Origin of the sequence: Colwellia polaris (assembly GCF_002104515.1) — a bacterium.
GTDB lineage: Bacteria > Pseudomonadota > Gammaproteobacteria > Enterobacterales > Alteromonadaceae > Cognaticolwellia > Cognaticolwellia polaris.
In genome coordinates, this window is sequence record NZ_NBOE01000004.1 from 230,686 (window position 1) to 288,356 (window position 57,671).

Below are 57,671 nucleotides of genomic sequence, written 5' to 3' on the forward strand. Positions count from 1 at the left end.
ATACTCTAGATCAGCTCAAACCTATTTTAGTAGGATTTAGAAAGTCTCATGGCCTTTCACAAAAGGCACTGGCTGAAAAACTCAATATTAGTCAGCAGAGCTATCAAACACTAGAAAGTGCACCACAAAAAGCCACGTTAGAACGTTTGTATAAAGTACTAATCGTTTTAGGTATTAAATTACAATTTGTAGATAATACCAAAGAGCTTAATGGAAATTCTTGTAGCCAAAAACAACATCAGGATGAATGGTAATGGCGAAGCGCAAGGTAAACTCATTAACTATATGGATGAATGGTGAATTTGTAGGTTATTGGCGAATAAAAGCCGGTACTGATGAACTGCAATATACTGATGAATGGCACTGTTATTAAAAACATTACCTTTATGTTGCCCAAAGGCTTTCCTACTGAGCTATCAGATAAAATTTTTCAAGGGATGAAAATTCAAGCTAAAAAACTAACGCTGCAGAGCTAAACTTTGCTACGGTTGATACTTAAAGTACTACTGCGAATGCACCAACCCCGTATCATCCCGCTCAAAACCATGACAAACATAGCCCACTAGTTGGCGCTTTTTCTTCGATATTTGATGAAAATGTTCAAAGCCGACTGAAAAGGCAAAGGGATTAGCATTGTAGTCGGCATAAGATTGGTCTGCGCCGTTCTTTGCTTCACGCACACCTGCAGCGAATGAGCTTAAAAAGTCGTCGCGATTATTGAGTAAAATAACGGTAGCGCCGGTATCGCTTTCAACAAGCTCTAGTGCACCTAGTTCAATATACTTATCGACTACCGTGTTATTGAAAAAACCACTGTATTGCTCGGTTTCTACATCGTAAATAACGGCGGAGTCGTCTGTTGCTTCCATTAAAGAGACAAACAATTCTCTTACTTTTTTTGAGATCAAACCTTATTCCTTTTTACTTTGAATTTTGTTTTAGATGTATTTTATTCATTATTGTCAGTCGTTAGCATAGAGGTCAAAAAGTAATGACAGATCGCCGGCATCTATGGTTATTAGCGCAGCATATCAATAGATTTATGAATTCACCACTTTGCAAGAATTTAAATAATTATAGGTAATACATTGATATAAATTAATTATATATAAGGAATATTAATAATTAATTTCCATATATATAAGGATTTTAAGGTGGTTATACTGACTACAAGAGGAATAAAAGCTGATATCAGAGTCGATATCAGCGAATCGTTACTATCATGTTATTTGAATCTATAAACTATTAACTACCTAATATTTTAAGCGGTAGTGATAAGGCGTCGTTGCCCGTTTGGCCTACAAGCCAAATAATAGCGCTTAAACCACCAACGGTAACCACATACCATATTGCAGATACTACTTGTGCATAGCGATTAAGTGGCAGTAATTGGCTTAGGTGTCGACGTTTATATTCAAAAAATATTTCAATGCTACCAATCGCTAATAAAAAGCCGAGTAACGCTAAACCAAATTTGTAGCTAAGATAAATACCCAATGCAGCGCCAAGGGCACAAGCGACTAAGCCAAGTTTAGAGTTAATAGAGAAAGCGACACTTTTAAGTACATGGCCGCCATCTAGTGGCAATATGGGCAACAAGTTAAATAAGTTCAGCAGGGCGTTGAATACCGCTAAACCGGCGAGTATTTCTAGGTCAGTTATCCAGTAGCCAATTAAACAGGCAAGTGAGAGTATTAAGCCAAAAAATGGGCCCATAATGGAAATAACTACGTCTTGCCAGCGTGTATTAATTTTGTCGTCACTCAGTGCTAAACCACCAACAAAAGGGATCAGGTAAATGCCTTTGGTTTTTAAACCGAAGTACTTCATGGCTTTAATATGACCATACTCGTGAAAAACTAAACAGAGGATAAGTGCGATGGCGAATTCGATAGAGAATAACCAGCTATAAGCGGCTAAGCTGCCGGCGGCAAATAACACTTTTATGACTTTGGCACTTTTTAGTAACTTTAAGCCAAGACCTGCCATGCCAACCAAGCTAAATTTTAATGGCTGTTTTTCACGAACAATAACGTCTTGTTGCTCAATGTCTTTTTCTTCTAATGATTTTTTTTGTATTTCTTGACCATTGATTAACAGTTGATATTGCAGCGCAAAAGGCTGCCACTGTAATGTGCCATTAAGCTCTACTTGTAACTCGCCTTGCTCACTTTGCAGGGAAAACTGATGTAAAAATGTATCGCTATCGGCATTTGCATCTATTTGCGATACACATTGGTCGTCCCAAAATAGCTGTTGCCAGCCCGCAATAGAACCTTCTAATCTTAATGTTTTGCCTAAACACTCTGTTACTAATAACTGCACTGCATTACCTTTACGTGAAAGCTTACCTTAAAGCCTTGCAAGACTATCGCCGGTTGTTTGCCGAAGTTGCGAAGGTCCAAGACTTTGGAAAATAATAATTTTTTATAGCTAATAAGTGACCCAACGTAGCTTATTCTTGGTCGCTATGACCAGCCCAAATATCAGCATTAATGGTTTTTTTCTTTTTACGTTTTTTCTTGCCGCTACCTTCAGGTGCTGCCATCGGTTTACTTTCAGCTAGCAATTGAGCTAATAGTTCGTCATTAAGGGCCTCGTCAACTTCAAAACCCTCAACTTGTTCGCGCTCTAAACGAATTTTATGCTTCTTTTCTATCACTTTAAAGTGATGATAATCTTCATAATCGATCAGTGATAAGGCTAAGCCTACTTCACCAGCGCGACCACTTCGACCAATACGATGCATGTAATCTGACGGGCTTCTGGGTAAATCAAAGTTGATAACAACCGGCAGTTTTTCAATGTCTAAACCACGGGCAGCAATGTCGGTAGCAATTAATACGTCAATCTCACCAGCTTTAAATGCTTCAAGCACTCTACTACGTGCACCTTGGCCTTTATCACCATGAAACACTTCAGCAGTAATGCCACGTTTAGAGAGTTTTGACGCTAAATGTTCACAGCTGTTTTTAGCATTAACAAAAATAAGTGCTTGTCGCCATTTATGTTGCTGAATTAGATAAGCTAAAAGGGCGGTTTTTTCGCCTTTATTTACAGTGAAAACTCGCTGTACTAAAGTACTGCTATCAGCGTTTTGTACTTGTATTTCAATTGGGTTATTAAGTAAGGCTTGGGTTAATAGTTTTACTTGCTCAGGAAAAGTTGCTGAAAAAAGTAAGGTTTGTTTTTTGCTAGGTAGTAGCGCTAACAGTGCAGACAGCTCTTCAGTAAATCCTAAACTTAACATTCTGTCGGCTTCATCAAGCACTAAGGTATTTACTTTATCGAGCTTAATCGCGTTACTTGAAATTAAATCGAGTAAACGGCCAGGTGTTGCTACTAAAATATCACTACCGCCACGTAATGCTAGCATTTGTGTGTTGGTAGATACGCCGCCAAAAACCGCAACGGTTTTAATTTTTCCGTTAAAGTGTGCGGCGTAAGATTTAATGCTATCAGCCACTTGTTTAGCGAGTTCGCGGGTAGGTACTAAAATGAGACCCGTAACAAAATTACCTTTTTGTGCTTGCTCTGTGTTTGATTTTTCTGCCTGCACTTTTTGCAAGTGTATTTTCTGCAACATAGGCAAGGCAAAAGTGGCGGTTTTACCTGAGCCGGTATTTGCTCCTGCAATTAAGTCTTGTCCAGCTAACACACTAGGAATAGCTTGCGCTTGAATAGGTGTTGGTTGCTGATAATCTAGCTCGGTTAAGCGAGCTAATAAAACTGGCACAAGGTTAAGTGCTTTAAAGTTGGCAGGCAAAGTTGCAGTGGTCATTAATGTTGGGGCTCAAACAAGGGTAATTGGGTATTATTTTAGCGTATTTATGGCTTGCTGAGTAAGTTAATTTTGTTAATGCTAACGAGATAAACAGGTTTGCCATTTAGCTAAATTAATGATGATATTGGTGAATCTTTAAATTTAAATTTATTTTTATCGTTTATGCCAATGCTGTACTTATGCATAAGTAGTGATTATGTTACTATTCGTATGAAATATGAGTAATCTGTTGTTAGTTATAGCGCTTAAAAGTACTATAGCTACTTTATCTTTTGAGAAGAAAATCGTCTTAACTTTTCAACTTACCAATAGGCTTAAGTTCTTAATAATTAAAATCTTATGGCAATAAATATCTTCACACCTGAACTACTTGAACGACACTTTAGTAAAAATGAATGGAAAAAAGGCGCGAGAATTTTTCAATCTAAAGGCGTAAAAACATGTGCGCTTGACGGTGAAACTATTCGCGGTGTTGTATCAAGTGAGCGCGCCAATCAGTCAACGTATTTAACACGTTTAGTTTTTGAAGGAAAAAACGGTGATATTGCCAGTTATTGTGATTGTTATATTGGCCGAGATTGCAAGCATGGTGCTGCGTTAGCACAACGCTTTATCGATCAACACTTTGATCCAAACAGCACGGCGTCGCCAGAAAAAGTGATTGAAAAATGGCTTAATCGTTTTCAAGCACAGCCGACGAGATATCAGCCGAATAATCTCCAAAAATCGTTGTTATATTTCTTAAAGCCAAATAGTTACGTTGACGACGATTATTACACTTTATCGATTAAATCTTCGCGCGCTAAAGTCAGTGGTGGTTGGAGTCAAACATTAAGCACTGAACATTCTGCCAGCTCATTAATTAATAGCGCTTACGCGAATAACGATGACGTATCAATAATTACCGAGCTTATGCGTACCAATCAGTTTGGCGATAATATTAAGTATTTTGATTTATTTGAACAAATTATCAAAACTAATCGTTGTTTCTGGCAAACAAGTTTCAATTTAGACGAGGCGATTACCTTAGGTGAACCCCTAGAGGCGCAATGGCAATGGCAAGCGCTGGGTAACCATTTGCACACATTAGAGCTCGTTTTTAATAAGCCAACTGACCATATTATTATCATTAAAGCACAGCCATTGTGTTACTACGATGAGCTAGAAAATTGTTTCGGAAAAATTAATACCAATACTCAATGTGACTTTGAAGCTGATTTACTTAATTCACCAATTTTTGAAGAAGATAAATTACCTTGGGTAATGAATAAACTGTCAATGTCGCTAGGTGATGCAGTACAGCGTTTACCTAAGCCAAAAACAGAATTCTCGCAAGAATTAACTAAACCTGAGGTTTATTTACATTTTTCAACGCCTTCAGAAACTAACCCTGAAACCGGATATGTAAAAGTTAATTTTTCTTACCAGGGAAGCTTAGTAAATCCACATGACAAAAATGTCACTATTTCGCCAGACAATATCAGTAACGCTAAAGTTAAGTTGTATCGAGATTTGGCTTATGAACAAAGTGTTGTAGATAAATTAACCAGCCTAAAGTTTAGTGTTCAGCCTGAGCCGAAGCGCTACACTTTTACTAATGAAGACTATTTAAATAAAAAGAAAACACCGAAATTTTCAATGCTAATGCAAGGGCGATTTTTTTGGCAAGCACTTGTGCATCAAGAAATTCCTTTACTGAAAGAACTCGGTTGGCATATTAGTTTTGCTGACAATTTTTATTATAAAGCCCTTTCAACTGATAGTATTTTTGATGCAGAAGTTATTGAAACCGATGATCATGACTTTTTCTCGTTGGGGTTAAACTTAACGGTTGATGGCAGAAAAATGCCGGCATTCCCTATCTTACTAGGCGCTATTGAACAATTACCAAAGTCAGCTTTGCTTGACCGAGAAAAAGAGCAACTTATTGCGCCAGAGTCACTTATTTATGTTGATTTAGACAAGGGCGATTTTGTTGCTTTGCGTTACAAAAGCATTCAGCCCTTATTAAAACAGTTTATAGAATTGTTTATGCCGAATGCTTTAAATAGTGACGGCACATTGCAGCTTTCGCGTTTTCAGGGCCATCAAACATTATCAATGTTAGACGACCAAGGCATGATCGCTACGGGTACCAGTAAACTAAGAGCATTGGCTGATAAATTAAAAGGTTTTCAAAAGGTCACTACTGTACCTGTGCCAACGGGCTTAAACGCAGCCTTAAGAACATATCAGCATCAAGGGTTAAATTGGTTACAGTTTTTGCGCGAATACCAGTTAAACGGTATTTTGGCTGATGATATGGGTTTAGGTAAAACCATTCAAACCTTGGCGCATTTGTTAATTGAAAAACAGCAAGGCCGATTAACCAAGCCTGTTTTAATTGTTGCACCTACCAGTGTTATTTTTAACTGGGCCAACGAAATTGAGAAATTTACGCCACAGCTTTCATATCAGGTTTTACACGGTAGTAAACGCCAGCAGCATTTTAATTGTTTAGACCGAGATGAAGGCCAAGAGCCAGTTGATATTATTATTACTAGCTATGCCCTGATTATTAAAGATTTAGAGCTATATCGTGAACAGCCGTTTTATTATCTTATTCTTGATGAAGCGCATTATATTAAAAATACTAAAACTCAATTGTACCAAGCGTTTTTATTGCTTAAAGCTCAACATAAGTTGTGCTTAACCGGTACACCAATGGAAAACCATCTTGGTGAGTTTTGGGCGCAATTTAACTTTTTATTACCGGGCTTTTTAGGCGGGCAAAAGCAATTTACTAAACTCTTTAGAACGCCAATTGAAAAACATGCAGATCACGAGCGTAAATTATTGCTAAATCAGCGTATTAAGCCATTTATATTACGTCGAACTAAAGACAAAATTGCCACAGAATTGCCGCCAAAAACCGAGATTATTCAAAAACTACGTATTGAAGGTAAACAAGCCGAACTTTACGAGTCAGTTAGGCTCGCAATGGACAGCCGCTTAAAAGATATTATTGCTGAAAAAGGCTTAAAACGTAGCCAGATTGAAGTGCTTGATGCATTGTTAAAATTAAGACAAGTTTGTAACCACCCTAAGTTGTTATCGCTTGATGGTGCTCAAAAGGTAGAACAGTCAGCAAAACTTGATTATTTAATGGAAACATTGCCTGAACAAATTGATGAAGGCCGGAGAATTTTAATCTTTTCGCAGTTCACTAGCATGCTGGGCTTAATTGAAGAGGCGCTAATAGCCGCTAATATTGGCCATGTAAAATTAACCGGTTCAACCACGAAAAGACAAGAAGTTGTTGATAAATTTCAGCGCGGTGATGTGCCGGTATTTTTAATCAGCTTACGTGCGGGTGGTGTAGGTTTAAACCTGACGACTGCTGATACAGTGATACATTTTGACCCTTGGTGGAACCCTGCGGTAGAAAACCAAGCTACAGATAGAGCGCATCGTATAGGGCAAAATAAACCTGTTTTTGTTTATAAATACATTATTGAAAATTCAATTGAAGAAAAAATTCAACGTATACAACAAAACAAGGCAGAGCTAGCAAAAGCGCTATTGTCAGAAGAGGTTAGTGATAATAAGCTGAGCTTAACCGATGATATTTTAACGTCGTTACTAGCGCCATTAGATTAGGGCGGTTAGGGTTTGTCGTTATTAATATATTGCTAATACTGCTGGGTTAAACATATACAGCTAGTCATACTAAGTTATTTTATACCTTAAGGACTTAACACTATTTCAGTAATATAAATCTTAGAAGTTATTGATTTATATTGCTGAATTCATATCGACATTTTAGCTTAAACCTCAGTTAAAAATTGCTAAAAATTTAGCTCCAGCCGAAGTATGTAACCCTATTAACATGCCAAGGTTAATCATAACGGTTAGCCAAAATATAACGCGAAAGTCACGCTTTGATGATTTATGTCGTAATAGTTGCTGGGCTAATGCCGCACCTGGCCAACCGCCAGCTAAAGCAAGTATATGTAAAGTGCCTTCAGATGTTCGCCAAGCTTTGCGCTTTGCTTTAGATTTATCAAAGGCATAAATAAGATACGTTATAAAGCTGAGAGAAAGATAGAACAGCATTATTTTTTGCGGAAAATAACCTAAAAACGCTGTAATCACGAGCAACGCAAGAAAAGTAAGTGATAAGAAAATTGAGAATAGACTAACTTTTTTAGGCTTTTTTTGCTTTAATTTTTCACCGGAAAATGTTGCCTCACACGCGCAATATCTATTGTCGCTATCTTTGGTGATTGAAAAGGTAATAACGTCTTTTAATTTTGGCTCTCTTTGGCGATTTTCAAAAGCGGATTTATGAATAAACACATGGCTTCCGCCGCCAGTAGGAGCAATAAACCCATATGCTTTATCAGCATGCCATTTAATTAACTGTCCTTTTAAACGCACTGTATTGATCCTTCTATACGATATCATCCATGATAAGTTTATAATGAGGTTCCTGGTAAACCAGTTTGGTTTACTTATTTAAGACTACCCCATAATGTAAAAAATAACACTATGGCTAAATATGAATTTAGTAACAAAAAATATCAAATAATATTTAATTATGATTTATAGATGTCTGTGCTAGCGTAGTTTTTTAGATTGTCATACCATGGTGTTCTCTTTTAATTAGTGATTTTACTGATGCGATTTTCTTTTTCTTTATATTTTTCTTTGCTCTTCTCTATAACAGCAACAGCTCATGCCTTCACAGAAGCCCCAGTGAGTTTTTTTGCGCTAGATAAAGCCCCTGAACTTGGAAAGATGGCAAATTTTAAAGCTAGTGCACTATGCAATGTAGCGGATAAAACTCAGTATTATTTAGCGAATTTTAGTGAAGATAAATTTGCAGTACATGCTGGAAAGGTATTTGATGAAAGCGTTACGCTTTCGAGGGTTGAGCAAACTTTAGCGTTTATTTGCCAAACTTATCGTGAAGATGTTCGAGCTAATCGCCATAGTCGTTTACATGACCCTGACTTTCTCACTAGTTACTTTGATTTCTATCGTTGGACACCTGATATTGCAAGCGCACGCTCAATCGCCCTTAAAAGTACCAACGCTAGAAAAACAAGTATGTTAAATGATATTCCTACAGACAAAATATTTTTAACTAAGTATTACACTAAATTATTAACTGCCAGCGATGTTAAAACCTCGGTTTATAATCAGGCTTTATATGCGTTGCCCTATGATGAGCTAGGCTTAACGTTAGCTGAAGCGAATAATGACCCAACCATTACCCGTAATAAGTTTACTCGCCAAGAAATAATTTCTGGCGTATTAGAAGAGAAAAAATTAGCTAAAGCGTTAATTTGGTTAACAGAAGAAGCACTGCATGACGTGCTATTGCAAGGCACAGGTGTTGTTGACGTTAACGGTGTGCGACGTTACTTTAATGTTCATCGTAATAACGGCATTGCTTATGATTATGCGATAGGTAAGCGTGATCAAGCGCGCTATTGGTATTTTTCAGAAGTGCCTAGCATTATGGGTTATGGTGAAACGCTTGAAAATAAAATAGCGATTCAACCACAAGTGTCTTTTGCAGGCAATGTTGCTGATCTCGGCTTAGGTAAGTTATTTATGGTGAGCTATAAACAAGCAGATAATGAAGTATCACGTTTAGGGGTACTGTCTGATCAAGGTGGTGCTTTTGACAATAATTTATTTCAATTAGATTTATTAGTTGATAGTTACTTTGGCTGGAAAGATTATCATCAAGCTAATAAACAGTTACCTGATTATGCCAACGCTTGGCTAATGCTTATTAAGCTGTAGCTCACTTTTAGTGCTAACGGCGTAAGCGCTATTTAAATAGAGCAAGAGAGTATTAGCTAAGCCACAATACTACAAACAGGTTGCTTTTTTTCTGCTTGGTTTATAGTTTCAATTGTTGGTTTGTAATCAAGTGGTGCCGCGATTAATATTTGACGAATTTTAGCTTCATCTTCATCACACATAGCGTCTTTTAATTGATCAATTATTTTTGCCACATCACTATAATGCAATGAACGCTCGTTGGCGGTTAATATACGCTGGTGTTTAGTTTTACTTGCCTGATCACCAATAAGTAATTCCTCGTACAGTTTTTCCCCCGGTCGTAAACCGCTGTACTGTATTTCAATATCACCGAGTGGGTTGGCAACATCTTTAACTGTTAAGCCCATTAAATGCGTCATTTTATATGCTAAGTCGACTATTTTTACTGGTTTACCCATGTCTAATACAAAAACGTCACCACCAGTGCCCATAGCTCCTGCTTGAATTACTAACTGTGCAGCTTCTGGAATGGTCATAAAGTAACGAATAATATCGGGATGGGTAATGGTGATAGGGCCGCCACGCTTAATTTGCTTTTTAAATAGCGGTACTACTGAGCCAGAAGAGCCTAATACATTGCCAAAACGTACCATGATAAAACGCGTGTTATGATCTTTTTTAGCAAAACCTTGTAGTACCAATTCAGCTAAGCGTTTAGTGGCACCCATTACATTGGTAGGCCTTACTGCTTTATCGGTAGAAATAAGCACGAAAGTCTCTACTTCACAGTAGATAGCAGCTTGAGCGATTTCATATGTGCCCAATACGTTATTAGTTACCCCAGCAATAACGTTATTCTCAACCATAGGAACATGTTTGTATGCCGCGGCATGATAGATAGTTTGTACTTTGTGCTTATGAAAAATATGGCTCATTAACATGCCATTTTGCACATTGCCAATTAAAGGCTCTATGTGCAGAAGGTTAAGGCTTTCTGCTAAAGTTTCAGTTAATTCTTGGTGAATTTCGTATAATAACGCCTCACTCACATCAAGTAATATCAGTGCCTTGGGCTTGTTTAGTACGATTTGTCGACACAGCTCTTTACCTATTGAACCACCAGCACCCGACACCATAACGACTTTGTCAGTAATATTGGCACTGAGTAATTCTGCAATGGGCTCAACCGGCTTGCGGCCAAGTAATTCATCAACAGAAACTTCTCTTAATTCATCTATACCACGTTTGCCCGATACTATATCTGACATGTCAGGCACAATTAATAACTCAAGGGCATAGGGCTCTAAGTGCGCAACAATTTGCTTTAAGCGCGCTGGGTCAACGGTAGGTATGGCAATTAATACTTTGAATTGACCATGCTTTTTAATTAACTTTGCAATATCTTGATGCGAGTGGATTTTAAGCCCTAAAACTCTACGACCTACATAGCGTTTCTTTTCATCTAGAAAAGCTAATGGTTGATACTTTTTACCTTGAGATAAGGCATGCACCAGTTGCCTGCCTGCACTACTGGCGCCGTAGATAACCACACCTTCTCGTTCATCAAATAAATTCTTTCTTGAAATTATGCTAACTAATGCTCTTGCCCCAGCAATGTTGATACTGGCAATAACGAAAAATACTATCGGTACAGAACGAGGAATGAATGCGTCAAAAACTAGGCTGCTTAAATAAAAAATAAAACAGGCAACAAGCAGTAATACTTGAACTTTGAGGAAGGCTTTGGCATTGAAAAACCGTACAAAAGAGCTGTAAACATCGAAAATATAAAACAGTGTTAGTGTTGATGTTGCTACTGCAACGAAAGCAATGTTTTCGTGAAGAGAAAATTCAATATTCTCGATACCTAAGCGAATAATATAAGCAAAATAAAATGCTACTGCTAGAGAGAATAAATCGTATATTACTGCTAATAACAACTTAATAGCACTTGGAATTAAGTCAATTCGTCTAACCATGAAAATGTACCCTACTACACGCCGTTTTTAATGCAAACTGCATTAACGATCTTGATTAAGTATTCTTGCAACATATGGTTACATTGTCATTACTTAATTTAACAAATGCTATAGATATTTACTCTCGATACAGCGATTTACAGTTTGTTATTAATAATATCAAGCGCTTGGGTGAGTGATTCACACACATTACTTATTTCACTATTAGTAATTGTTGGGTGCACTAAGAACATTAAACTTGTTTCACCAAGCATTTTTGCTTGTTTTAACGCCACTTTTGGCTGAAGCTCTGTATTATCGAAAGCCTTTTCTTTATAAACTTCTGAGCAGCTTCCAGAATAACAAGGTACATTAAGCGCATTAATTGCAGTGAGAACATCGTCTCGTAAGACACCTGCAGGTAGTTTGCTTTGATCGACAAATACGTAACACTTGTAGTAAGCATGTTGAATATAATTTGGCACTGTTGGTACGATTAACCATGAATATTGACGACATACTTGGAATATTTTTTCCGCATTTTCATTACGTAGTTTGGTCCAAGTTGGCATACGCTTAAGCTGGATGCGACCAATTGCTGATTGCATTTCAGTAAGGCGCCAATTGGTACCAAAACTCTCATGTAACCAACGATAACCAGGTGGGTGCTGTTTTTCATAAACCGCCGCATACGATTTTCCATGATCTTTAAAAGCCCATGCTTTGCGCCAAAGGTTTTCGTCGTTAGTTGTTAACATTCCACCTTCACCACCCGTGGTCATTATTTTATCTTGGCAAAATGACCAAGCACCAATATGGCCAATACTTCCAACCGATTTTCCTTTGTACTTGGTACCATGAGCTTGCGCGCAATCTTCTATTACATATAAATTATGCCGCGTGGCTAGTGCCATAATATCATCCATTTCACAAGGCCAACCGGCTAAGTGAACACATATAATGGCTTTGGTTTTATCGGTTATTACGGGGTTAATTGTTGCAGCGCTAATGTTTTGACTGTCAAGTTCAACATCGGCAAAAATAGGCGTTGCACCCGCATTAATAATACTACTGATGGAAGCGATAAAGGTTCTGGAAGTTACAATAACTTCATCACCTTGGCTAATATTTAAAGCATGTAAAGCCAAGTCTAACGCCAAAGTACCATTAGCAACGGCCACGGCATATTTACAGTCAGTATACTCGGCAAACTCTTTTTCAAACTCTCGGCCTTGTTGGCCAGTCCAGTAATTAACTTTATTTGATTGTAAAACTTGGCTAACCGCAGTTATTTCTTCTTCGCTAAAGCTAGGCCATGGTGACAGATGCGTATTGAGCACAGGTGATCCTATAAAATTTAAATGAGTGAACGAACAGGGAGGGCAGGTACGCCCATGTACAGTTGATTACTTTGGGTAGATTTTGTGATTACTGCGCCTGCACCAGATTGGGTGTTTGGGGCAATGGTAATATATTCAACAACGGCACTGCCGATACCCAACCATGATAATTTGCCAACCTTAACACCGCCGGCAATATTGACTCCTGGAGAAATATGGCAATAAGCCTGAATATGACAATCGTGATCTATAGTTGCCGCGGTGTTAATAATACAACCTTCATCAATGCGTGCGCCAATATTAACCACAGCATTGGCAAAAATAACGACGCCATAGCTAATCGAACTATGTTGGCTAACAAAGGCCGTAGGATGAATTAATGTTGCTAGGTGGCACTGTTTGGCCACGAGCTGCGCTATTAATTTAGCCCGTATTGTGTTGCTGCCAATAGCAACAATAAAATCGGCGTTTTCACGGTAATTAACCCAGTTGGCGGTAGGGCCAGACACTTGCCAATGGCTATTCGCGTTGAGTTTATCTAAGCAGTCATCAAGAAATATAATGTTATTGTAGTAACCTAGGCTTAAGGCACAGTCGGCGACAACCAAGCCATGACCACCAGCACCAATAATTACTAAAGTTTTGTTTTTATTCATGATTGGCCTGTAAATTTGCTCATGGTAGCTTCACCTTCGGCGTTAATGTCGGCTTGTGAGAAAACCTTTTTAATGGTCAGGTAGATAATTTTAATATCTAACCACAAAGATTGGTTCTCAACATACCAAACATCGAGTTCGAATTTTTCTTGCCAGCTGATCGCGTTACGGCCATTAACCTGTGCCCAGCCGGTAATACCTGGTTTTACGTCATGCCTTTTTGCTTGTACTTCAGAATATAATGGCAAGTATTCAATCAGTAACGGTCGAGGACCCACTAAGCTCATATCACCTTTTAGTACGGACAAAAGTCCTGGTAGTTCATCTAAACTGGAATTTCTGAGTTTTATGCCAAAAGGCGTTAAACGTTCTTGATCTGGTAAAATATTACCATTTTTGTCTTGAGCATCTCGCATGGAACGAAATTTTTTCATGGTAAAGATTTGACCATTCAATCCAGGACGTTTTTGGCTGAAAAGTACTGGTTTACCAAGGTTTTTAGCAACTTTAAAAGCAACAAAAATATATACAGGTGAGAGAATAATTAGCGCTGATAAGGCCGCTAATATATCAATAATTCGTTTGATAATTTTATACATAATAACTGGCCAGCCTTCAGGAAACCGAAAGCTGAAATGTTCCGTTTTCGCTTTTTGACTTTATTTTCCAATATAACAGGAGTAAATTGAACAGTACAATAATAACAAATCGATTTTCATATCTAAGTTTTCTTATGCACGCTGTTGTTCGTTTATATTATTTATCACGTTGGTGCTATTTAAAAAAAATCCCTTTATTACCAAAACTAATTCACTATTTTATTCGTATTATTTTTGCCTGTGACGTTAAGTATACCGCCGAAATTGGTGAAAACGTTGGTTTCTTCCATAATGGCTTGGGTGTTGTAATTCATAAGCACGCTAAAATAGGTGACGGTACCTGTTTATACCAAAATGTTACCATAGGTGGGAATGGTAAATCTGAAGCAGAAAATGGTATTCCCGTGATCGGTAAAAATGTATTTATTGGTGCCGGAGCGGTAATACTAGGTCCTGTTACCATTGGAGATAATGCTCGCATTGGTGCTAATTCGGTCGTATTAAATGACGTTGCAGCAAATACTACCGTGGTAGGATCTCCGGCTAAGATAATTACAAAACGCTAAGGTATAGATGTGAATAAACCTAATAAAATAAGCGTTTTACATGTGTTTATGAATTTAAACCTAGGCGGTGCAGAAAGCCGTATTATGGATTTATTTCGTAGCCAAGACCCTGATGTTTTGACCAATGACTTTGTCATCATGACCGATGAGCATTGTTATTTTACTGATGAAGTTCTCGATAAAGGCGGTAATATCCATGTAATTGATAGTCCGCGTAAGGGAATTGTCAAAAATCTTAGGCAGTTATATCAACTACTCAAGACTAACCCTCAATATGATGCGCTGCACGCCCATACTTCTTACTATTCTGGTTTGTGTGTTTTTATTGCTTTTTTGGCAGGCATTCCAGCGAGAATAACCCATGCTCGCAATACGAGTACTGGCGCAAATAATTTATCATCTAAAGTTATGCTACTGGTAGGTCGATTGCTAAGTTCGGCATTTGCTACTAAACGTTTTGCTATTTCAACCGACGCTGGCATTTTTTTGTATGGTAAGGGCAAAAACAAAAGACATTTTGAAGTGGTGCCTAATGCTTTTGATTTTCGCAAAGTAAGACATAAAAGTGCTATTAATGATCAAGAAAAAATAACATTCAACCTCAAGCCTAATCAACTTAATATTGTTTGTGTTGGCCGTTTTTATACGGTTAAAAATCATGATTTTTTATTATCAGTGATCAGTAAATTCGTGCAAGTACGCCAAGATTTTTGTTTGCACTTAATTGGTGATGGCGAGCTAAAAGAAAAACTACAAGCTCAGGTTATAGCTTTGAAACTTGAAAACCATGTAAAGTTTTGGGGTAAAAGAGCTGATGTGGATCAGTTATTGTCTTTATTTGATGTGATGGTGATGACTTCAAAAAATGAGGGTCTTGGTGTTGCCGCATTAGAAGCACAAGCCGCTGGGTTGCCTTGTGTGTTATCAACGGGTATTCCTGAAGAAGCCGATATGAGGTTGGGGTTATGTCGTTATATTGATTTAAATGCTGGGTTTGAGCCTTGGGTAAAAGCCATTGAAGAACAAGCTGAGTTAGCAACCGTGAGTAAAGTGGTGATTGACCAACAATTTGAACAACGTGGTTACAGTTTATCAGCAACTCGTCAGCGCTATTTGGATGCATATTTACGTAATGAAAAAAATTAGAATATTGCAGGTTATTCCTGCGCTGACCTTAGGCGGTATATCGTCTGTGGTGATGAATTGGTATCGACATTTAGATGACAGCAAATATCAGTTTGATTTTATTAGTTTTAATGATGGTCCACTCAGAGCTGAAATTACAGCACTTGGGGGGAATATATTTATTATTCCTACGATAAAGCAAAAACCTTTTCAGCACTTAAAAGCGCTAAATGAAATTCTTTCCAACCAGAATAAGTACGATGTTGTGCATGTACATAACAGCTTTAAAAATGGTGTTTTACTGGGGTTGGCAAAACAAAAAGGTATTAAGGTAAGAGTGTGTCACTCTCATACCAGTGGTGTTGAAAACAAATTTTTATTGCCATTTATGTCGTTATTTAAAGCAATTGTTACTCGCGCAAGTAATGTGCATTTAGCCTGCGGTAAGGAAGCGGGTGAGTTTTTGTATGGCAATAAGTCTTTTACGGTGATCAATAATGCTATATCAGTACAGCGATATTTAGCAGATAAACAAGATACGAATAACATAAAAACGCAGTTTTCTTTACCAAAGAATAAACAATTAGTGTTACATGTTGGGCGTTTTTCAATAGTAAAAAATCATCAGTTTTTATTAGAGCTAGCAAAAGATAAAACACTCAACCCTGCTATACATTTTGTTTGTGTTGGCGAAGGGCCATTAAAAGCCGATTTTGCTGAAGCTATTCAACAAGAAGCTGTGCAGGCTCGTTTCACGTTATTAACTGCAACACCTGATATACCTTTATTATTAAAAAGTGCAGATGCTTTTATTATGCCGTCGCTATTTGAAGGCATATCGGTAGCTTTATTAGAAGCACAAGCAGCCGCGCTACCTTGTTTAATTTCAAATACAATCGCGAAAGCATCAGACATGGGTTTAGCGCTAGTAACTTTTAACCCGCTTGACGATCTATCACCTTGGCTGATGCAATTAAATAATTTACCTTTGGTTGAGTTAACCGCAGATAAAGTTACTGAAGCATTTTTAGAGAAAGGTTTTTCTACCGAAAGCGTGTTAGCACAATTAACCAATATTTATAGCTCGCGTGATAAGTATGCTCGCAACTAAATTATCGCAACTATTGAAGGTAGAGGTTGGGTTATGCGCTTTGCTTATTGTGTTATATGGCATCACTAATAGCGCACCTTTATTATTAATTGTTGTGCTAATTGGTGTTATTTGTGCATTTTTATTACCCTTTGGGCGTAGCATTCAATTAGCTATTTTTTTGTTGCCTTGTACGGAAGTTTTTACCCAGTCACCTTATATTTCCATATCATTACTTACTTGCATTTTTCTGGCGATGTTTGGTCGATATTTAATGACGCATGTGGCACATACACATTACTCTCAGCCTGGCTTGTTATTAATGTTATTGGTACTTGTGTATGAGCTAATGCATATATTATATAACCCAGCAATGGCTTCATTTGTAACTGTGCGTTGGTCTATATTTTTTATTTTTACGTCCTTGCTTTTATTTGATAAGAATAAATATTGTACGTTTTCTCAGTTGCGTTTTGTGTTGTTATGCGGGGTAATTACCTCAACACTGTTTGGTTTAGTGCATCAGTATTTTGGTGCTGCAGCTGCACACTCTGTGAAAACTATTGCTCGATTTGCAGGTGGTGCGGGTGATCCTAATAACTTTGGGTTGTTTTGTTTATTACTGATTTATTTCTACTTACCCGTAGTACCAAGAGCAAAGGTCTCGAGATCAACATTTTTAATTATTTTACTTATGCTAGCTTTTGGGGCACTTACCGTATCTCGTAGTTTTTTTATTGTTGCGACTTTAAGTTTATTTACCTATTTTATTTTTTATTTTCGTTCGGCAATAGGCGATATCTTTGTAAGATTCCTGCTGTTATTAAATTTTCTCCTGATATTATTTTGTTTATATTGGATAAGCGGTGCGTCGTTTATCGGCGATTTAGATATATTTGTTCGATTCAATGGCAATAATTTATCCGACTTAACGGGCTCTCGAAGTGATATATTACAAGCTTATCTGCAATTATTTTTAGATTTACCTTATAATTTTGTGCTATTTGGTGCCGGCATTAATGGTTACTTAGTGCATTATAATCACTATTTTTTACAGGCTGGCCTATTTAACGAAGTTGTAGGGCCGCACAATACCTTACTTGAAATAATGATAAGTTTTGGCGTAATAGGTTTTACCTTGTTTGCAACTTATATCTATTTCGGCTTTCGGGCAGAAAGGAACCGTGTAGCTAGTAGTCATATATTTCGTTTAGCTTGGTTACCCATTTTAGTCTTTTTATTATACTGCTTTAGCCTGCAAAACATTGGAAAATATAGTGGATACTTTATATTAATGTTGATCGTATATAACACCTATAGAAAAGACACCTAGATGACAGATTTAAGCCGTGAAAGGCGCAATGGCATCTTATTAAGCTATGGCTCAATCGCCATTCGAAATATAGCTGCCTTACTTTTAATCCCTTTTATTATAAATCACTTAGGGGTTAGCGATTATGGCATTTATAGCTTGGTTTCTGCCTTGGCTGGTTACCTTATTGTATTGGAGTTTGGTTTAGCAAATACCACGATTCGCTTTTTATCTGTTTATCAGGCAAATAACGAAAAAGACAAAGCTTCTGAATTTATCAGTAGTATGGTTGTGATATATGGTGCTTTAGCAACCTTTGTTGTTGGTGTCGGTTTAATTGTTTGGTACAAATTGCCAGCGATTTTTCAGCAGTCTATGACCCTAGCTGAAATTCAATTACTGCAGGCCGCTTTTTTAGTATTGCTAGTAAATGTAGTGATTACGTTAATGAGTAATTCGCTTACCGGTATTATTAGTACGTACCAACGTTTTCGCTTCCAAAAGACCACGGATATCTTAGTATTCATTGCTCGTTGCAGTATTGTTGTTGGCTGTTTGGAGGCAGGTTATGGCGTATTGGCTATTGTTGTTATCGATACCTTTACCAACCTGGTGCACAGCATCATTCGTTTTTGCTATATAAAACAGAATATTGATATTCAATTCAAGGCAAAGTTACCGAATAAAGCGACGTTAAAAGAGATATTTATCTATTCATCTTTTATTGCGCTCAATGTGTTAGTTAACCAAATCAACTGGCGCGTAGACAACTTAATTATTGGCACATTAACCAACAGTAAATCTTTGGGTATTTTCAATATTGGAAGCCAGTTGCTGTTCAGTTTTATTGCATTCTCCAGTGCTATTTCGAATATTTTTGTCCCTAAAATTGTTCAAATGGTTAAACAAGAAGTATCGAATACTGTACTAATGTCACAATTGTGCATTATTGGTCGGTATCAAATGATAGTACTAGGTTATGTATTTGCTGTATTTGCTGCTTTTGGTGAGTTATTTATCCAGCTATTTGTTGGTGATGACTTCTCTCAGGCTTATTGGATTGCGTTAATTCCTATGCTGCCCTTTATGTTCGTATTGGCTCAAACGTCGACCAATGCAGTATTACAAGCGCTAAATAAACATAAGGTTCGCAGTTTGTTGTTATTGGTTACCGCAATAGCAAACATTATTATCTCCATTATATTAGTAAAGAAAATAGGTATGGTAGGTGCTTCTTGGGGTACCGCCTTTGCTTTATTTGTTGGTGAGCTATTGTTGGTGAATATCTATTTATACCGCGTTATAGGCTTAAACATGTGGCATTTATATCGTGAATTAATACGCTACTCGTTGCCCGCAATAGTACTAACCTTGGTCTTCGCTTTTACAATAACAGATTATATAGCAGCCACTTGGCTTGGATTGTTTATTGCCTGTGGGCTTACTGGCGTTATTTATGCCATATGTAGCTATTTTGTAAGTTTAATACCGAGCGAGCGACAGAAAATAAATCGGTTGGTCTTGAAAGGAATATGAAAAATCTTAGCCTATGATGCTGTTTTATAAGCAGTATTTTATTGTAATAAAACATAGGTGCTTATTGAATCATTACATTTTATTTTAAGGCAGTATTTTGAAAATAGTAATTATTGGCGCTTACCCTAATTCTATCATTGGTTTTCGGGGTCCCTTGATTAATGCATTTGTTAAAGCAGGGCACGAGGTAATTGTGATGACAGCACCAGCCTCAGAAGAAGTTGTAAGTGAAGTTACCGCGTTAGGTGCAAGCTTTAGACCTTATTCAGTTGAGCGTAATGGATTAAACCCAGTTGCTGATCTAAGTACATTATTCGAGATTAAAAAAGCTTTAAAGTCATTAAAACCCGATCATGTACTCGCCTATACGATTAAACCGATTATTTGGGGCGGAATTGCCGCTCGTTTTATCGGCTTTAAAAACTTCCACGCGATGATAACGGGGTTAGGTTATGCCTTTGAAACAGGCAGTTTTGCCCGTAATTTGGTTAATATAATCGTTAAGCACTTATATAAATTCTCATTAACCAATGCGAAAAGCGTTATTTTTCAAAACCAAGATAATCGACAGCTATTTGTTGAGTTAGGGTTAGCTGATGCCAACAAGTGTTATCGTGTATTTGGCTCCGGTGTTGATATTTCGGCTTACCAAAAGCAACCCTTACCTGAGCAAGCAACAACCTTTTTACTGATTGCTCGCCTGTTGGGTGATAAAGGTATAAGAGAGTTTGCTGAGGCCGCCAAAATAGTAAAACAAAGTTATCCTAACGTTAAGTTTCAAGTGTTAGGTCCTTACGATAGTTCACCAGATAAAATTAGTGCTAGCGAAGTAGCTCAGTGGCAAAAACAAGGCCATATTGAGTATTTAGGGGAAACAGATAACGTTAAGCCTTATATTCAAGCATGTCATATATACACATTACCTTCTTATCATGAAGGCTTACCAAGAACCGTATTAGAAGCCATGAGCATTGGGCGACCCATATTAACCACCGATGCTGTAGGGTGTCGAGATACAGTAGTGAATGGCGAAAATGGTTGGTTAGCACCTCCGCGTGATGCTGGTGCCTTAGCAGTTAGAATGATTTGGTTTATTGAAAACCCAGAGCAGTGGCAAAAAATGGCAGCAGCTAGCCGACTTATGGTGGAAGAAAAGTTTAATGTAACGCAGGTAAATGAAGCCATTAGTAACATTATGCAACTTTAATCGCGGGTGTTGGTGGCGGGTGTTAACTGCTGTGTTTTTGAAAGCTTTCTTTGTAAAACAATAATAAACAATACAAATGATATTGATTCCTATTTAGTTTCGTGATTAAATGCGGGCAATTAAAATAATTGTCTCTTTTATAGGTTTATCCATGCGAATTTCACCTCTTTTTCAACCAGCGTTAATCGCTCTATCGGTTGTTACTTCTATTGCGAATACTGCTCAAGCAGCTGATGATATAGAGCATTTAGCTATTTTTGGTAATGCTCAAGCGGTAAATGATGTGCCTGGCAGTGCTCACATGATTTCTCAAGCAGAATTAGAAAAATTCGATTTCACCGATATTATGCGTACATTAACCTCGGTTCCTGGCGTTTATGTTCTTGAAGAAGATGGCTATGGTTTACGTCCAAATATTGGTATGCGTGGCACAGGTCAAAATCGCAGTGAAAAAGTTACAATTATGGAAGATGGCGTATTAGCCGCTCCAGCACCTTATTCAGCTCCTTCTGCTTATTACTTCCCAACTGCCGGTCGTATGCAACAAATTGAAGTACTTAAAGGTACGTCAAGTGCTATGTATGGACCACGTACAACGGGTGGTGTAGTTAACATGCTTTCGCGTAGTATTCCAAGCGAGGCACTTGCAGGACAAGTAAATTTAAGCGCAGGTGAAGATGGTTTTGCTAAAGCACATGCTTATGTTGGTGGTGCTGGCGAAAACGTATCGTCATTATTTGAAGTATTTCGTTATCAAGCTGATGGTTTCAAAGATGTAAACCACACCGGTGATGATACTGGTTTTGTTAAAAATGACATTATGGCAAAAATTCTTATTAACAGTGATGCCGATGCAAAATATTACCAAGAGTTAGAATTTAAATTAAAATATTCTGATGAAAGCTCTGATGAAACTTACATGGGGTTAACCCAGAGCGACTTTGACGCTAACCCATATTCTCGTTATTCAGCATCACAGCTTGATGTTATGGACACAGAGCATAAGCAATTTCAGGTAAATCATAGTATTAAGTTGTCAGATCGCTTTGTTTTAGGAACTTCTGCTTACTTTAACGAATTCAGTCGTAACTGGTACAAAACCAATAAAGTGAATGGGCAAAGCTTAAGTGGTGGTGGTATTGATATCGCTTCTGCGTTTGACAATGGTACGTTCGAAGATAACGAAATCAGTGTTGAAGTTAAAGCTAACAGCCGTGATTATGAGTCAAAAGGTATTCAAACGGTTCTAGATGCTGACTTTGGTGCTCATCAAGTTAAATTTGGTGCTCGTTACCACGAAGACAGTATGGATAGATTTCAATGGGTTGATCTTTATCAATTAGATAACACCAATTATGAAATGAGCTTAACCGATGCTGGTGTTCAAGGCACTGACTCAAACCGTATAGATTCAGCGAAAGCTGTCGCGTTATTCATTCATGATGAATATACCATTGGTGACTTTATTATTAATGCCGGTTTACGCTACGAAGATATGACTATTTCGCGTAAAGATTGGGCAAAAGGTGTTGTAGATAGAAACGAACCAACATCAAAAGATGTGAGTAACGATGTTGATGTTTTATTACCTTCACTTGCAGTAACTTATCGTGTAAATACTGATTTAGTGGTTATTGGTGGTGTGCAAAAAGGTTTCGCTCCGCCAGCTCCAGGTAACGATAAAACAGAAAATGAAGAAAGCATTAACTATGAGTTAGGTTTACGTTTTAATAAAGACGCGTTAAATGCAGAAGTATTATATTTCTATTCTGATTACGAAAACATGCATGGTAATTGTACGGCGAGCCAAGGTTGTGATGAAGAAAACATTGGTAACCAATATAATGCGGGTGAAGTAAAGGTTTCAGGTATCGAAGCTAAAGCAGGCTATGAGTTTGCTGCAGGCTCGGTAATGATTCCAGTGGGTTTAACTTACACGTTTACTGAAACAGAGTTTCAAAACTCATTTGAATCAGGTTTAGATACTTGGGGTGATGTTGTTGTAGGCGATGAGCTACCGTATGTACCAGAAAATCAATTACAACTGAATGTTGGTGTTGTTGGTGAAAATTGGCGTGGTGATGTTTTAGTACGCTATATGGATGAAATGCGCACAACGGCTGGTCAAGGTGTAATATTACCAAGCGAAGCGATAAAAAGCCGAACAGTGGTAGACTTAGCTGCACATTACAACCTTGCAGAAAACCAAGAAATTACCCTTAATGTTGATAACTTACTTGATAAAGAATACATGGCGACACGTACACATGGTTCAATCATGGCTGGTAAACCACGCAGCGTTACTTTAGGTTATAAATATAGTTTTTAAGTCAAAAGTTTATGGTTAAATTTTAAAGCGAGCCTTGTGCTCGCTTTTTTGTTTTATGGGCTTTATTAGCGAAAGTGCGCTGTAATTTCTAGTTAATGAATATAATTATTATCGGAGAAAAATAGCCTTTATAGCAATTGAAATAAATAATCGATCATTTTAAGGTGGTTTAAATCGTCAATAACTTATTACATTTGGTATTACAATCAAAGTGCTTAGTTTGTACTGTTTAAGATGCACTGTTTAGTTTGAACTATATGGCTTACTTAGTAATGCTTGCAGCTCTGTTTCGTACGCTAGTTGTTTAGTTTGATTAAAGCCGACATGTGCGCTGACTATTTTGCCTGTTCGGTCAATAATAAAGCTACTTGGCATTCCTTTAAGTTTATATTTTCTTGCAATTAGGCCTTTGGGATCATAAATAACCGGAAAGTTTGCTTTTATTTCCTTTAAAAACTCATCGGCTAGCACTCGGCTGTGATCTAAATTAATACTGATGATAGTTAAGCCTTGTCTTTGATATTGCGCTTGTAAGTTATTTAACCACGGAAATGATTGACGGCAAGGGATACACCAAGAAGCCCAAAAATCAACATAAACAACATTGCCAATTTCATTTTCTAACTGTTTGTTTAATAGCTCAATTGTATTAATGTTAGTAGTTGCGTTAACTTTATTGGCAGCTAATAACGGACTTGAAAACGAAACAATCATGAGTAGCGTACAGCATATTTTTATTTGTTTTATCACGGTATAATCAAATATTATTTAGATCTTAGATACCGTTATTTAACCACGTTAATCGATATTCATAAAGTTTGCTCATGACAATTTTCTGCTGTAACTCAGTGCAGGTGTTTTTGGTGGGTTTATGCATTAATTAACGGTTGATGCTTCTCAACTTAAGTTAAATACTATTATTAGGAAAGTTGTATGTTCAGTGAAACAATTAAACCATTCAAAAAATATTTCCATGCTTTATGGGTAAACTTAGCTGTAGTTATTGTTATGTCTAGTGCGTCTTTGCAAGCAGCAGAAAATCAAACACTCGATAGAAACCAATGGTTAAAAGCACGATTTGGCGCTCAACATGAAGCACTTATACCTGTGGTTGCTGTGGCAGACATGTTGTTTGGCTGCCAACAACAAAAACAAATAAAAGAAAATTTAACGATTAAAGCGTTAATTACTGAATTAGATCGAAATACCCTGGCTGAAAAACTAATAACTTGTTTGGCAGGAGAGCCGCTTAAATCAGATGTGTCATTAAATTATGGTTTACATGGTTGCTTTCACGAACAATTTTTACACCTTTCTGACGAGCAAAGGCAGGAAAAAATGCATTTAGTCACCGCAAGTATTGCCGAGTTACCAAAAGTTGAGCGACAAAAAAGCTTTACCAAATGTGTAACCGACCAAGCGATTAATTACTTAAAATAAGTTTACATTAAGGCTTAGGTGTTTTTTTGTCATCGACAAATGCACTAGGAAGAATTTCAACACCGACTAATCGGCCGATTTTTATCATCAGAGGAATCGTGATCGGCGCAAAAGGTAAAATAGCGAAAATACCAATACCTAAGCCTTTTAAAATATCAATAAACTGTTGGTTAGCAATACGCATCTCCTCAGCACTTGCATTACGTTTAGTGTAACGTTTATAAGTACTAAGCATGGCTCTTGTTTCAACTTTTTCTTGTGCTAAGGCGATTTTAACTTTGATCATACTGCGTTTAATGCGGATGATATTACGCCTTTTACTGATGCGTAAAACTCTAAAGGGGACTTTGTGAAAATGGTGCCAAATTCTCATTCGCGTATTCTCCCACAATAATTAACCAAAGCAAGTAATTCAATTCTCTAAACTAAGATGAAACATAATTTGTAACAAATGCTAGCCCCTTGGTACTGCACAGCTTTTTATATTTGAAGTAATATGACTTATAGTTAACATAAGTTTAAAAATAACCAATGGAACAAGTATTATGGGACATGAAACACCGAAAGTTTTGGTAGTAGACGATGATATGCGTTTACGCGCCCTACTAGAGCGGTATTTAGTTGAGCAAGGCTTTGTCGTTCGAAGCGCAGCTAACTCCGAGCAAATGGATAGGTTATTAGAGCGTGAAAACTTTCACTTATTAGTCCTCGATTTAATGTTACCAGGCGAAGATGGCTTATCTATATGTCGTCGTTTACGCCAAAACTCTAACGACATTCCTATTGTTATGTTAACAGCGAAAGGTGATGAGGTTGACCGCATTATTGGTTTAGAGTTGGGCGCTGATGATTATATGCCTAAGCCGTTTAACCCGCGTGAATTATTAGCGCGAATTAAAGCAGTATTGCGCCGTAAAGTGCAAGAAGCACCTGGCGCGCCATCTCAAGAAGAAAATATTATATCTTTCGGTGATTATCAGTTGAATCTTGCTACGCGTGAAATGGTGAAAGGTGATGTAAACATGCCTTTAACGAGTGGTGAATTTGCCGTATTAAAAGCATTAATCACGCATCCCCGAGAACCTTTGTCGCGTGATAAATTAATGAACTTGGCGCGTGGGAGAGATTACTCAGCCCTTGAGCGTAGCATTGATGTTCAAGTGTCGCGCTTGCGACGTATGTTAGAAATTGACCCTGCAAAACCTCGCTATATTCAAACGGTTTGGGGTTTGGGGTATGTATTTGTTCCTGAAGGAAAGTCTGTAGCATAGACTTTTAGTCGTTGTTTTATTTTAAAGGCTTTATGGTTGTATTAAAGGTGGTTGTTTTAGCCAGCTTCACCATGAGACTTTAGAAAATGAATAGCACTTAATAAAGACATGAAAAATTCTAACAGTAGTAGAGGTTTATGAAAATATTGCCGCGCAGTGCCTTTGGTCAAACGGTGCTCTTAATTGGGTTTTTATTATTAATTAACCAAGTAGTATCGTTTATATCTATGTCGATATACATTATTCAACCTAATGCACAGCAAGTAAATCAGTTGCTTGCTAAGCAGGTTCGAGTCGTTTTTATCGATATTGAAGATGAAGCGATAAGCCCTGCCATGGGGGAAGCGTTTCAACGAGAAACCGGTATTGGGGTTTATCGTGAAGCCGCAGCAATGAAGTTAGGCTTACAAGATGCAATCTTTTACGCTTTTCGTTCTGAAGAAATGTCAGCTCTTTTGGGCGGGCCTGCAGAAGTTAGGATTTCACAAGGTGATGAGTACTTATTTTGGATTCGTCCACCTCAAGCCCCTAATTATTGGGTTAAAATTCCACTGAATGGCTTAGAGGAAGAAAACTTTTCTCCGCTTATTTTTGTCCTAATGATATTAGGTATTTTAAGTGTGGTGGGAGGATGGATTTTTGTTCGACAGCTTAATCGACCGTTAAGTGCCTTACAACATGCTGCTCTTGACGTGGCAAGAGGTGATTTTCCGAAGCCATTAAAGGAACGAGGTACGACAGAGATTGTTGCGGTTACGCGGGCTTTTAATCATATGTCTAAAGGTATAAAGCAACTAGAAGATGACCGAAACCTATTGATGGCTGGTATATCGCATGATTTAAGAACGCCACTAACCCGTATTAGATTAGCCACTGAAATGATCTCCCAACAAGATGAGTTTTTGAAAGAGGGTATTGAAGGCGATATTGAAGATATGAATAGCATTATTGATCAGTTTATTGATTATATTCGTCACGACAGCAAAGACAAAGCTGAACTAGATGACATTAATAAATTAATTGATGAAGTGGTGCAATCAGAGAGCATTTTAGATCGTGAGATAATTTTTACTACAGAAGATTTACCTAACATTCCGCTTCGTTATGTTGCAATGAAAAGAGCAGTAGCCAACTTAATTCAAAATGCTTTACGTTATTCTCAAGGTAAAGTTACTGTATCTACTTATTATGACAAACGAAAACAAGAAGTTTGTTTTTGTGTTTGTGATGAAGGCCCAGGTATTCCTGAGTTTGAGATTGAACGCTTGTTTCAGCCTTTTACTCAAGGCGATGAAGCAAGAGGAGCAGAAGGCAGTGGCTTAGGTTTAGCTATTATTAAACGAATAGTCGATACCCACAGTGGACGTGTTGAATTATCAAACAGAAAAGAAGGTGGTTTAAAGGCTCAAGTTTGTTTACCAATTAGTCATGGTTAACATTAAGTCACTTGAATTTGGTATTAGCATTTATTTATTATTGCTTGAGGTTCAAACATAAAAAAGCCGTCGAATATTCGACGGCTTTGACGTTTTTAGGCTATTACCAAACTGGCTTATTTATAGTTTTGGACCAGCTGCAACCAATGATTTACCGTTATCAGTATCAGTAAACTTATCAAAGTTATTTACAAAGCGTTTAGCTAAGTCAGCAGCTTTACCTTGCCATTGTTCGGCTTGGGCATAAGTATTACGAGGATCTAAAATGTTATCGTCGACACCTTCAATGCTGGTTGGGATATCTAAATTAAATAAAGGTAAAACTTGTGTTTGTGCATCGTCAATTGAGCCATCTAAAATAGCATCGATAATTGCACGCGTATCTTTAATTGATATACGCTTGCCGGTGCCATTCCAACCGGTATTAACCAAGTAAGCTTCTGCACCAACAGCTTGCATGCGGTTACGTAATACTTCCGCATATTGCGTTGGGTGTAAGCTTAAAAATGCAGCACCAAAACAGCTTGAGAAAGTTGGTGTTGGCTCAGTAATACCGCGCTCTGTACCCGCTAGTTTGGCTGTGAAACCAGATAAGAAGTAATATTCAGTTTGCGCTGGTGTTAACTTGGCAACTGGAGGTAATACACCAAAAGCATCTGCAGTTAAGAAAATAACTTTTTTGGCATGACCTGCACGAGAAACCGGCTTAACAATATTATCAATGTGATGAATAGGGTAAGAAACACGGGTGTTTTCTGTTTTTGAGTTATCGTCAAAGTCAATTTGACCTTTTTCGTTAACCGTAACGTTTTCTAATAATGCATCGCGACGAATAGCATTGTAGATATCAGGTTCGTTTTCTTTACTCAAATTAATGGTTTTAGCGTAACAACCACCTTCAAAGTTAAATACACCGTTTTCATCCCAACCATGTTCATCATCACCAATTAATTGGCGTTTAGGATCAGTTGAAAGCGTAGTTTTACCCGTACCAGAAAGACCGAAGAACACGGCTGTATCGCCATCTTCACCAACGTTAGCACTACAGTGCATAGATGCTATGCCTTTTAAAGGTAATAGGTAGTTCATCATTGAGAACATACCTTTTTTCATTTCGCCGCCGTACCAAGTGCCACCAATTAACTGAACACGCTCAGTAAGGTTAAAGGCCACGAAATTTTCAGAATTTAACCCTTGCTCTTGCCAGTTAGGGTTAACAGCTTTTGCACCATTCATTACGATGAAATCAGGTTCGTATGTTTTCAACTCATCATCGCTTGGGCGAATAAACATATTTTTAACAAAATGAGCTTGCCAAGCAACTTCAGTAATAAAGCGTACTTTTAAGCGTGTAGATTCATCCGCACCACAGTAGGTATCAACAACAAATAAACGCTTACCTGACAATTGTTCAGTTACTAGGCCTTTTAAACTGTCCCAAGTCTCTTGTGTCATGGGCTTGTTGTCGTTTTTACCTTGATCTGACCACCAAACCGTATCACGGGTAGTATCGTCACGAACAATGTATTTATCTTTTGGAGAGCGGCCGGTAAAAATTCCAGTATCAACTGAAACTGCGCCAAGTTCGGTAACAATGCCTTTATCACAACCTGTGAGGTCTGATCTAGTTTCCTCAGCAAAGAGTAACTCATAAGAAGGATTGTAAACTATCTCTGCAACATTATTGATGCCGTATGAAGATAAATCGATTGAGTTTTCTAAAGCTGCCATTGCGAATTCGCTCCTAAAATTATGACGATAATTAAATGTTTAGTTTCGGTGTTCCGAGTTTGGAGGATAATTTTATGCGATCAACCAGCAAAACGAAAGCGTTTTTTCTTTCGTTTTGAAAGTTTTCATACTTACTTTCATAATTTAATGGTGTAAGTAAAAAGGTAATAAGATATATCAAGGTTTGATAAATTGAACATTGAGCAGTAAGATGTTTATTAATCGTTTAAAATCAGTGGTTTGTTTGTTTTTCGGTGTTGACTGCCTGGTCAGGAAATTATTGTTGGATTAGGATTTTTAAAGGATATAAATAAATGAAATATTCGAAATAAATTTCGAATAGAAACAAGTTTTAGTTTTAAATTGTTATATAACGAAACTTATAGTGACGTTTGTTGACCTTTCAGATACTAAATAGCTTTTTAAAATAGCTGATATGAAAGGTCAACATTTGTTGGAATTAGTCGAAAATACTATCTTCAACATTGATGACAGCATCTTCGCCGTCAAGAATTTCACTACTGATGTCTTGTCTTATATATTCAGTAGGTGCTGTACCTAATTCAAAATACTCAAAACGGCTAGATTTATCAGTTTTAGTGGTTAACTTGCCCGATGCTTTGTCTATACGTACAGACATTAGCGCTTCGGGTTGTTCAAATGGCTCAACAGGAAACTCAGTTAATGCCACCTTCATAAAGTTTATCCAGGTTGGTTGTGCTGATTTTGCACCAAACTCTTTACCTGTGGTTTGGTCTTTGCTCAGGTTACTGTTGTAGCTAGACTGCCCAAGATTTCGACTCGGATTGTCAAACCCAATCCATGAGGTTGTAACTATTCTGCGACTATAACCTGAGAACCATGCATCTTTGGCTTCATTTGTTGTGCCTGTTTTACCAGCGATATCGCGACGTTTTAATACCCGAGCACGAAACCCAGTACCTTGCCAAAACGGTTTAATATTCCAATCTGCACCCCAAATAGCTGAATTAAGTGCTTCTGTTATTAAAAAGGCATTTTGTGCACTAATAATTCTAGGCGCTTTATTTATCACGCGGGCAGTAAGCTCTATATCATCGAAGTTATCAGCAGCATTGAAATTAAAAATGTCTTCGCTGTTTAAAGGTGCATTTGATGACTCTGAAACTTTATCGATTGATTGATCACAATTATCACAGGCTATGGCTGGGTTCGCTTGAAATAATACTTTGCCGAATGAATCTTCAATACGCTCAATTAAATAAGGCTTAATTAAAAAACCACCATTGGCAAAAGTTGCAAAGCCGGTAGCTACCTCAATTGGTGTTAAAGAGGCTGAGCCTAATGCTAAAGACTCATTTCGCGGTAAGTCGTGTGGATTAAATCCAAAAGTAGCTAAATAAGGAATGATTTTGTCTAGACCTACTTCTCTGAGCAGGCGAACGGCTATAACGTTTTTCGATTGCGCTAAGGCCAACCTAAATCGTATTTCACCATTATAAACCGGCGGGGAATTTTTCGGTCGCCAAACAACACCTGAGCTACGATCCCACTGATTAATAGGAGCATCATTAACTATTGATGCCAAGTTATAACCGTTTTCTAGCGCAGCGGAATAAATAAAAGGTTTAATATTAGAACCGACTTGTCGCTTAGCTTGGGTAACTCGATTAAATTGACTTTGATTAAAACTAAAACCACCAACTGCAGCTTTTATGGCACCATTATCTGTGGCAAGCGATACTAATGCGGCGCTAACTTCGGGCAGTTGGCTTAATCGATAACCTGATTCAACGGCTGAAACCATTACGATATCGCCTGTTGTTAAAATATCCTTAGCTATTGAAGGCGGCGCTGCTTGTTTATCGTCGTTGATATAAGCTCTGGCCCAAGCAAGACCTTGCCAACCAATATTTACCTCTGAGCCATCTTGAAGCCTAACTTTTGCTGATTGCTCCATTACTTGTGTTACAACAGCCGGTTCAATTGAATGATAACTATCTAATGATGACAGCGCTTCAATTGCTTCATTAGCCGTTATGGGTTTTATTTGTGCATCATCTGATACCATTGCGGTCGTTACCGATTCATCAACAGGGCGTATTGTTGCTAAAGGCCCCCGGTAACCATGACGCTGGTCGTATGCGAAGATATTATCTACAACTGCTTGTTGGGCTGCAGCTTGTAATTTTGATGTTACGGTTGTAAATACTTTATAGCCTCCGGTATATGCCGCTTCTTTACCAAAACGATCAATCATTTCTTGATGTGCCATTTCGGCAATATAAGGTGCGCTCAATTCAATTTCTGCGCCATGCTTAACTGCGGTAACAGGTTCTTGATTTGCGTTGGCTAATTGTTCAGAGGTTATATATCCGGCCACATACATTCTTTGTAATACTACGGCTCGGCGTTTCAATGCTCTATCAGGACGACTAATAGGGTTCAATGTGGAAGGAGCTTTGGGTAAACCCGCTAACACGGCAATTTGTGCTAGCGTTAACTCTTTGGTTTCTTTTCCGTAATAAACTTGAGCAGCAGCACCAAATCCAAAAGAACGATGGCCTAATGAAATTTTATTCATATAGAGCGCAAGTATTTCATCTTTAGTTAATAAGCTCTCAATGTGAAAAGAAATAAATATTTCTCTAATTTTTCGGACATAAGTCTGTTCACGAGTAAGAAAGAAGTTTCGAGCAACCTGCATGGTAATAGTACTTGCACCACCTCTATTTTGTCCGGTTAATTGACCAATTATGGCTCGGCCCATACCGATAGGATCAACACCAAAATGCAAATAAAAGCGGTCATCTTCAGTTGCCAATATCGCATTAATTAATTGCTGCGGCATCTCATCTAAGGTTAAAGGAATTCTTTTCTTTTCACCGAATTGAGAAATGAGTTTGCCATCTGAACTAAAAATTTGCATTGGCGTTTGCCATTGCAAATCTTTCAGTGATTCAACACTCGGCAAACTCGAGCGCATTGAGAGATAAATTCCGGCGAGTGCTAAAAATCCGATAAATATCAACACAGCACCCGTTTTAAACAGGTTTTTTATAGAAAACACAAAAAAATGCTCGATAAAAGTTATAAAATTGGTGTAATAGTACTAGTATATCCTGTAAAAGCATGTAATAAATGTATTTATACCAATTTTTTACCTAATATTATTATAATAAAATGTTCTAGTAGGATTCTATGTTAAGTAGTTTATGGAAAAAAAAGACCTCCTTAATGGTTGGAATTGACATTGGTTCTCACTCTATAAAAGCTGTTTTGCTGAACCAAAATGAAGGCGGATACGTCCTCGAAACTGTCGCGATTGAGCCAATGCCAAGAGGCGCCATTGTTGATAGAGAAATTCAAGATATTGACGCTGTCGGTAAAGTGGTCGCTAAAATAAGGAAGAAAATATCATCTACGGTGGGACTCGCAGCTTCAGCTGTTTCGGGTCAAACGGTAATCACTAAGATTATTTATATGGATGTTTCCTTAAATGAGCAAGAGTTAGCGAGCCAAATAGAAATTGAAGCAGACAGCCTGATCCCATACCCACTTGATGAAGTAAGCTTAGATTTTGAGTCACTTGATATTAATGAATCTGATCCAAGTAAAATTAACGTATTATTGAGCGCAGCTCGAACTGAATCTGTTGAAGCAAGGGTAGCAGCGTTAGAAGCAGGTGGCTTTGATACCAAAGTTATTGACGTTGAATCATACGCTATTAGTAGAACGTATGATTTAACCTTAAACCAATTGCCCGATGATGCCGCTGATAAAGTCATAGCTACTGTAGATCTTGGCGCAACAATGACTTTATTTTCAGTCACCGAGGCAGGTAATCATATTTATAGCCGAGATCAATTGTTTGGCGGCGAGCAATATACACGCTCAATTGTCTCTTATTATAATAAATCGTTTGAAGAAGCTGAAATAGCTAAATTAACCGATGATCTTCCCCCTAACTACACTTTTGAAGTTTTAGCTCCATTTCATACCATTTTAGTTCAACAAATTCGTCGCGCGATTCAAATGTTTCTTACAACGAGTGGTAAAGCAAAAATTGATTATTTAGTCATTTCAGGTGGTAGTGCCTTAGTTGAGGGTGTAGAACAACTGCTTACTGAGGAGTTAGGCATTCATACCGTAATTGCTAACCCATTTACCGGTATGGAAATTTCGAGTTTAATTAATAAAGAAGAATTAGCAAAAAATGCACCACGCTTTATGGTAGCAGCAGGTTTAGCGTTAAGGAGCTTTACACCATGGCATATATAAATTTATTACCATGGCGCGAAGAAGCCGAAAAAGCTAAGCAACGTGAGTACTTCACTGTTTTAACTGTCGTCGCCTTAATAGCGTTTGTAATTGTGTTCTCTGTAAATCAATTTTATCAGATGCGAATTGATGGCCAGCAACAACGTAATCAATTTTTACAAAACGAAATACAAATTTTAGACTTACGCATTTCAAAAATAAAATCGCTTAACGAAAAGAAAAAAGAACTTCAAAAGCGCACAAGTGTTGTTGAACAATTACAACGTAGTCGTAATGTAGGCACACAAGTTTTAGACGAAATTGCAAAAGTGGTACCAAACGGTATATACCTTACACGCTTGGAAAAGCAAGGTAACAGTTTAAATATTATCGGCAAAAGTGAATCAAATAACCATTTAGCGAATATGATCAGGGAAATAGAAAGTTCTGATTTATTTGAAGATGCGATACTTGAGTCTATAACTTCAAACGATGCGAAAAGTAAATTATTAAGTGATTTTAAAATGCGTGTTCGAATCAAAGGTTTGATCAATTTAAATGAATCTACTAATCAAGGAGCGCCATAATGAATTTTGACTTATCGGAATTTATGGAGCAATTTGATGGCTTAGAGCTTGATAATATTGGACAATGGCCGAAGGCGGCTAAAATAGTATTATCGATATTCTTAGTTATTTTAGTGTTAGGTCTAGGTTACGTTTTAATGATCAGTGATCAAATTAAACAACTAGAACGTGTAACTTTAGAAGAGTCGACGCTAAAACAACAATATCAAGCTAAATATCATATTGCCGCTAATTTAGAGTTATTTGAACAACAAATGATAGAAGCAGAAGCTATGTTTGCGAATCAATTAAAAAGTTTACCAGAAAGTCATGAAACACCTGGCTTACTTGATGATATAACTTTTGTTGGCACAACGACTGGCCTTGATTTTGTAAAATTGAATTGGCAACCAGAAATAGAGCAAGAGATTTATATTGAGTTACCTATCGATATAGAAGTTATAGGCTCATATCATGAGTTTGGTCAATTCGTAAGTAGGATTGCTGGGCTACCCCGTATTGTTACATTGCACGACTTCGACATTAATTTACAAAAACAAACATCAGGTGACTTAAAGTTAAAGCTTCAGGCTAAAACCTATCGTTATAGGGAGGCTGCAGAGTAATGAAAAAATTAATTTTATTAAGTGCTGTTATGCTAACTGGCTGTTTTAACGATACTGACGATCTAAAACAACATATTGCTACAGTCCAATCAGGCACCAGCAATACAATTGAGCCGATGCCAGAAGTTAGAGTTTTTGACCATTTTGATTACTCTGCTGATGTTTTACGTAGTCCATTTGACGTACCTAAACCAGAAGCAATTCAAGAAAAAATTCAACAAATGTCAGGTTGTTTAAGTCCAGATCCGCGTAGAAGAAAACAACCGTTAGAAAAATATTCTCTGAGTAGTTTAGTGATGCGTGGCACGTTAGGTGAGCTAGGTGTTACATGGGCACTCGTAGAAGCATCTGACAGCACGTTACATCGAGTTGCTGTTGGTAGCTACGTAGGGTTAAATCACGGTAAAATTACCACGGTAAGCCAAGATAATGTAAAAGTATTAGAGTTAATCCCAGATGGCGCTGGGTGCTGGGTTGAGCGTGAAACTGTCGTTACCATGACGCAGACAAGTGCAGAGGGGCAAAGGAATTAATGTTGCTATTTAATATAATAAAAAATGATAATCTTATGACACATTTCAAAAAAATGAAGTTAGTTACAATCGCTTATATATGTGCGTTTAGCACTTTTTCTTGGGCAAGTGAATTAACAGGCATCAGCTATAACACTATTCAAAATAATGAAATTGAACTGGTATTTGAGCTATCAGATAAGATTGTTGTACAACCCGAAGTTAGTACTTCGATGTCTCCTGCGCAGGTTAGAATTACCTTTGATGCAGATCAATTTAGCCCTACGGTTGCTGTAACACTGATCGAGCACGCTGGCGTTAATAATATTCAAGTACAAAAAATAGCTGGGAAAGTGGTTGCTGACGTTAATTTACAGCATTTGTCAGTTTTTGATGTAGTGCAAAAAGACAATACTTTTGCTTTAACTTTAAATACAGGTCAAGTAAATCAATCCGTAACACAGTTAATTCCGCTTGGGCATGGTTTTATCAATCAAATAGATAATATTGATTTTAAGCGTGGTCAAGAAAATGAAGCGCAATTATTGGTTAAACTCATTGATAGCAAAGTAGCGGTTGACGTAAGTGATAAACTTGGCAAGCTTTACATTGAATTTCATAACACTGAGATTTTAGATGACTTTATTTATAAATTAGATGTGACTGATTTTGGTACCTTAGTTACCGGAATAGAAACATTTAGAGAAGGGCGTAATGCACGTTTAGTTGTTGATATTAACGGCCCATTTGAGTACAAACATCAACAATTCAATGATGTATTTTCATTAACGGTAAATGCTAAGGTTAAACAAGATGGTTATTTAGGCGAAGAAGAAACCTTCAGCGGCAGAGCTATCTCATTAAACTTTCAGGATATTTCTGTACGTACCGTATTACAAATAGTTGCTGATTATAATGGCTTTAACTTAGTGACCAGTGACACCGTTGCGGGCAATATTACCTTACGACTAGATGGTGTGCCTTGGGACCAAGCTCTCGATATAATTTTAAAAGTTAAGGGCTTAGATAAACGCATGGAAGGCAACATTTTAATGGTTGCACCAAGCGATGAATTAGCCGCACGAGAAGCTAGAGACTTACAAGCACAGCAACAAGTTGAAGAGTTAGCGCCGTTATATTCTGAATATGTACAAGTAAATTACGCTAAAGCAGCAGAGTTTGCGGCCCTAATAAAGAATGAAGAAAACAGCATATTATCGCTACGCGGAAGCGTTAGTGTTGATGAGAGAACGAATACCTTATTAATTCGCGATACGGCAACCAGTATTGAAGATATTAAACGTATGGTTTCGGTATTAGATATTCCTGTGCGCCAAGTTATTATTGAATCTCGTATGGTAACGGTAAAAGATAATATCAACGAAGAGTTAGGTATTCGCTGGGGTGTTACGGATACAGGCTCTGATTCTGCAACCTCAGGCTCATTAACGGGCGCCGATAATGCAGGTAATGGCATAATACCCTCTTTAAGCGATCGACTTAATGTTAATTTACCTGTAGCTAACCCTGCGGGAAGTATTGCATTTCAAGTTGCGCGTTTAGCAGATGGTACTATATTAGATCTTGAATTGAGTGCGATGGAAAAAGAAAACAAAGGCGAAATAATTGCCAGTCCGCGCATAACTACGGCAAATCAAAAAGAAGCCTATATTGAGCAAGGTGTTGAAATACCTTATCAAGAAGCGGCTTCTAGTGGTGCCACATCAACTCAGTTTAAAAAAGCGGTACTAAGTTTAACGGTAACACCTCACATTACACCGGATGACAGAATTATTTTGGACCTTGTGGTAACTCAAGATACGGTATCTGATGTTTCAAATGGCACAGCACCAGCTATTGATACACAGCGTATTGGCACACAGGTATTGGTTAATAATGGCGAAACAATCGTACTAGGTGGTATTTATCAGCAACAAATTATTAGTTCTGTATCAAAGGTACCTGTTTTAGGTGATATTCCATATTTTGGTTGGATGTTTAGAAATAGTAGTAACTTCAATGAGAAAAAAGAACTACTAATATTCGTTACACCACGCATAGTTACGGAAAGATTTTAAGTTAATTTGCATGTAAGGTGGTGTTTTCACCTTACATGCTTGCAATTTGTACCCAACAATTGCGATAATTGCGCCCTTGAAATTTTCGAGGGAGGTTCCCTCTTACCTGTTCACGTAATAAATAAACGAGTATTAATTAATCTAATGGCAGAAAAACGTAATATTTTCCTTGTAGGCCCAATGGGCGCAGGCAAAAGCACCATTGGTAGAGAATTAGCAGATAAGCTACATTTAGAGTTTTTTGATTCCGATCAAGAAATTGAGCGCCGTACTGGTGCAGATATCGCATGGGTTTTTGATCTAGAAGGCGAAGAAGGCTTTCGACTAAGAGAAGAATCAGTCATTGAAGACTTAAGTGAAAAACAGGGTATTGTTTTAGCTACTGGCGGTGGATCTGTGATCAGCCCACAAGTACGCAATCGCTTATCAGCACGCGGTATTGTTGTTTATCTAGAAACCACGATAGATAAACAAGTTGCACGTACGCAAAGAGACCGTCGTCGTCCGCTTCTCCAAACTGATGAAGAACCAAGAACTGTACTTGAAAACCTAGCTGTTGAGCGAAATCCGTTATATGAAGAAATTGCCGATGTTATCGTGCAAACGGATGACCAAAGCGCTAAGGTTGTTGCAAGTAAAATAGTAGAACGTTTAGACTTTTAAACATAATACTTATGACCACTCTTCAAGTTAAGCTTGGCAAACGCAGCTACCCAATCTATATAGACAGCGGGTTACTATCAAATAGTAAACTGCTGTCTAGTCATATCCGCAGTAAGCGAGTTTGCATTGTTAGTAATAACATAGTTGCACCACTTTATCTTGAGCAAATGAAAACCAGCTTAAAGGATTTCAATGTAGATGAAATCGTTTTACCTGATGGTGAAGCTCAGAAAAGCTTAGCAAATTTTGAGCTTATAATGTCTCATCTACTCGCGGGTAATCACGGTAGAGATACTACTTTGATAGCGTTAGGTGGCGGTGTTATTGGTGATATCACTGGTTTTGCTGCTGCATGTTATCAACGCGGTATTGATTTTATTCAAGTGCCTACCACCGTATTGTCACAAGTAGATTCCTCTGTTGGTGGTAAAACCGCAGTCAACCATCCGCTAGGTAAAAATATGATAGGCGCGTTCTATCAACCTAAAGCTGTTTTTATAGACTTAGCAAGCCTAGTTACATTACCTGTTAGAGAGTTTAACGCAGGTATGGCTGAAGTGATCAAATATGGCATACTCGGCGATGGTGAGTTTTTTACTTGGCTTGAACAACATATAGATGCAATTAAAGCCGGTGATAATAAAATTTTAATGCAAATGATCGAACGTTGCTGTCAATGTAAAGCAAATATAGTTGCTGAAGATGAAACAGAAGCTGGTGTTCGTGCATTATTAAATTTAGGTCACACCTTCGGCCATGCCATTGAGGCTGATCAAGGTTATGGTAACTGGTTGCATGGTGAGGCAGTTGCCACTGGCATGGTACTTGCTGCTAAAACTTCAGTAGCAATGAATTTGCTTGAAGTGTCAGATCTTCGTCGTATTGAAGCTTTACTGCTTGCCTTTGATTTACCGCTAATCGCACCCAAGAATATGGGGTTTGATGAATTTATTTGTCATATGCGTCGCGATAAAAAGAATTTAGCTGGTAATCTTCGATTTATTCTTCCGACCGCCATAGGTCGTTCTGAAATCAACGATGATGTTAGCGTGGAGCTCCTTCAGCAAATTCTGTAATTAATTCAGAATAGGTGAAGCATGTCGGCTTTAACAAAAAACATTAATATATCTGACAATAATACCAGCGTCACTAAAATTAGTGCCCAAGCACGCATTGATTATATTTTACGTTTTTCAAAGCAAGCTATTCTTGTTATTGACGAAAGCGTTGAACAGAACACAACCATATCTAATCAACTTTTAGCAAACTTACCTGAGCAGCATAACGTTGCTTATGTTGCGCTTTCTTCGCAGTTCAACAATATTCAAATTCGTTGTCGTATTATCGAACAGCTATACACTGGCGAACTTTTTGATCCAGAAATTTCGTTAGCCGTAAGTGTGATTAATTTAGCAAAAAAATCAAAACAAAGTATCAGCATTGTGCTAGATAGAGCTCAGCATCTATCTTTACAAATTTCACATGAATTAACGCAATTAGCTTTAATTGCTAAAAAATCAAACTTAACTGTAAATGTTGTTATGTTTGGTTCACTACAAGCGGGTAGAAATATTGCCATTAACAAGAGCTTATTTGATAATAAACTCTCATTATTATCATCGCAATCAGGGCAGTTACTTTCACCAACTTCTTCAATATTTAAAAAAAGTTCAATCAAATGGTCTTTCAGTAAACGCAATAAATGGCTATTAAGTGCAGCAATACTTTTAATTTTGATTTCTGCATTGGTGATTAAACTATTACATTTAGACAGCTTTAACTTTGCGAAACCAATAACAGCATTAGGTTCAGATAATGTATCGCTAACAAAGACTTTGTCGCAACCGCAAACGATGGTGATAGAAAGTAAAAATGTTAGTCAATCGAGTTCAGATATCACAACAGATGAAATAATAAAAACATATGAGAGGGCTGTACCAACAGATATTTATTTATCGCTAGTAAGCCCTAAGACAGTCGTAATTAAGAAAAATGAGCCCTTACCTGCGACCTCATTCGATATTATTTCAGCAATCACTACAAGCGAAGCAGATACTGTAATAGAGACTCAACTTGAGAGTGCGATTAATGTATTGCCTCAAGAAGAACAGAGTACAATCCCAACTTCTAAAGTAGCGATTAATCATACGAATAGTCTCCAAGTAGACAATGATTTTTATGCCACCAAAACTGGATATGTTATTCAACTATCTGCGTTCAGTGATTTAGCCCTTCCTCAGGAATATTTAAAAGCCTTAGATAGCATTGAATACCATATTTACCAGCGGCTATTAAATGAACAACCACTTATGGTGTTCACCAGTAAGGTTTATGCTGAAAAATCAGCTGCACAAGCTGCGTTATCAACTTTACCGGCGTTGCTTTTATCTAGGCAGCCATGGATCAAGCCAACGAGTATAGTTAATAACGAAATCAATGCATTTCAGAGCTCCCAATAATAACTAATTCAGGATACAATTCACCCTTACTTTTCAGATACTAATCATCTGGTATTAATTTTTAGAGTTTGTAGGTGTCATGAAGAAGAAACATCGAGCGTTTTTAAAGTGGGCTGGTGGGAAATACGCTTTAAGCGATGTCATAAATTCTATGCTACCAAAAGGAAATCGTTTGATTGAGCCTTTTGTTGGTGCGGGTTCAGTATTTCTCAATAGTAATTACGACGAATATCTGTTGAGCGATATAAATCAAGATCTTGTAAATCTTTATCGCATCGTACAACGAACACCTGATAAGTTTATTGCAGATGCTCGCCGATTTTTTACACCAGAATATAATCAGGCTGAAAAATACTATCAACTTCGTAAAGAGTTTAATGAAAGCAAAGATCCCTACTTTAGATCTTTAGTTTTTCTTTACATGAATCGCCATGGCTACAATGGCTTGTGTAGATATAATAAATCGGGTGGCTATAACGTACCTTTTGGAAAATATAAACGCCCTTATTTTCCTGAAGAGGAACTGATATTTTTTGCTGAGAAAGCCAAGAAAGCTGTATTTATATGTGATGGATATCGCCAAACTTTTGCTCATGCTAAATCAGGTGATGTGATTTACTGTGATCCGCCTTACGTGCCGTTAAGTAAAACAGCAAGTTTTACCAGTTATTCAGGAAATGGTTTTGGCTTAGATGAACAAGCTGACCTTGCAAATGTTGCTGAAGAAGTCACTAAAGCTAAAACATCTAACATTACAGTACTCATAAGTAACCACGATACTATTTGGACAAGAAAAATATATGAGCACGCAAAAAAGCAGCAGTCGATAGAAGTATCTAGAACTATTAGCCAAAAAGGCAATAAGCGAAATAAAGTCGCGGAGCTTCTTGCACTTTATTAAGCTGTATTAAATGCATCAACATTAGCTGTTAGTTACTCCGCTAGCGATAAAGCCTTATCACAATGAGTAATAACTAAATAACGCCAGTGCTCTGTAATATCAGCTTATAAAGTTAAGTATAAAGTATGCTTAACTTGGTATAACCAAGCTTACAATAACAACTAATGAAGTTATAAAAAGTACAACGGCTAAAATACCGGCGATAACAAAATGGCTAAATTTACCTTGAGTAAAATCTCTTTTTCTATTTTTATCACTTTGAACGCCAAAAAATGCTGCACCGACACTTTTTAGTGTTTCTTTAAAGTTACTTGAAAACATCAATTGTCCTTAATGATTAACGAGCTTTACGGCATAGTTTTAATAGTATGTTCTAATGCTGGGCTGCTATCAAGTTGGCAGTTCTAGCCAAATCAGAAAAAAAACCTCTATGTTTGTGCGTTTAGTGTCTGAAACTTTTAATGCCTTATTTACTGCGCTTGTAAACAGCTGATAAGTTACCTTAATTAGTAAGAATATTTCGTTTGATATTTTTCTACTTTTGTATTGATATTTTCATTATTTTGCTTATGGTTAAGTAGAGTATGAAAAGTTTAGTAACACGATTGACAACCAATTCACGGTTGTAAAATTGTACTGTATAAGCACGATACCAATAGGTATTATTTTTATTGAATGGAATTAATGTCAAAATATTTAGCAGGTGATACTAATTTTACAGCTAAGGTCAAAATTTTACTGAGTAAAATTTATGGTCGCAGCCCTTTAAAAGACTCAGTCTTGGAAAGGGCTATTAGTTATTATGAATTAGAAGGAAGCGCACAAAATAAAATTCATAAGCTTAATGCCGAAATCTCCAAAATAAGCAAAATTGGTAGCGAGAAAAGTAAAAATAAAGTCACGCGTTTGGAACGTGAAAAACGTGATTATCTGCAAGCTTTACGTCAAGAAAGTAACGAAAGAGCTCAGCATTTACAACTTATATGTCGCGATATAATTGAAATTTGTGAAGGTGAAACTCGTGCCGATACTAATAAAAAATCGGCAGAACTGCTTGGTACTATTCAGCTTTTATCGCCAACAGAAGGAAGTAAGGTTGCTTCAGTAAATGAGCGCAATAAACCTTTATATCGAGGCGTACTCTCTTTAAGGTTACTCGACCAAATTTGTTTAAAAACGCTCTCATCAGGGGCTTATTTAACACAAGAGCTCAGTAAAATATCAGAGTATAACTATCAAGAGCTTCGAACTGAGAACGAAGCAGCGTATCTGGAATTTGTAGACCATGTAAAAATTCCCATCTTAATGGCTGCCATTCTGCAAGATATAGGCAACTATCATCCTGATGCCCAGAAAATTATGAAAGGGAGTGATGGTACAAAAGATGTCTTTCGTGGTTTATCAGTAGAAGAGCGAAAAGCTTTATTGCAAATTAATTATCGTGAAACGATGAAGTACCTCATTAATGGTATTGGTATCGTCATGTATCTAGGTAACTCTAAAGAAGAGCGAGATACTTTTACAAAAGTTGAAACGAATAAACTACGCTTTGTTAAACAGTTGCTTAAAGGTAGTATTCAACCCAAGCTAGGTGTAGGAAATATATTAAAAATACCTCAAATATATACGGCGATTATTTTATCTACTAAAGAAAACTATAATTACAAATTATTGCCGAAAGTCTATCAAGCGTTATATCAGAACGCGGAACGTGGCAATTGTTGTCGAAGCGTCGTTGATAGCTTGTATGAAATAACCGGCGATTTTCCGCAAGGTTACGGTGTAATTTATATTCCTAATGATACAGAACAAAGTGTACGATACGAATATGCGATTGTAACTCAGCTTTATCCAGAAGTACCTAATGAGCCAACATGTCGTATAGCAACTCGGCAACTTTCCTTTATTGGACATGGGCATGACCTAGTCGTAAAGAAAACCAATAACCTTTACTTTGTAGAAACTGCGAAAGAGTTCTCCAGTATTAATAAAGAACGGCTAAATGAAATTTTAGAACTACTATCTTCAAATTATCTTGAGCGCAAAAAGCTCGATTTATTACCACGCTGTTGGCAGCCAGACGAATTTTTTACACACAAAGTGAATCAAAAGCTTTGGAATCGAATTCGCTATAGTTAACAGTTAAGCGTTAAGCGTTAAGCGCTCGTTATTTTCTTTAGTCTGTCTGCCTTGTCAAAAAACACATCAATTAAAAGCAATAGTGGTGAATTACTTTTGTCAGTAAGAGCTCTGTTTTTTTAATTTCACTGTGAGCTAAATATTCATTAGGTTGGTGCGCTTGGTCAATTGAACCTGGCCCCATCACAATTGTTTGACAACCTAACTGTTGAATAAAAGGGGCTTCAGTGGCGTAATTTACGGCGCAACAAGTATGTCCTGAAAGCTTTTCAGCAGTAACTACTAAATTACTTGTCGCGGTTTGCTCAAAACTTGGCGAGCTTGGATCTAGTTCATTGATCGATAATCTACCTGGGTATTTCTCTGCTATAGGTTGTAATGATTTTGATAACCAAGAGACTAATTCCTCGTCTTTCATGCCAGGTAAAGATCGCATGTCAATATCGAGCTCACAATGTCCACAAATTCTATTCGCGTTATCGCCACCATGAATGGCACCTAAGTTCAATGTTGGCGTTTGAACATCAAAAGCTTCATTTTTATAGCTCAGGTTAAGATTTTCCCTCAGTTTGAATAGCTCACTAATGACTTGGTACATAATTTCAATTGCATTAACTCCACTGGTAGGTTTACTGGAATGGCCAGCTTGCCCTTTAATGCTAATTTTATGAGACATATGCCCCTTATGCATAATTACCGGCACTAAATTAGTTGGCTCACCTATAATGGCAACATCAGGCTTTATAATGCCGCTGTTAGCAAAAAAACGTGCGCCTGCCATGGTGGTTTCTTCATCCGCGGTGGCTAAAACATATAATGGTTTCTTTAATAACTTCAGATCTACTTGCTGACAAACTTGTAAAATAAATGCAAAGAAGCCTTTCATATCACAACTGCCAAGACCAAAGAGTTTGTTATCACTATCAGTAACTTTAAGTGGATCAGATAACCATCGATTTTCATCAAAAGGTACGGTATCACTGTGGCCCGCAAGTAATAAGCCTCCATTGCCAGAGCCTAATTTAGCTAACAAATTAAACTTCCCTTTAGCGTTAGGCACGGCTTGAATAGTAATATCAAAGCCAAGGGTTTCAAACCAAGCGGCTAATAAGTTGATAACACTTTCGTTACTTTGATCCCAGCTTGCTTGCGATGAACTAATACTAGGTTGTGCTATTAACTGGCTAATAGCTTGAGTAAAGCTGGGTAATTTAAAATGCGTATTTTTCATTATATAGAGTAACCTAAAATTAATTTATGGGTAGTTATGCTATTTAGTTGCATAACTAGTTATATGATGGTACTTTAGCTCCACAATGTAAATAGCCTAATTTAACCACACTATGAAAATGTATGTAATGTATTCAACTATGCGACGACGATAGAGTTATATATTAGGTCTTGGAAGTCATGGCTTTTTAGTTAGTCTATTAAATATCTTAATAATAACTAAGAAGTAATCGGTCAAAGTTGAATAGAATTGCAAACGTAGCGTGTAAATAACATAGCCGTTGTAGTTTCTAATCATAAGTTAAATGGTAAGTAAATGAACGTTATAGTTATTGGTGCAAGTGGTTATGTAGGTGCTGAATTAATTGGGTTGCTTACGCAACACAATAAAATATCAATTCAACACTTGTTAGTGTCTGAAAACAGTAGTTCTAGTGGAAAAACTTTTGCTCAACTGCATACTCGCTGGCAGGGGATCTGTGATTTACCCCTGCACTCTTTTTCGCAGCAATGGTTTGATCAACATATAAACTCATCTGAACATGCTTTATCTGGGCATGGTATAGATGCCGTCTTTTTTGCAACTCCTCATGAATTTAGTGCGCAATGGGCACAAGCTTTTATTGATCAAGGTATTAAAGTTTTTGACCTTTCTGGCGGGTTTCGTCTAAAAGATTCGACTCATTACCCTGTTCATTATGGTTTTGAACATCAATCGCTAAAAGCCCTGGAACAAGCTCAGTATGGTTTAGCTGAATGGCAAGCCGATGAAATTGCAAGCAGTAACCTAATTGCTGTACCAGGTTGCTACCCAACCGCTAGCTTATTGTCTTTAAAACCCATTACTAGTAACGCATTGCATGTAGAGAACTCACTCATTGTGGTTAATGGTATTAGTGGCGTAACGGGAGCGGGTCGTAAAGCATCTTTAGCAACAAGCTTTTGTGAAGTCAGTTTAACGCCTTACAATATTTTACAGCACAGACATCAACCTGAAATCAGTCAAGAAGCCAATGCTGAGGTTATTTTTAACCCGCATTTAGCCCCTTATAAGCGTGGTTTATTAGTCACGGTGACTTTACAGTTAAAACCTGATGTAACAAGTCAACAAGTTGATCAAGCTTTTACTCAAGCATATCAAGACAAACCGCTAGTTCGTATAGTAAATGCTTGGCCTAAAATCGACAATGTTGCCCATACAGCATTTGCAGATGTGCACTGGCAAGTTGATGAAGCCAAGCAGGTAGTCGTTGTTAGTTGCGCAATTGATAATTTATTAAAAGGTGCGGCTTCGCAAGCCATTCAATGTGCAAATATTAGTTTAGGTCTGCCAAGTGAATATAGCTTAGTAATGTCGGGGAACTGTTAATGAAAAAACCTGTGGTGATAAAAATTGGTGGCGCTATTTTAGATGGCTACAACCAAGGTAATACTTCAGCATTAACAGCGTTACTCTCTGTTATCGCCAGTTTAAAAGATCAACCTGTAGTGATTGTACATGGTGGCGGCTGTATTGTTGATGAAATGCTGACACAAGCAGGATTTACAACCGAGAAAAAGCATGGCTTACGCGTGACACCAAAAGAACAAATGCCAATTATTAGTGGTGCACTTGCAGGTAATGTTAATAAAGCTATTGTGGCGAGTGCGGCGAGTTTATCTTTAGCCGCTGTAGGCTTATCGCTAACTGATGGGCAGATGGTACAGTGCGATTTAAGTTCGCTAGAGCTAGGGCAAGTAGGTGTTCCTAAGCCTTTTAGCAGTGCATTACTCGATACATTGCTTAAAGCAAGTTTCTTACCTATTGTTTCGTCGATTGGAGCGTTAAAAAATGGCGAACTAGTGAATGTAAATGCTGATGATGCAGCCGTTGCGATATGTCAGTTACTCAATGCTGAGTTGTTATTACTGACTGATGTTAATGGCGTTAAAGGAGCTACAGGAGAATATTTAAGTTCGCTAAATCGTGAGCAAGCTGAAGCGCTTATAAGTAGTGGTGTTATTGCCGGTGGCATGACCGCAAAAGTAAATGCAGCGTTGCAAGCGGCAAATAAATTACGACGAAGTATCGCGGTTGCCAGCTGGCAATCGCCTGAGCAAATTATCGATTTACTCAATGGTGCCAATGTAGGTACTAAAATACAGCCAAGTGTTAGTTAGAAATAGATAACCAAAACACGTCGTAAACGCGTTTTAGAACAGGATAGAATTTTAATGAACTTAGAACATTTCTTAGCTGATGATCAGCTAAATAAACAACAAATACTCGATTTAATTGCCTTAGCACGTGATATTAAACAGCAGCCTAAAAAGTACAATCAAGTATTAGCAGGCAAGTCGGTTGCGATGATTTTCGAAAAGCCGTCTTTAAGAACACATGTAAGTTTTGATATTGGCATTAATAAGTTAGGTGGTCATGCGCTTTATTTAGGTCAGCAAAATGGCAAGCTAGGCGAGCGTGAAAGAGTAAGCGATTATGCTAAAAACCTTTCATGTTATGCCGATGCTATTGTTGCGCGTGTGTTTAGTAATAATTCTATTGAACAGTTAGCCGCGCATGGTAGCGTTCCCGTTATTAATGCCTTATGTGATGTATACCATCCATGCCAAGCGTTAGCTGATTTTGTCACGCTTGCAGAAAATTTCGACGATATTTCAACCATCAAGCTTGCCTATGTTGGTGATGCAAATAATGTGTCAAATTCATTAATGATTATGGCCGCTATTGTCGGTGTAGACTTTACGTTAGTGTGTCCAGAAGGTCATGGCCCAGATGAATCTCTGCTGAATAAGGCGATTAAGTTTAGTGAAATATCAGGCAGTAAATTATTGTTTAGCTCAAATATTTCAGCGCTAGGTCAACAAGATGCTATTTATACTGATACTTGGATATCTATGGGCAGTAATACCAATGTCGATGACATTTTAGCAACCTTTAAACCGTATCAAGTTAATCACGAACTCATGGCGAAAGCAGGAGCTAGCATTGTTATGCACTGTCAACCTGCTCATCTCGAAGAGGAAATTACCACCGAATTGTTCGACAGCGAAATGTCAGTGGCATTTCAGTCAGCTGAAAACCGTATGTGGGCGCAAAATGCAGTGTTAGTGACTTTATTAGCCGATTAAGCATGCGGTTATTATTAAACAAATAAATCAAATTTAATTTAAAAATACTATTCAAACTAGCCTATTTCGCAACGTTGGCTAGACTGATAATAAAAATTGTAAAGGAAAAAATCATGGCATTAGCAGCAAAGAAAAACATTAAAAAAGTCGTATTAGCTTATTCTGGTGGTTTAGACACATCAGCCATTATCCCTTGGTTAAAAGAAAATTACGATGGTTGTGAAGTTGTCGCATTTTGTGCAGATGTAGGACAAGGTGAAGAAGAGTTAGTTGGCATAAAAGAAAAAGCCATAGCTTCAGGTGCTTCAGAGTGTTACGTCGTCGATCTTAAAGAAGAATATGTAAAAGACTATATTTACCCAATTCTAAAAACAGGTGCCGTTTATGAGGGACAGTATTTATTAGGTACATCAATGGCACGTCCTGTTATTGCAAAAGCTCATATTGAAATTGCCTTAAAAGTTGGTGCTGATGCGGTTTGTCATGGTTGTACCGGTAAAGGTAATGACCAAGTACGTTTCGAAGCTTGTTTTGCCGCTTTAGCTCCACAGTTAACCGTTATTGCGCCATGGCGTGAGTGGGACATGGTTTCACGTGAAGATCTTTTAGACTACTTAGCTGAGCGTAATATCCCATGTGCCGCTTCGTTAACTAAAATTTATAGTCGTGATGCTAATGCTTGGCACATTTCGCATGAAGGAGGTGAGTTAGAAGACCCTTGGTGTGAGCCTTCAAAAGAAGTTTGGACCATGACCGTTGACCCAATGGATGCACCAAACGAAGCAGGCAAAGTAATGTTAAGCTTTGAAGCGGGTGAATTAGTGGCGGTTGATGGCAAGCCAATGTCAGCGTATCAATCTTTAATGTATTTGAACGACAAAGCTGCTGCCCATGGCGTTGGCCGTATCGATATTGTTGAAAACCGCTTAGTGGGCATGAAATCTCGTGGCTGTTATGAAACTCCAGGCGGTACGGTATTAATGGCAGCATATAAAGGTTTAGAGTCACTGATTTTAGATAAAGAGTCATTAAAGTATCGTGAGTCAGTGGGTCATGAATTCTCGCACGTAATTTATGACGGTCGTTGGTTTACACCACTTGCCAAAGCACAGTTAGCTTCAGCCGCATCTTTTGCTGAAAAAGTAACGGGTGATGTAGTGGTTAAATTGTATAAAGGTATGGCACAAGTAACACAACGTCGCTCACCAAACAGTTTGTATTCAGAAGAGTTTGCAACCTTTGGTGCAGATGATGTTTACGACCAAAAACATGCAGAAGGCTTTATTCGTTTGTTCAGTTTATCAAGTAGAATAACCGCACTTAAGCAAGCAGACTCAGTACTAACTGAAAAGAAATAAAAAGGTAGAGGAATTTAGCCATGGCATTATGGGGCGGACGGTTTAAAGAGCAAGCCAGTGTACAGTTTAAAAAGTTTAATGACTCTTTACCTGTTGATTATCGTATGGCGGTGCAAGACATTGTTGGATCAATTGCTTGGGCTGAAGCATTAACTACAGTTGATGTGCTAAGCCAAGCAGAGTTTGAAGAATTAAAGACGGCATTGTTAGAATTAAAAGCTTCAGTTGAAGAAAATCCGAAGCAAATTTTATTGTCTGACGCTGAAGATATTCACAGCTGGGTAGAAATTAATCTCATCGAAAAAACCGGCGATTTAGGGAAAAAATTGCATACTGGTCGCAGCCGTAATGACCAAGTGGCTACTGACTTAAAACTCTGGTGTAAAGAAAAAGGTAGTGATTTACTTTATGCCTTAGTGAACTTACAACAAGCCATGCTAGATCTTGCTGAACGTGAACGTAATACCGTACTGCCAGGCTATACGCATTTACAACGTGCGCAACCGATTACTTTTGGTCATTGGTGTTTGGCGTATGTGGAAATGTTTAACCGTGATATTGGGCGTTTAAAAGATGCTTTATACCGTGCCGACACTTCGCCATTAGGCTCAGGCGCACTGGCAGGTACTGCTTATCCGATAGATCGCGACAAACTAGCCCATAACTTAGGTTTTAGAAGCGCTACTTTGAATAGCTTAGATGCTGTTTCAGACCGTGATCATGTCATTGAGTTATTATCTACTGCCAGTATCAGCATGATGCATTTATCGCGCTTTGCTGAAGATTTAGTGTTTTATAACTCTGGTGAAGCAGGCTTTGTTGAAATGAGCGATTTAGTTAGCTCAGGTTCTTCATTAATGCCGCAAAAGAAAAACCCTGACGCATGTGAATTACTACGTGGTAAAGCGGGCCGAGTAATGGGCTCTCTGACCGGTATGATGATGACCATGAAAGCCTTACCGCTTGCTTATAATAAAGATATGCAAGAAGACAAAGAAGGTTTGTTTGACGCGCTTGATACCTGGCAAGAATGTATGCAAATGGCTGTTTTAGTTGCAGAAGGATTAACGGTAAATCGTGCCCGTACTTTAGCCGCAGCACAACAAGGTTATGCAAACTCCACTGAACTTGCCGATTATCTTGTTAGTAAAGAAATTCCGTTTCGAGAAGCACATCATATTGTGGGTGAAGTGGTATTGGCTGCTATTGATGCTGGCCACGCTTTGGAAGATTTTTCTATTGCACAGTTACAAAAATTTAGTGACAAAATTGAGCAAGATGTTTACCAACATTTGTCAATTGAATCTTGTTTAGATAAGCGTGGCGCATTAGGCGGCACATCTCGTCAACAAGTTGAAAAAGCCTTAGCAGAAGTGCAGTCGGGCAACTTGTTATCAGACAACCAAGATACCTTAAATACGCAAGTATTAGGAGCTCCAAGTAAAACGCAAATTAACATGACTTTAAAGCAAGTTAAGCAACGTTTGAATGCACAACGTGCTGCTGCTATGTCGGTTCGCAGAGCAAAAATGTCAGACATTGATAGCATCTCTGCATTGGTAGATTACTGGGCAGATCTTGGGGAAATATTACCACGTAGCCGCGATAATATTATTCATGATGTGCAAAATTTTGTCGTTGCAGAGGTAGACGGAGCTGTAGTTGGCTGTGCTTCACTTTATATTTACCAAACTGGACTGGCTGAAATACGCTCGGTTGTTATTGATAAAAGTGCTCATAAACAAGGACAAGGCCAAGCGTTAGTGCAATATTTGCTAGAGTTTGCTCATCAAATTCAATTACAAAAAATTATTGTGCTGACTTATATCCCGAACTACTTTGAGCAGTTAGGTTTTAACTTAATTGATAAAAACTCATTAGCCGACAATATCATTGAAGACAGTGAGCAAAGCCCACACAAAGATCCGGCTGATGAAGTGGCAATGGAATATATTGTTAATCGTTGTGTAGAAGAAGCTTAAGGTTTCTGCTTGGCTGTAGGTGTTGTTAATCAATGAAAGTTAGTAGCGAAAAGTTGTCATGAATAGTAATGAAGATAATGTAAAGTGGTTTAGAAATGCTGCGCCGTATATTAATGCCCATCGTGGTAAAACCTTTGTTTTAATGTTCGGCGGAGAAGCAGTTCAACATGCTAATTTTGCAAATATTATTCACGATATAGCTTTACTACGAAGCCTAGGTGTTAAGCTAGTTTTAGTGCATGGTGCGCGCGTGCAAATTGAAGAACGCCTTAATGCGCTCGCCTTACCACAACAAATTGAAAATAACATTCGAGTTACCGACGCTGAAACTTTGAACGTTGTTAAAGATGCAACTGGTTCGCTGCGTATTCATATTGAAGCCTTGTTGACTATGGGTTTAGTTAATTCGCCTATGCATGGCGCACAAATACGCGTTAGTACTGGTAATTTTGTTATTGCTAAGCCAATTGGCGTAAGAGACGGGATTGATTTTAAGTATAGTGGAGCCGTTCGCAGAATTGACGCTGAAGGTATTAATACGCAACTAAATTTTGGATCTATGGTTTTGTTATCGCCTGTCGGTTACTCATCAACAGGTGAAGTGTTTAACTTAGCATTAGAAGATGTTGCAGCGCAGACTGCTATTGCCTTAAAAGCAGACAAGTTAATTACATTAACTGAACAAGCTGGTTTAATTGACAAAAAAGGCGCATTAATAAGAAGTTGTGGTATTGCAACAGTAAGTGAACTTCTTTTACAACAAAAAGACCATGTTCAACAGTTACTATTAAAAGCGATAATCCAATGTGGTAAACAAGGCGTTGAACGTTGTCACAGCGTAAGTTACGCCAGTGATAGCGCACTTTTACAAGAGCTTTTTACACGAGATGGTGCCGGCACATTAATCGCTAAAGATTTTCAAGAACAATTATCTGCAGCTAACATTGATGATGTCGGTGGTATTTTAGAGTTAATTGCTCCATTAGAAGAAGAGGGCGTACTTGTTAAGCGTTCGCGAGAGTTACTTGAAGTTGAAATTGATCGCTTTACCGTGATTAAAAAAGAAGACGTTATTATCGCTTGTGCAGCACTTTATCCATATCCAGAAGCTAAAACCGGTGAAATTGCTTGTTTAGTTATACATCCTGACTATCGAGGCGGTAATCGAGGTATACGTCTTATTCAGGCGCTTGAGCAAACAGCGAAAAGGCAAAACCTTAATTCAATATTTGTACTCACTACGGTTAGTGCTCACTGGTTTATTGAACAAGGATATAGCGAACAAGCTATTGAAAACCTTCCAGAAGGTAAACAAAAAATGTATAACATTCAGCGCAAATCTAAGGCCTTCAGCAAAGAGATTTAATGGTTTACATTTACCTAGATACATAAAGCAACCTACAAGGTTGCTTTTTTTTAGGCCAATTTTGGCTAAGCATACCTTAAATATCCGTTACAAAATGATAACAAATCATTTCAATAGAATTTGTTTTTGTGCATACTAAGTAATGTAAGCGGCTAAAATGCCAAGCGGATTTATTTACTGATCCGTATAATAATAATAAAATAGGCAAACTTGAGATATGAGTGTTTCTCGATTTTTTGTTATATGTGCAATTTACTGTACGTATAGCACGTCAGCATTAGCAGAATTTGACAATGATTTAGCGATTAATCTATCAACTGAAGCAGGTTATATAGATAACTTTCTATTTCAACCCGAGAATGAAGAAAGCACCGCTTTTTATCGTTTAGCTTCAGACCTAGCTTTTAGCGCTAAAAGCCAACAATCCGCATTTAGTATTAACGCTAATATTGCCACTTACCTTTACGCAAATTTCGACGACGATAATCATACTGATTACACCATTATTCCTAAATATCAATTTAAATTTAGCCAGAATCAGCGACTCCATGTTTCTGGACTTTTGCTTAATGACTTCACTTACAGAGGTACGGGTTTATCTTTAGGCCAAGCTGATCAGTTAGAAAAAGGCGACATCCAAGAGACTTTAGGGGCGATAATTGGCTATGAGTACGGTACCAAAGAATCTCAAGGTAGGCTTAATTTCGATCTTACCTATCACGAAAGTGAATTTACCACTCGACGCACAGACACCAATAGATTAGATACAGAAATACTGGCATTAAAATCAAGCTTCGACTATTTGCTATCAGGCAAAACATTTTTAGCCTTTGACCTCGACTATAAAATTATTGATTACCCAAATGATCCACTTATCAGTCGCGATAGTATTTCAGGCCTAATTGGCGTGAAATGGTACACTACAGTGATCAGCGAGCTTAATTTTCTTGTGGGTTATCAGAACTTAAGCTTTGAAGACAGTCGTTTAATTGATGATAGCGCTTTTAAATGGCGATTTGACTACACATGGCGACCTTCCGATTATACTACCTTACACATTGTCTCGAATCGAAAGTTTGATGAGACCTATCGATTAATTAGTAGCTACCGTTTAGCACAAACCCACCAAATTGATGTAATACATGACTTTACCGAAAGTTTATCCGTGCTTTTTGCTATCGGTATTAACAATGACGAATTTATAACACCTCAGAGCAGTAACGATGAAGACTATTTGGTTGCGGCATTAGAGCTGAACTATCGTTACAGCGAACGATTAAGCTTTAAGTTTGCTTATGACTATAAATCACTCGATGCGAACTATGGCGATATTGATTTCACGCAAAATAAAGTCGGTATCGGCATAACGCTTAATTTATAAGGTTTAAATTGCAGCAAGTATAGTTAATGTAAAGATTAAGTTTTTATTTTAATTTATGCACATTATGAGTAAAATCTCATTAATTAAACTGGTCAGACTAGATTGAAGCTGGTTGATAAATGTTTAATACAAAGTGTTCTTTAATGGATGGAAAATGTGAAAATTATTATATTTAGTTTGTTGTTTTTTATTGGCAGCGTAACCGCTAAAGACTATAAATTAGGTGCCGGCGATAAAATTCAGATCACAGTTTATGGTGAGGCTGATTTAACGACTAGAGTGAAAATAGAAAAGTCAGGTGTGATTTCGTTTCCATTTTTGTCTGATATCACCGCAGTTGGCTTAACATCAAAAGAACTGGAAAATAAAATTGCTAACGGTTTGCGCGGTGATTACTTAATTGATCCACAAGTAACTGTTTCCATTGAAATGTACCGACCCTTCTTTATTCATGGCCAAGTAAAACGCCCCGGCGGTTACCCGTTTCAAGAAGATTTAACACTAGATAAAGCGATAGCAATCGCTGGTGGCTTAGCGGCAAGAGCATCAAAGTCAGCATGGAATATTACCAGGTTAGTTAATGGGGAAAAATCGGTTTTCAACGCGAATGTTTCGAGCGTGATTTTACCCGATGATATTATAGAAATTGAGCAAAGCTTTTTTTGAATACTCTAGAGAATAAAGATTTAATATCCATTAATGAAGAGGTAGCTTTAAAAGAAATTTTAACGCCGCTTTGGACACGTCGATGGAAAATTGTATTCTTTACTCTAGTGGTAACCTTACTTGCGGCAGTTTATGTGTCGTTACTAAAACCTTCATATAGCGCCACCGCGATTTTACAAATCGGCACCAACAAACCGGCGAATACTTTATCAATTAATGATGCTTTTAACGAGTCAAATGCCAGTAAAGAGCAAATACAAACACAGTTTGAATTATTACGCTCTAGAAAATTTGCTGAGCGTGTTATTTATCAACTAAAGCTAGTTAAACATGAAGAGTTTAATAGCGGAAAGTATAACGATAAACTCGCATTGCTTGCTAATGTTGGGCAAAGAAAAAATCAAGCGTCGGTCAGTGAAGTCGTACGTAAATTTCAACAAAAATTAACGATAGTACCTATTGCCGGTACAGAGTTAGTTAAAATATCTTATATGTCCTATTCTGCACAATTGTCACAAGAAATAGCGAATCAAGTAGGTATTACATATTTACAATACCAAGACGAAATTCATAGCGCATCAAAAGAAACCACATCTCAATGGCTAGTTGATCAACTAGAAGAATTAGGCAAGAAGTTGCAACTATCAGAGTTGTCTTTGCAAACGTACCGCGAAGCTGAAGGCATTGTTGATATCAAAGGTGTTGTGGGCTTAGTAGGCTCTCAACTTACCGAGTTAACATCAGAAACTTTAAAAGCAGCTAAATTAGCGGATGATCTTGCGATTTCATATCAAGATATTCAAAAGCATAATGGCAATATTGAAAAACTGAGTGATCTTCATGAAATCAGTAGTCACTCTACCTTGATGCAATTGCGTCGTGAAGAAGAAAGAATTGAAAGAAAAGTATTTGAGCTGTCTCAACGTTATGGCCCAAAACACCCGAAAAAAATTGCCGTTAATGCTGAGTTAATGTCACTTAAAAATCGTATTACACAGCAAGTTTTCGATATTGTTGTATCCATAGAAAAAGAATATTTTAGTGCTTTAGAAAAAGTAAATGGTACTAAACAGCGTTTAGATATAGCAAAAAAAGATTATTTACGTTTAAGTCGTTTACAGAATAAGTTTTCTCAGTTAACTCGTGAAGTAGAAACCAACAAAGAGCTTTATAATAACTACCTAGTGCGTTTGAAAGAAGCAGATGCAATGGGTAATTATAAAGCAAATTTTTATGTGCGTTTTATAGATAAGGCGACAATACCTAAAAGTCAGTCTGCTCCAAATAAAATCATGGTAATAGTTTTCACTTTTATATTGTCGATTGCTGTGATTTCTTTAGTTATTATCATGCGCGAATTATTAATGGATACCTTAAATTCACGTCGTAAATTAGATAACTTTAATGATGCTCCTATTCTAGCGGTATTGCCGAAAATAAGAGCGAGTGCACATCAGCGAAAAGAAGACGCTTACAGCACAGATAACCGCTTTACGGAAGCAATAAGAACATTACGTACGGCTTTGTTATTTAATAATGAAAAGAAGCCACCTAAGATAATCGCAGTAACGTCTTCAGTGCCCAATGAAGGTAAATCAACGGTTGCTTTACATCTTGCTCGCTCTTTTAGTGAAATGGAAAAGGTACTGTTGATTGAAGCCGATATGCGGCATCCAACAATCGCTAAAAACATGGGTTTGAATGAACATCGCCCAGGGCTTTCGAATTTGTTGGCAAAAACGCATCAAATTAATGAATGTATTATTCGTGATAAAAATGTCAAATTAGACATTTTAACTTCAGGCGTTACACCCGCTAACCCTTTAGCTTTTCTATCCATGAAACGTTTTAATATGCTGATTAAAGTTTTTGGTAACTTTTATGACCGCATTATTATAGAAACGCCTCCAGTTCATGCAGTGAGCGATGCGGTTATTATTTCTAAATTAGTCGATAGTGTTATTTATATTGTGCATGGCAATAAAACCAAACGTGAACAAATTTCATCTGGCCTTAGAATGTTGAAGCAAGTAAATGCACCTATAGAAGGCGTAGTGGTAAATCATAGTGAAAACATTGATACCGATAAATACCAGAATAAATATTATACCGAACGTGACAATATTATTAAGCTGGCGGCAAGAAAACGCGGCTAACATAAGTGAGTTTAATTTATATACTTAATTCAATTGCTTTAAAGCAGTTTATGCTTGGAGTTTTTATGCGTACAATAGCACAAATTTCTAATAGCCACTGTTATGAAAATACGTACAAACTTCTCCTTACAAACTCTCAATAGCTTTAATGTACCTGTTATCACAGCAGAAATATGTTTCCCTTCTACTTTACAAGAGTTAGCTGAAATAACAGCAGAAAAAGCCGCTTCATCTTATATTTTGGGCGAAGGCACAAACTCTTTATTTTGCCAAGAAAGTGCGCCAACAATAATTAAACCTAGCCTAATGGGCATCGAAATAACAGAGAGTGACAAAAACTTTAAAGTTAAAGTTGCTTGCGGACAAAACTGGCATGAATTTGTTCTATTCTGCATTAACAAGGGAATATTTGGTTTAGAGAACTTAGCGCTGATCCCCGGCAGTGTAGGTGCGGCTCCTGTGCAGAACATAGGGGCTTATGGCATTGAAGTAAGTAACTTTATTGACTATGTTTCATGGTTCGATTTTGCCGAACAAAAACAAATAAACTTTTCGAATGAAGAATGTCGATTTGGCTATCGTGAAAGCATTTTTAAGCAGGCTTTGAATGGCAAGGGTATTATCACGCATGTAAACTTTAAATTTGCTAAAGCTTGGCAGCCTGAAAACCGTTACCATGGCCTGAACGATTTACCAACACCAATAACACCTCAAGCCATAATGTCTAAAGTAATACAACTTCGCCAAGCCAAATTACCTGAGCCGAAAGAATTACCCAATGCAGGAAGCTTTTTTAAAAACCCGATAGTTACGGAAGCGGTGTTTAAGCCTTTACATCATCAGTATCCTACTATGCCTTATTATTTGCAGGAAAATGGCGCTATTAAATTAGCCGCTGGTTGGTTAATTGAACAATCAGGTCTTAAGGGGTATCGCCAACGTGGTGTTGGTGTTCATGAAAACCAAGCTTTAGTTCTTATAAATTATGAAAGTAAGCAGGGTGAAAACATAGTCGCTTTATCGGTTTATATTCAAGAAAAAGTCATGGCTAAATTTAATATA

General features: G+C 37.6%; 47 protein-coding genes (2 of these 47 only partly in view). 33 read left to right on the forward strand and 14 right to left on the reverse strand.

Annotated features, from left to right (window positions below; all coding sequences use genetic code 11):
* Positions 1-254, forward strand: the 3' portion of a protein-coding gene (locus B6A32_RS09400; RefSeq protein ID WP_085303275.1) for a helix-turn-helix domain-containing protein. Its footprint begins 22 nt before the window's first position; 254 of the gene's 276 nt are visible here — the last part of the coding sequence; the start codon falls outside the window, past its left edge; its stop codon occupies positions 252-254.
* 249 nt (positions 255-503) lie between these two features.
* Here the strand turns inward: B6A32_RS09400 and B6A32_RS09405 are convergent, their stop codons facing one another.
* The 3 genes from B6A32_RS09405 to B6A32_RS09415 form a co-directional block, all read right to left on the reverse strand.
* On the reverse strand, positions 504-908 hold the full coding sequence (locus B6A32_RS09405; RefSeq protein ID WP_085303277.1) for a hypothetical protein: 405 nt from the start codon (positions 906-908) through the stop codon (positions 504-506).
* Between the two features lie 337 nt (positions 909-1,245).
* Entirely contained in the window at positions 1,246-2,325 is a 1,080-nt protein-coding gene (locus tag B6A32_RS09410) for a site-2 protease family protein (RefSeq protein ID WP_085303279.1), read from the reverse strand.
* Between the two features lie 130 nt (positions 2,326-2,455).
* Complete coding sequence (locus B6A32_RS09415; RefSeq protein WP_085303281.1) at positions 2,456-3,781, reverse strand: DEAD/DEAH box helicase; 1,326 nt, start codon at positions 3,779-3,781, stop codon at positions 2,456-2,458.
* Between the two features lie 342 nt (positions 3,782-4,123).
* Between B6A32_RS09415 and B6A32_RS09420 the strand changes: the two genes are divergently transcribed.
* Entirely contained in the window at positions 4,124-7,423 is a 3,300-nt protein-coding gene (locus B6A32_RS09420; protein WP_085303283.1) for a DEAD/DEAH box helicase, read from the forward strand.
* Between the two features lie 174 nt (positions 7,424-7,597).
* Here B6A32_RS09420 and B6A32_RS09425 read toward each other — a convergent pair whose 3' ends face one another.
* Positions 7,598-8,203, reverse strand: a complete 606-nt coding sequence (locus B6A32_RS09425; protein WP_085303287.1) for a cold shock and DUF1294 domain-containing protein — start codon at positions 8,201-8,203, stop codon at positions 7,598-7,600.
* A gap of 240 nt (positions 8,204-8,443) precedes the next feature.
* Between B6A32_RS09425 and B6A32_RS09430 the strand changes: the two genes are divergently transcribed.
* Complete coding sequence (locus B6A32_RS09430; protein WP_085303289.1) at positions 8,444-9,580, forward strand: MltA domain-containing protein; 1,137 nt, start codon at positions 8,444-8,446, stop codon at positions 9,578-9,580.
* Between the two features lie 56 nt (positions 9,581-9,636).
* Here the strand turns inward: B6A32_RS09430 and B6A32_RS09435 are convergent, their stop codons facing one another.
* From B6A32_RS09435 to B6A32_RS09450, 4 genes are all read right to left on the reverse strand, one after another.
* On the reverse strand, positions 9,637-11,541 hold the full coding sequence (locus tag B6A32_RS09435) for a polysaccharide biosynthesis protein (RefSeq protein WP_085303292.1): 1,905 nt from the start codon (positions 11,539-11,541) through the stop codon (positions 9,637-9,639).
* A 137-nt stretch (positions 11,542-11,678) separates the two neighbouring features.
* Positions 11,679-12,860: a DegT/DnrJ/EryC1/StrS family aminotransferase gene (locus tag B6A32_RS09440; protein ID WP_085303294.1), complete on the reverse strand. Its 1,182-nt coding sequence runs from the start codon at positions 12,858-12,860 to the stop codon at positions 11,679-11,681.
* A gap of 17 nt (positions 12,861-12,877) precedes the next feature.
* Positions 12,878-13,516, reverse strand: a complete 639-nt coding sequence (locus B6A32_RS09445) for an acetyltransferase (RefSeq protein WP_085303295.1) — start codon at positions 13,514-13,516, stop codon at positions 12,878-12,880.
* Positions 13,513-14,115: a sugar transferase gene (locus tag B6A32_RS09450; protein WP_143327894.1), complete on the reverse strand. Its 603-nt coding sequence runs from the start codon at positions 14,113-14,115 to the stop codon at positions 13,513-13,515. The genes B6A32_RS09445 and B6A32_RS09450 overlap by 4 nt, the downstream gene beginning before the upstream one ends.
* 134 nt (positions 14,116-14,249) lie before the next feature.
* On the opposite strand from B6A32_RS09450, the gene B6A32_RS09455 reads away from it, so the two are divergent.
* From B6A32_RS09455 to B6A32_RS09485, 7 genes are all read left to right on the forward strand, one after another.
* Positions 14,250-14,681, forward strand: a complete 432-nt coding sequence (locus tag B6A32_RS09455) for a serine O-acetyltransferase (RefSeq protein ID WP_085303297.1) — start codon at positions 14,250-14,252, stop codon at positions 14,679-14,681.
* Positions 14,682-14,690: 9 nt separating this feature from the next.
* On the forward strand, positions 14,691-15,827 hold the full coding sequence (locus tag B6A32_RS09460; RefSeq protein ID WP_085303299.1) for a glycosyltransferase: 1,137 nt from the start codon (positions 14,691-14,693) through the stop codon (positions 15,825-15,827).
* Positions 15,739-16,917, forward strand: a complete 1,179-nt coding sequence (locus B6A32_RS09465) for a glycosyltransferase (RefSeq protein ID WP_143327895.1) — start codon at positions 15,739-15,741, stop codon at positions 16,915-16,917. The genes B6A32_RS09460 and B6A32_RS09465 overlap by 89 nt, the downstream gene beginning before the upstream one ends.
* Positions 16,904-18,229, forward strand: a complete 1,326-nt coding sequence (locus B6A32_RS09470; protein WP_085303304.1) for an O-antigen ligase family protein — start codon at positions 16,904-16,906, stop codon at positions 18,227-18,229. Before B6A32_RS09465 ends, B6A32_RS09470 begins: the two co-directional genes overlap by 14 nt.
* Positions 18,230-19,744 (forward strand): oligosaccharide flippase family protein, encoded by a 1,515-nt coding sequence (locus B6A32_RS09475; RefSeq protein ID WP_085303306.1) that lies wholly within the window; start codon positions 18,230-18,232, stop codon positions 19,742-19,744.
* A 97-nt stretch (positions 19,745-19,841) separates the two neighbouring features.
* Positions 19,842-20,951 (forward strand): glycosyltransferase family 4 protein, encoded by a 1,110-nt coding sequence (locus B6A32_RS09480; protein ID WP_085303308.1) that lies wholly within the window; start codon positions 19,842-19,844, stop codon positions 20,949-20,951.
* Positions 20,952-21,102: 151 nt separating this feature from the next.
* Positions 21,103-23,280 carry a TonB-dependent receptor family protein gene (locus B6A32_RS09485; RefSeq protein WP_085303310.1) on the forward strand — a complete coding sequence of 726 codons (2,178 nt, stop codon included), beginning with the start codon at positions 21,103-21,105 and terminating at the stop codon, positions 23,278-23,280.
* A 243-nt stretch (positions 23,281-23,523) separates the two neighbouring features.
* On the opposite strand, the gene B6A32_RS09490 is transcribed toward B6A32_RS09485, so the two are convergent.
* Positions 23,524-23,994: a TlpA disulfide reductase family protein gene (locus B6A32_RS09490; RefSeq protein WP_085303312.1), complete on the reverse strand. Its 471-nt coding sequence runs from the start codon at positions 23,992-23,994 to the stop codon at positions 23,524-23,526.
* Between the two features lie 219 nt (positions 23,995-24,213).
* Between B6A32_RS09490 and B6A32_RS09495 the strand changes: the two genes are divergently transcribed.
* Positions 24,214-24,720 (forward strand): hypothetical protein, encoded by a 507-nt coding sequence (locus tag B6A32_RS09495; RefSeq protein ID WP_085303314.1) that lies wholly within the window; start codon positions 24,214-24,216, stop codon positions 24,718-24,720.
* A gap of 7 nt (positions 24,721-24,727) precedes the next feature.
* Here B6A32_RS09495 and B6A32_RS09500 read toward each other — a convergent pair whose 3' ends face one another.
* Positions 24,728-25,093, reverse strand: a complete 366-nt coding sequence (locus B6A32_RS09500) for a hypothetical protein (RefSeq protein WP_085303316.1) — start codon at positions 25,091-25,093, stop codon at positions 24,728-24,730.
* A 172-nt stretch (positions 25,094-25,265) separates the two neighbouring features.
* On the opposite strand from B6A32_RS09500, the gene ompR reads away from it, so the two are divergent.
* Positions 25,266-25,991, forward strand: coding sequence for an osmolarity response regulator transcription factor OmpR (gene ompR, locus B6A32_RS09505; RefSeq protein ID WP_085303318.1), 726 nt, complete (start codon positions 25,266-25,268; stop codon positions 25,989-25,991).
* A gap of 137 nt (positions 25,992-26,128) precedes the next feature.
* Positions 26,129-27,427, forward strand: coding sequence for a two-component system sensor histidine kinase EnvZ (envZ, locus tag B6A32_RS09510; RefSeq protein ID WP_085303320.1), 1,299 nt, complete (start codon positions 26,129-26,131; stop codon positions 27,425-27,427).
* Between the two features lie 120 nt (positions 27,428-27,547).
* Here envZ and pckA read toward each other — a convergent pair whose 3' ends face one another.
* Positions 27,548-29,158 carry a phosphoenolpyruvate carboxykinase (ATP) gene (pckA, locus tag B6A32_RS09515; RefSeq protein ID WP_085303322.1) on the reverse strand — a complete coding sequence of 537 codons (1,611 nt, stop codon included), beginning with the start codon at positions 29,156-29,158 and terminating at the stop codon, positions 27,548-27,550.
* A gap of 460 nt (positions 29,159-29,618) precedes the next feature.
* Positions 29,619-32,207, reverse strand: a complete 2,589-nt coding sequence (locus B6A32_RS09520; RefSeq protein WP_233131368.1) for a penicillin-binding protein 1A — start codon at positions 32,205-32,207, stop codon at positions 29,619-29,621.
* A 131-nt stretch (positions 32,208-32,338) separates the two neighbouring features.
* On the opposite strand from B6A32_RS09520, the gene B6A32_RS09525 reads away from it, so the two are divergent.
* From B6A32_RS09525 to B6A32_RS09565, 9 genes are all read left to right on the forward strand, one after another.
* Positions 32,339-33,418 carry a pilus assembly protein PilM gene (locus tag B6A32_RS09525; protein WP_085303325.1) on the forward strand — a complete coding sequence of 360 codons (1,080 nt, stop codon included), beginning with the start codon at positions 32,339-32,341 and terminating at the stop codon, positions 33,416-33,418.
* Positions 33,406-33,984: a PilN domain-containing protein gene (locus B6A32_RS09530; RefSeq protein ID WP_085303327.1), complete on the forward strand. Its 579-nt coding sequence runs from the start codon at positions 33,406-33,408 to the stop codon at positions 33,982-33,984. The genes B6A32_RS09525 and B6A32_RS09530 overlap by 13 nt, the downstream gene beginning before the upstream one ends.
* Complete coding sequence (locus B6A32_RS09535) at positions 33,984-34,589, forward strand: type IV pilus inner membrane component PilO (protein ID WP_085303329.1); 606 nt, start codon at positions 33,984-33,986, stop codon at positions 34,587-34,589. Before B6A32_RS09530 ends, B6A32_RS09535 begins: the two co-directional genes overlap by 1 nt.
* Positions 34,589-35,122, forward strand: coding sequence for a pilus assembly protein PilP (locus B6A32_RS09540; RefSeq protein WP_085303331.1), 534 nt, complete (start codon positions 34,589-34,591; stop codon positions 35,120-35,122). Before B6A32_RS09535 ends, B6A32_RS09540 begins: the two co-directional genes overlap by 1 nt.
* A gap of 35 nt (positions 35,123-35,157) precedes the next feature.
* Positions 35,158-37,179, forward strand: a complete 2,022-nt coding sequence (locus B6A32_RS09545; RefSeq protein WP_233131369.1) for a type IV pilus secretin PilQ — start codon at positions 35,158-35,160, stop codon at positions 37,177-37,179.
* Positions 37,180-37,323: 144 nt separating this feature from the next.
* Positions 37,324-37,842, forward strand: coding sequence for a shikimate kinase AroK (aroK, locus tag B6A32_RS09550; RefSeq protein WP_085303335.1), 519 nt, complete (start codon positions 37,324-37,326; stop codon positions 37,840-37,842).
* A gap of 11 nt (positions 37,843-37,853) precedes the next feature.
* Positions 37,854-38,918: a 3-dehydroquinate synthase gene (aroB, locus tag B6A32_RS09555; RefSeq protein ID WP_085303337.1), complete on the forward strand. Its 1,065-nt coding sequence runs from the start codon at positions 37,854-37,856 to the stop codon at positions 38,916-38,918.
* A 21-nt stretch (positions 38,919-38,939) separates the two neighbouring features.
* Complete coding sequence (locus B6A32_RS09560; protein WP_085303339.1) at positions 38,940-40,301, forward strand: SPOR domain-containing protein; 1,362 nt, start codon at positions 38,940-38,942, stop codon at positions 40,299-40,301.
* A gap of 79 nt (positions 40,302-40,380) precedes the next feature.
* Entirely contained in the window at positions 40,381-41,202 is an 822-nt protein-coding gene (locus B6A32_RS09565) for a Dam family site-specific DNA-(adenine-N6)-methyltransferase (protein WP_085303341.1), read from the forward strand.
* Between the two features lie 129 nt (positions 41,203-41,331).
* Here B6A32_RS09565 and B6A32_RS09570 read toward each other — a convergent pair whose 3' ends face one another.
* Entirely contained in the window at positions 41,332-41,523 is a 192-nt protein-coding gene (locus B6A32_RS09570; protein ID WP_085303343.1) for a DUF2970 domain-containing protein, read from the reverse strand.
* 363 nt (positions 41,524-41,886) lie between these two features.
* On the opposite strand from B6A32_RS09570, the gene B6A32_RS09575 reads away from it, so the two are divergent.
* Complete coding sequence (locus tag B6A32_RS09575; protein ID WP_085303417.1) at positions 41,887-43,341, forward strand: hypothetical protein; 1,455 nt, start codon at positions 41,887-41,889, stop codon at positions 43,339-43,341.
* A 70-nt stretch (positions 43,342-43,411) separates the two neighbouring features.
* On the opposite strand, the gene argE is transcribed toward B6A32_RS09575, so the two are convergent.
* Positions 43,412-44,572 carry an acetylornithine deacetylase gene (argE, locus tag B6A32_RS09580; RefSeq protein ID WP_085303345.1) on the reverse strand — a complete coding sequence of 387 codons (1,161 nt, stop codon included), beginning with the start codon at positions 44,570-44,572 and terminating at the stop codon, positions 43,412-43,414.
* A 315-nt stretch (positions 44,573-44,887) separates the two neighbouring features.
* Between argE and argC the strand changes: the two genes are divergently transcribed.
* The 10 genes from argC to murB all read left to right on the forward strand — a co-directional run.
* Complete coding sequence (gene argC, locus B6A32_RS09585) at positions 44,888-45,940, forward strand: N-acetyl-gamma-glutamyl-phosphate reductase (RefSeq protein WP_085303347.1); 1,053 nt, start codon at positions 44,888-44,890, stop codon at positions 45,938-45,940.
* Positions 45,940-46,731 carry an acetylglutamate kinase gene (argB, locus tag B6A32_RS09590; RefSeq protein ID WP_085303349.1) on the forward strand — a complete coding sequence of 264 codons (792 nt, stop codon included), beginning with the start codon at positions 45,940-45,942 and terminating at the stop codon, positions 46,729-46,731. Before argC ends, argB begins: the two co-directional genes overlap by 1 nt.
* A gap of 54 nt (positions 46,732-46,785) precedes the next feature.
* Complete coding sequence (locus B6A32_RS09595) at positions 46,786-47,700, forward strand: ornithine carbamoyltransferase (RefSeq protein WP_085303350.1); 915 nt, start codon at positions 46,786-46,788, stop codon at positions 47,698-47,700.
* 113 nt (positions 47,701-47,813) lie between these two features.
* Entirely contained in the window at positions 47,814-49,058 is a 1,245-nt protein-coding gene (locus B6A32_RS09600; RefSeq protein WP_085303351.1) for an argininosuccinate synthase, read from the forward strand.
* A 20-nt stretch (positions 49,059-49,078) separates the two neighbouring features.
* The gene (argH, locus tag B6A32_RS09605; RefSeq protein ID WP_085303352.1) at positions 49,079-51,040 is read left to right on the forward strand and encodes an argininosuccinate lyase; all 1,962 of its coding nucleotides are present in this window, start codon (positions 49,079-49,081) and stop codon (positions 51,038-51,040) included.
* A 58-nt stretch (positions 51,041-51,098) separates the two neighbouring features.
* Complete coding sequence (gene argA / locus B6A32_RS09610; RefSeq protein WP_085303353.1) at positions 51,099-52,406, forward strand: amino-acid N-acetyltransferase; 1,308 nt, start codon at positions 51,099-51,101, stop codon at positions 52,404-52,406.
* 217 nt (positions 52,407-52,623) lie between these two features.
* Positions 52,624-53,787 (forward strand): outer membrane beta-barrel protein, encoded by a 1,164-nt coding sequence (locus tag B6A32_RS09615; RefSeq protein ID WP_085303354.1) that lies wholly within the window; start codon positions 52,624-52,626, stop codon positions 53,785-53,787.
* A gap of 147 nt (positions 53,788-53,934) precedes the next feature.
* A complete protein-coding gene (locus B6A32_RS09620; RefSeq protein WP_085303355.1) occupies positions 53,935-54,453 on the forward strand; it encodes a polysaccharide biosynthesis/export family protein in 519 nt (172 codons plus the stop codon).
* Positions 54,450-56,609: a GumC family protein gene (locus B6A32_RS09625; protein WP_085303356.1), complete on the forward strand. Its 2,160-nt coding sequence runs from the start codon at positions 54,450-54,452 to the stop codon at positions 56,607-56,609. The genes B6A32_RS09620 and B6A32_RS09625 overlap by 4 nt, the downstream gene beginning before the upstream one ends.
* Before the next feature lie 102 nt (positions 56,610-56,711).
* Positions 56,712-57,671, forward strand: partial view of a UDP-N-acetylmuramate dehydrogenase gene (gene murB, locus B6A32_RS09630; protein ID WP_085303357.1) — the 5' portion only. The gene runs 75 nt beyond the window's last position; 960 of the gene's 1,035 nt are visible here — the first part of the coding sequence; it begins with the start codon at positions 56,712-56,714; the stop codon falls past the right edge of the window.

Excerpts from the sequence above, each read along its gene's own strand:
- B6A32_RS09415 (WP_085303281.1), bottom strand. The coding sequence starts at position 3,781 with ATGACCACTGCAACTTTGCCTGCCAACTTTAAAGCACTTAACCTTGTG.
- B6A32_RS09420 (WP_085303283.1), top strand. The coding sequence starts at position 4,124 with ATGGCAATAAATATCTTCACACCTGAACTACTTGAACGACACTTTAGT.
- B6A32_RS09430 (WP_085303289.1), top strand. The coding sequence starts at position 8,444 with ATGCGATTTTCTTTTTCTTTATATTTTTCTTTGCTCTTCTCTATAACA.
- B6A32_RS09435 (WP_085303292.1), bottom strand. The coding sequence starts at position 11,541 with ATGGTTAGACGAATTGACTTAATTCCAAGTGCTATTAAGTTGTTATTA.
- B6A32_RS09445 (WP_085303295.1), bottom strand. The coding sequence starts at position 13,516 with ATGAATAAAAACAAAACTTTAGTAATTATTGGTGCTGGTGGTCATGGC.
- B6A32_RS09450 (WP_143327894.1), bottom strand. The coding sequence starts at position 14,115 with ATGTATAAAATTATCAAACGAATTATTGATATATTAGCGGCCTTATCA.
- B6A32_RS09455 (WP_085303297.1), top strand. The coding sequence starts at position 14,250 with ATGCACGCTGTTGTTCGTTTATATTATTTATCACGTTGGTGCTATTTA.
- B6A32_RS09470 (WP_085303304.1), top strand. The coding sequence starts at position 16,904 with ATGCTCGCAACTAAATTATCGCAACTATTGAAGGTAGAGGTTGGGTTA.
- B6A32_RS09475 (WP_085303306.1), top strand. The coding sequence starts at position 18,230 with ATGACAGATTTAAGCCGTGAAAGGCGCAATGGCATCTTATTAAGCTAT.
- B6A32_RS09485 (WP_085303310.1), top strand. The coding sequence starts at position 21,103 with ATGCGAATTTCACCTCTTTTTCAACCAGCGTTAATCGCTCTATCGGTT.
- B6A32_RS09490 (WP_085303312.1), bottom strand. The coding sequence starts at position 23,994 with ATGATTGTTTCGTTTTCAAGTCCGTTATTAGCTGCCAATAAAGTTAAC.
- B6A32_RS09495 (WP_085303314.1), top strand. The coding sequence starts at position 24,214 with ATGTTCAGTGAAACAATTAAACCATTCAAAAAATATTTCCATGCTTTA.
- B6A32_RS09500 (WP_085303316.1), bottom strand. The coding sequence starts at position 25,093 with ATGAGAATTTGGCACCATTTTCACAAAGTCCCCTTTAGAGTTTTACGC.
- ompR (WP_085303318.1), top strand. The coding sequence starts at position 25,266 with ATGGGACATGAAACACCGAAAGTTTTGGTAGTAGACGATGATATGCGT.
- envZ (WP_085303320.1), top strand. The coding sequence starts at position 26,129 with ATGAAAATATTGCCGCGCAGTGCCTTTGGTCAAACGGTGCTCTTAATT.
- pckA (WP_085303322.1), bottom strand. The coding sequence starts at position 29,158 with ATGGCAGCTTTAGAAAACTCAATCGATTTATCTTCATACGGCATCAAT.
- B6A32_RS09525 (WP_085303325.1), top strand. The coding sequence starts at position 32,339 with ATGTTAAGTAGTTTATGGAAAAAAAAGACCTCCTTAATGGTTGGAATT.
- B6A32_RS09530 (WP_085303327.1), top strand. The coding sequence starts at position 33,406 with ATGGCATATATAAATTTATTACCATGGCGCGAAGAAGCCGAAAAAGCT.
- B6A32_RS09535 (WP_085303329.1), top strand. The coding sequence starts at position 33,984 with ATGAATTTTGACTTATCGGAATTTATGGAGCAATTTGATGGCTTAGAG.
- B6A32_RS09540 (WP_085303331.1), top strand. The coding sequence starts at position 34,589 with ATGAAAAAATTAATTTTATTAAGTGCTGTTATGCTAACTGGCTGTTTT.
- B6A32_RS09545 (WP_233131369.1), top strand. The coding sequence starts at position 35,158 with ATGACACATTTCAAAAAAATGAAGTTAGTTACAATCGCTTATATATGT.
- aroK (WP_085303335.1), top strand. The coding sequence starts at position 37,324 with ATGGCAGAAAAACGTAATATTTTCCTTGTAGGCCCAATGGGCGCAGGC.
- aroB (WP_085303337.1), top strand. The coding sequence starts at position 37,854 with ATGACCACTCTTCAAGTTAAGCTTGGCAAACGCAGCTACCCAATCTAT.
- B6A32_RS09560 (WP_085303339.1), top strand. The coding sequence starts at position 38,940 with ATGTCGGCTTTAACAAAAAACATTAATATATCTGACAATAATACCAGC.
- B6A32_RS09565 (WP_085303341.1), top strand. The coding sequence starts at position 40,381 with ATGAAGAAGAAACATCGAGCGTTTTTAAAGTGGGCTGGTGGGAAATAC.
- B6A32_RS09570 (WP_085303343.1), bottom strand. The coding sequence starts at position 41,523 with ATGTTTTCAAGTAACTTTAAAGAAACACTAAAAAGTGTCGGTGCAGCA.
- B6A32_RS09575 (WP_085303417.1), top strand. The coding sequence starts at position 41,887 with ATGTCAAAATATTTAGCAGGTGATACTAATTTTACAGCTAAGGTCAAA.
- argE (WP_085303345.1), bottom strand. The coding sequence starts at position 44,572 with ATGAAAAATACGCATTTTAAATTACCCAGCTTTACTCAAGCTATTAGC.
- argC (WP_085303347.1), top strand. The coding sequence starts at position 44,888 with ATGAACGTTATAGTTATTGGTGCAAGTGGTTATGTAGGTGCTGAATTA.
- argB (WP_085303349.1), top strand. The coding sequence starts at position 45,940 with ATGAAAAAACCTGTGGTGATAAAAATTGGTGGCGCTATTTTAGATGGC.
- B6A32_RS09595 (WP_085303350.1), top strand. The coding sequence starts at position 46,786 with ATGAACTTAGAACATTTCTTAGCTGATGATCAGCTAAATAAACAACAA.
- B6A32_RS09600 (WP_085303351.1), top strand. The coding sequence starts at position 47,814 with ATGGCATTAGCAGCAAAGAAAAACATTAAAAAAGTCGTATTAGCTTAT.
- argH (WP_085303352.1), top strand. The coding sequence starts at position 49,079 with ATGGCATTATGGGGCGGACGGTTTAAAGAGCAAGCCAGTGTACAGTTT.
- argA (WP_085303353.1), top strand. The coding sequence starts at position 51,099 with ATGAATAGTAATGAAGATAATGTAAAGTGGTTTAGAAATGCTGCGCCG.
- B6A32_RS09615 (WP_085303354.1), top strand. The coding sequence starts at position 52,624 with ATGAGTGTTTCTCGATTTTTTGTTATATGTGCAATTTACTGTACGTAT.
- B6A32_RS09620 (WP_085303355.1), top strand. The coding sequence starts at position 53,935 with ATGGAAAATGTGAAAATTATTATATTTAGTTTGTTGTTTTTTATTGGC.